This window comes from Croceicoccus ponticola (assembly GCF_004004515.1).
In the GTDB taxonomy this organism is placed as follows: Bacteria; Pseudomonadota; Alphaproteobacteria; order Sphingomonadales; family Sphingomonadaceae; genus Croceicoccus; species Croceicoccus ponticola.
Map to the genome: position 1 here is coordinate 1 of NZ_RXOL01000002.1, position 57,671 is coordinate 57,671.

At 60.6% G+C, this 57,671-nt stretch carries 50 protein-coding genes, 1 tRNA gene and 2 pseudogenes (1 of these 53 running past the window's edge); 21 read left to right on the forward strand and 32 right to left on the reverse strand.

Features of this window, described 5'->3' with window-relative positions:
• Nucleotides 1-530, reverse strand: a 530-nt coding sequence (locus tag EKN06_RS06045; RefSeq protein WP_164843964.1) for a response regulator transcription factor, incomplete at its 3' end; no start/stop codon positions are given.
• 107 nt (nucleotides 531-637) lie between these two features.
• On the opposite strand from EKN06_RS06045, the pseudogene EKN06_RS15605 reads away from it, so the two are divergent.
• Both EKN06_RS15605 and EKN06_RS06050 read left to right on the forward strand, forming a co-directional pair.
• Nucleotides 638-767 (forward strand): annotated as a pseudogene (locus EKN06_RS15605) (integrase core domain-containing protein); the annotation flags it as partial.
• Between the two features lie 163 nt (nucleotides 768-930).
• Nucleotides 931-1,287 carry a sensor histidine kinase gene (locus tag EKN06_RS06050; RefSeq protein WP_127612025.1) on the forward strand — a complete coding sequence of 119 codons (357 nt, stop codon included), beginning with the start codon at nucleotides 931-933 and terminating at the stop codon, nucleotides 1,285-1,287.
• 36 nt (nucleotides 1,288-1,323) lie between these two features.
• Here the strand turns inward: EKN06_RS06050 and EKN06_RS06055 are convergent, their stop codons facing one another.
• A complete protein-coding gene (locus EKN06_RS06055) occupies nucleotides 1,324-2,046 on the reverse strand; it encodes a transglutaminase-like cysteine peptidase (protein WP_164843965.1) in 723 nt (240 codons plus the stop codon).
• A 209-nt stretch (nucleotides 2,047-2,255) separates the two neighbouring features.
• Between EKN06_RS06055 and EKN06_RS06060 the strand changes: the two genes are divergently transcribed.
• A complete protein-coding gene (locus tag EKN06_RS06060; RefSeq protein WP_127612027.1) occupies nucleotides 2,256-2,879 on the forward strand; it encodes a response regulator transcription factor in 624 nt (207 codons plus the stop codon).
• Between the two features lie 233 nt (nucleotides 2,880-3,112).
• Here the strand turns inward: EKN06_RS06060 and EKN06_RS06065 are convergent, their stop codons facing one another.
• The 6 genes from EKN06_RS06065 to EKN06_RS06090 form a co-directional block, all read right to left on the reverse strand.
• A complete protein-coding gene (locus EKN06_RS06065; protein WP_240654676.1) occupies nucleotides 3,113-4,135 on the reverse strand; it encodes a GGDEF domain-containing protein in 1,023 nt (340 codons plus the stop codon).
• A gap of 313 nt (nucleotides 4,136-4,448) precedes the next feature.
• A complete protein-coding gene (locus EKN06_RS06070; RefSeq protein ID WP_127612029.1) occupies nucleotides 4,449-4,913 on the reverse strand; it encodes a PilZ domain-containing protein in 465 nt (154 codons plus the stop codon).
• A gap of 87 nt (nucleotides 4,914-5,000) precedes the next feature.
• Nucleotides 5,001-5,387, reverse strand: coding sequence for a response regulator transcription factor (locus EKN06_RS06075; RefSeq protein WP_164843967.1), 387 nt, complete (start codon nucleotides 5,385-5,387; stop codon nucleotides 5,001-5,003).
• Nucleotides 5,380-7,644, reverse strand: a complete 2,265-nt coding sequence (locus tag EKN06_RS06080) for an ATP-binding protein (RefSeq protein ID WP_127612031.1) — start codon at nucleotides 7,642-7,644, stop codon at nucleotides 5,380-5,382. Before EKN06_RS06080 ends, EKN06_RS06075 begins: the two co-directional genes overlap by 8 nt.
• Before the next feature lie 140 nt (nucleotides 7,645-7,784).
• Complete coding sequence (locus tag EKN06_RS06085) at nucleotides 7,785-8,564, reverse strand: EAL domain-containing protein (RefSeq protein WP_127612032.1); 780 nt, start codon at nucleotides 8,562-8,564, stop codon at nucleotides 7,785-7,787.
• Nucleotides 8,561-8,983, reverse strand: a complete 423-nt coding sequence (locus EKN06_RS06090; protein WP_127612033.1) for a response regulator — start codon at nucleotides 8,981-8,983, stop codon at nucleotides 8,561-8,563. The genes EKN06_RS06085 and EKN06_RS06090 overlap by 4 nt, the downstream gene beginning before the upstream one ends.
• Before the next feature lie 172 nt (nucleotides 8,984-9,155).
• On the opposite strand from EKN06_RS06090, the gene EKN06_RS15610 reads away from it, so the two are divergent.
• On the forward strand, nucleotides 9,156-9,332 hold the full coding sequence (locus EKN06_RS15610) for a hypothetical protein (protein WP_164843968.1): 177 nt from the start codon (nucleotides 9,156-9,158) through the stop codon (nucleotides 9,330-9,332).
• Between the two features lie 97 nt (nucleotides 9,333-9,429).
• Nucleotides 9,430-10,320, forward strand: coding sequence for a GGDEF domain-containing protein (locus EKN06_RS06095; protein ID WP_127612034.1), 891 nt, complete (start codon nucleotides 9,430-9,432; stop codon nucleotides 10,318-10,320).
• Nucleotides 10,321-11,544: 1,224 nt separating this feature from the next.
• Here the strand turns inward: EKN06_RS06095 and EKN06_RS06100 are convergent.
• The 3 genes from EKN06_RS06100 to EKN06_RS06110 all read right to left on the reverse strand — a co-directional run bounded on the left by EKN06_RS06100 (nucleotide 11,545) and on the right by EKN06_RS06110 (nucleotide 15,829).
• On the reverse strand, nucleotides 11,545-12,525 hold the full coding sequence (locus tag EKN06_RS06100; RefSeq protein ID WP_127612035.1) for a HupE/UreJ family protein: 981 nt from the start codon (nucleotides 12,523-12,525) through the stop codon (nucleotides 11,545-11,547).
• A complete protein-coding gene (locus tag EKN06_RS06105) occupies nucleotides 12,522-13,349 on the reverse strand; it encodes a peptidyl-prolyl cis-trans isomerase (RefSeq protein WP_164843969.1) in 828 nt (275 codons plus the stop codon). Before EKN06_RS06105 ends, EKN06_RS06100 begins: the two co-directional genes overlap by 4 nt.
• Before the next feature lie 62 nt (nucleotides 13,350-13,411).
• Entirely contained in the window at nucleotides 13,412-15,829 is a 2,418-nt protein-coding gene (locus tag EKN06_RS06110; RefSeq protein ID WP_240654637.1) for a TonB-dependent receptor, read from the reverse strand.
• 251 nt (nucleotides 15,830-16,080) lie between these two features.
• On the opposite strand from EKN06_RS06110, the gene EKN06_RS06115 reads away from it, so the two are divergent.
• Nucleotides 16,081-17,952: a DUF3604 domain-containing protein gene (locus tag EKN06_RS06115; protein WP_240654677.1), complete on the forward strand. Its 1,872-nt coding sequence runs from the start codon at nucleotides 16,081-16,083 to the stop codon at nucleotides 17,950-17,952.
• Nucleotides 17,953-17,973: 21 nt separating this feature from the next.
• Nucleotides 17,974-18,624: a TetR/AcrR family transcriptional regulator gene (locus EKN06_RS06120; protein WP_127612039.1), complete on the forward strand. Its 651-nt coding sequence runs from the start codon at nucleotides 17,974-17,976 to the stop codon at nucleotides 18,622-18,624.
• Nucleotides 18,625-19,022: 398 nt separating this feature from the next.
• Here the strand turns inward: EKN06_RS06120 and EKN06_RS06125 are convergent, their stop codons facing one another.
• From EKN06_RS06125 to EKN06_RS16165, 4 genes and pseudogenes are all read right to left on the reverse strand, one after another.
• Nucleotides 19,023-23,462, reverse strand: coding sequence for a hypothetical protein (locus EKN06_RS06125; protein WP_205693832.1), 4,440 nt, complete (start codon nucleotides 23,460-23,462; stop codon nucleotides 19,023-19,025).
• A complete protein-coding gene (locus EKN06_RS15800; protein ID WP_205693833.1) occupies nucleotides 23,386-25,410 on the reverse strand; it encodes a hypothetical protein in 2,025 nt (674 codons plus the stop codon). The genes EKN06_RS06125 and EKN06_RS15800 overlap by 77 nt, the downstream gene beginning before the upstream one ends.
• A 54-nt stretch (nucleotides 25,411-25,464) precedes the next feature.
• Complete coding sequence (locus EKN06_RS15805) at nucleotides 25,465-27,324, reverse strand: hypothetical protein (RefSeq protein WP_205693834.1); 1,860 nt, start codon at nucleotides 27,322-27,324, stop codon at nucleotides 25,465-25,467.
• Nucleotides 27,325-27,414: 90 nt separating this feature from the next.
• Nucleotides 27,415-28,253: pseudogene (locus EKN06_RS16165) on the reverse strand (gamma-glutamylcyclotransferase).
• Between the two features lie 235 nt (nucleotides 28,254-28,488).
• Here EKN06_RS16165 and EKN06_RS06145 point away from each other — a divergent pair.
• From EKN06_RS06145 to EKN06_RS06155, 3 genes are read left to right on the forward strand one after another with little or no spacing between them, the layout of a single operon-like run.
• Nucleotides 28,489-28,722 (forward strand): DUF3489 domain-containing protein, encoded by a 234-nt coding sequence (locus tag EKN06_RS06145; protein ID WP_127612042.1) that lies wholly within the window; start codon nucleotides 28,489-28,491, stop codon nucleotides 28,720-28,722.
• Nucleotides 28,722-29,159: a DUF2924 domain-containing protein gene (locus EKN06_RS06150; RefSeq protein WP_127612043.1), complete on the forward strand. Its 438-nt coding sequence runs from the start codon at nucleotides 28,722-28,724 to the stop codon at nucleotides 29,157-29,159. Before EKN06_RS06145 ends, EKN06_RS06150 begins: the two co-directional genes overlap by 1 nt.
• Entirely contained in the window at nucleotides 29,152-30,831 is a 1,680-nt protein-coding gene (locus tag EKN06_RS06155) for a recombinase family protein (RefSeq protein ID WP_127612044.1), read from the forward strand. The genes EKN06_RS06150 and EKN06_RS06155 overlap by 8 nt, the downstream gene beginning before the upstream one ends.
• Nucleotides 30,832-31,020: 189 nt before the next feature.
• Here EKN06_RS06155 and EKN06_RS06160 read toward each other — a convergent pair.
• Both EKN06_RS06160 and EKN06_RS15920 read right to left on the reverse strand, forming a co-directional pair.
• Nucleotides 31,021-31,107: transfer RNA gene (locus EKN06_RS06160), tRNA-Leu, on the reverse strand.
• A 139-nt stretch (nucleotides 31,108-31,246) separates the two neighbouring features.
• Complete coding sequence (locus EKN06_RS15920; RefSeq protein WP_240654638.1) at nucleotides 31,247-32,158, reverse strand: zinc-ribbon domain-containing protein; 912 nt, start codon at nucleotides 32,156-32,158, stop codon at nucleotides 31,247-31,249.
• 238 nt (nucleotides 32,159-32,396) lie between these two features.
• On the opposite strand from EKN06_RS15920, the gene ftsE reads away from it, so the two are divergent.
• From ftsE to EKN06_RS06185, 4 genes are read left to right on the forward strand one after another with little or no spacing between them, the layout of a single operon-like run.
• Nucleotides 32,397-33,098 (forward strand): cell division ATP-binding protein FtsE, encoded by a 702-nt coding sequence (gene ftsE / locus EKN06_RS06170; protein ID WP_127612355.1) that lies wholly within the window; start codon nucleotides 32,397-32,399, stop codon nucleotides 33,096-33,098.
• Complete coding sequence (locus EKN06_RS06175; RefSeq protein ID WP_240654639.1) at nucleotides 33,095-34,063, forward strand: cell division protein FtsX; 969 nt, start codon at nucleotides 33,095-33,097, stop codon at nucleotides 34,061-34,063. Before ftsE ends, EKN06_RS06175 begins: the two co-directional genes overlap by 4 nt.
• Nucleotides 34,064-34,110: 47 nt before the next feature.
• The gene (locus EKN06_RS06180; protein WP_127612045.1) at nucleotides 34,111-34,650 is read left to right on the forward strand and encodes a YdcF family protein; all 540 of its coding nucleotides are present in this window, start codon (nucleotides 34,111-34,113) and stop codon (nucleotides 34,648-34,650) included.
• 4 nt (nucleotides 34,651-34,654) lie between these two features.
• Nucleotides 34,655-35,368: a lysophospholipid acyltransferase family protein gene (locus tag EKN06_RS06185; RefSeq protein ID WP_240654640.1), complete on the forward strand. Its 714-nt coding sequence runs from the start codon at nucleotides 34,655-34,657 to the stop codon at nucleotides 35,366-35,368.
• A gap of 20 nt (nucleotides 35,369-35,388) precedes the next feature.
• On the opposite strand, the gene EKN06_RS06190 is transcribed toward EKN06_RS06185, so the two are convergent.
• The gene (locus tag EKN06_RS06190) at nucleotides 35,389-36,345 is read right to left on the reverse strand and encodes a prephenate/arogenate dehydrogenase family protein (protein WP_127612046.1); all 957 of its coding nucleotides are present in this window, start codon (nucleotides 36,343-36,345) and stop codon (nucleotides 35,389-35,391) included.
• Complete coding sequence (hisC, locus tag EKN06_RS06195; RefSeq protein WP_127612047.1) at nucleotides 36,342-37,487, reverse strand: histidinol-phosphate transaminase; 1,146 nt, start codon at nucleotides 37,485-37,487, stop codon at nucleotides 36,342-36,344. Before hisC ends, EKN06_RS06190 begins: the two co-directional genes overlap by 4 nt.
• A gap of 125 nt (nucleotides 37,488-37,612) precedes the next feature.
• Here hisC and metX point away from each other — a divergent pair, with 125 nt between their 5' ends.
• The 3 genes from metX (at nucleotide 37,613) to EKN06_RS06210 (ending at nucleotide 40,941) form a co-directional block, all read left to right on the forward strand.
• Nucleotides 37,613-38,740, forward strand: a complete 1,128-nt coding sequence (metX, locus tag EKN06_RS06200; RefSeq protein ID WP_127612048.1) for a homoserine O-acetyltransferase MetX — start codon at nucleotides 37,613-37,615, stop codon at nucleotides 38,738-38,740.
• Between the two features lie 10 nt (nucleotides 38,741-38,750).
• Nucleotides 38,751-39,356 carry a methionine biosynthesis protein MetW gene (gene metW / locus EKN06_RS06205; protein WP_127612049.1) on the forward strand — a complete coding sequence of 202 codons (606 nt, stop codon included), beginning with the start codon at nucleotides 38,751-38,753 and terminating at the stop codon, nucleotides 39,354-39,356.
• 73 nt (nucleotides 39,357-39,429) lie between these two features.
• Complete coding sequence (locus tag EKN06_RS06210; protein ID WP_127612050.1) at nucleotides 39,430-40,941, forward strand: replicative DNA helicase; 1,512 nt, start codon at nucleotides 39,430-39,432, stop codon at nucleotides 40,939-40,941.
• Between the two features lie 27 nt (nucleotides 40,942-40,968).
• Here EKN06_RS06210 and EKN06_RS06215 read toward each other — a convergent pair whose 3' ends face one another.
• A complete protein-coding gene (locus tag EKN06_RS06215; RefSeq protein ID WP_127612051.1) occupies nucleotides 40,969-41,571 on the reverse strand; it encodes a hypothetical protein in 603 nt (200 codons plus the stop codon).
• 52 nt (nucleotides 41,572-41,623) lie between these two features.
• Complete coding sequence (locus EKN06_RS06220; protein ID WP_127612052.1) at nucleotides 41,624-42,820, reverse strand: phospholipase D-like domain-containing protein; 1,197 nt, start codon at nucleotides 42,818-42,820, stop codon at nucleotides 41,624-41,626.
• Nucleotides 42,821-42,932: 112 nt separating this feature from the next.
• Here EKN06_RS06220 and rpoZ point away from each other — a divergent pair, with 112 nt between their 5' ends.
• From rpoZ to EKN06_RS06235, 3 genes are all read left to right on the forward strand, one after another.
• On the forward strand, nucleotides 42,933-43,277 hold the full coding sequence (rpoZ, locus tag EKN06_RS06225; RefSeq protein WP_127612053.1) for a DNA-directed RNA polymerase subunit omega: 345 nt from the start codon (nucleotides 42,933-42,935) through the stop codon (nucleotides 43,275-43,277).
• A gap of 87 nt (nucleotides 43,278-43,364) precedes the next feature.
• Nucleotides 43,365-44,465, forward strand: coding sequence for a DUF3667 domain-containing protein (locus tag EKN06_RS06230; RefSeq protein ID WP_240654641.1), 1,101 nt, complete (start codon nucleotides 43,365-43,367; stop codon nucleotides 44,463-44,465).
• The gene (locus EKN06_RS06235) at nucleotides 44,465-45,109 is read left to right on the forward strand and encodes a hypothetical protein (RefSeq protein ID WP_205693836.1); all 645 of its coding nucleotides are present in this window, start codon (nucleotides 44,465-44,467) and stop codon (nucleotides 45,107-45,109) included. The genes EKN06_RS06230 and EKN06_RS06235 overlap by 1 nt, the downstream gene beginning before the upstream one ends.
• Here EKN06_RS06235 and ftsH read toward each other — a convergent pair whose 3' ends face one another.
• The 6 genes from ftsH to EKN06_RS06265 all read right to left on the reverse strand — a co-directional run bounded on the left by ftsH (nucleotide 45,110) and on the right by EKN06_RS06265 (nucleotide 52,920).
• Nucleotides 45,110-47,050, reverse strand: a complete 1,941-nt coding sequence (gene ftsH / locus EKN06_RS06240; protein WP_127612055.1) for an ATP-dependent zinc metalloprotease FtsH — start codon at nucleotides 47,048-47,050, stop codon at nucleotides 45,110-45,112. It abuts the gene before it with no gap.
• Between the two features lie 83 nt (nucleotides 47,051-47,133).
• The gene (gene tilS, locus EKN06_RS06245; protein WP_127612056.1) at nucleotides 47,134-48,090 is read right to left on the reverse strand and encodes a tRNA lysidine(34) synthetase TilS; all 957 of its coding nucleotides are present in this window, start codon (nucleotides 48,088-48,090) and stop codon (nucleotides 47,134-47,136) included.
• Nucleotides 48,091-48,109: 19 nt separating this feature from the next.
• Entirely contained in the window at nucleotides 48,110-49,084 is a 975-nt protein-coding gene (locus tag EKN06_RS06250; RefSeq protein WP_240654642.1) for a tetratricopeptide repeat protein, read from the reverse strand.
• 131 nt (nucleotides 49,085-49,215) lie between these two features.
• Nucleotides 49,216-50,070: a helix-turn-helix domain-containing protein gene (locus EKN06_RS06255; RefSeq protein WP_127612057.1), complete on the reverse strand. Its 855-nt coding sequence runs from the start codon at nucleotides 50,068-50,070 to the stop codon at nucleotides 49,216-49,218.
• Between the two features lie 166 nt (nucleotides 50,071-50,236).
• Nucleotides 50,237-52,513 (reverse strand): phosphoenolpyruvate--protein phosphotransferase, encoded by a 2,277-nt coding sequence (ptsP, locus tag EKN06_RS06260; protein WP_127612058.1) that lies wholly within the window; start codon nucleotides 52,511-52,513, stop codon nucleotides 50,237-50,239.
• A 251-nt stretch (nucleotides 52,514-52,764) separates the two neighbouring features.
• Nucleotides 52,765-52,920 carry a YdcH family protein gene (locus EKN06_RS06265; RefSeq protein ID WP_127612059.1) on the reverse strand — a complete coding sequence of 52 codons (156 nt, stop codon included), beginning with the start codon at nucleotides 52,918-52,920 and terminating at the stop codon, nucleotides 52,765-52,767.
• 356 nt (nucleotides 52,921-53,276) lie between these two features.
• Here EKN06_RS06265 and EKN06_RS06270 point away from each other — a divergent pair, with 356 nt between their 5' ends.
• On the forward strand, nucleotides 53,277-53,471 hold the full coding sequence (locus tag EKN06_RS06270) for a YdcH family protein (RefSeq protein WP_127612060.1): 195 nt from the start codon (nucleotides 53,277-53,279) through the stop codon (nucleotides 53,469-53,471).
• A 7-nt stretch (nucleotides 53,472-53,478) separates the two neighbouring features.
• On the opposite strand, the gene EKN06_RS06275 is transcribed toward EKN06_RS06270, so the two are convergent.
• The 5 genes from EKN06_RS06275 to rpoN all read right to left on the reverse strand — a co-directional run.
• Nucleotides 53,479-54,240, reverse strand: coding sequence for a sulfite exporter TauE/SafE family protein (locus tag EKN06_RS06275; RefSeq protein ID WP_240654643.1), 762 nt, complete (start codon nucleotides 54,238-54,240; stop codon nucleotides 53,479-53,481).
• A gap of 124 nt (nucleotides 54,241-54,364) precedes the next feature.
• Nucleotides 54,365-55,063, reverse strand: a complete 699-nt coding sequence (trmB, locus tag EKN06_RS06280; RefSeq protein ID WP_127612061.1) for a tRNA (guanine(46)-N(7))-methyltransferase TrmB — start codon at nucleotides 55,061-55,063, stop codon at nucleotides 54,365-54,367.
• Nucleotides 55,064-55,134: 71 nt separating this feature from the next.
• Entirely contained in the window at nucleotides 55,135-55,494 is a 360-nt protein-coding gene (locus tag EKN06_RS06285) for a diacylglycerol kinase (RefSeq protein WP_164843971.1), read from the reverse strand.
• Nucleotides 55,495-55,660: 166 nt separating this feature from the next.
• Nucleotides 55,661-56,356 (reverse strand): response regulator transcription factor CtrA, encoded by a 696-nt coding sequence (gene ctrA / locus EKN06_RS06290; protein ID WP_127612063.1) that lies wholly within the window; start codon nucleotides 56,354-56,356, stop codon nucleotides 55,661-55,663.
• Between the two features lie 179 nt (nucleotides 56,357-56,535).
• On the reverse strand, nucleotides 56,536-57,671 hold the 3' portion of the coding sequence (gene rpoN / locus EKN06_RS06295; protein WP_127612064.1) for an RNA polymerase factor sigma-54. The gene runs 388 nt beyond the window's last position; 1,136 of the gene's 1,524 nt are visible here — the last part of the coding sequence; its start codon lies off the right edge, out of view — the gene reads right to left on this strand; it ends in the stop codon at nucleotides 56,536-56,538.

Here is a 57,671-nt window from a genome sequence, read left to right on the forward strand (position 1 = left end):
TGGTTGAGGAACATTTCCTTGGTCAACGTCGTGCCCTTGCGCAGCGAAAGCAGTTCGAGCATCGCGTATTCCTTGCCGGTCAGGTGCACGCGCGAATTGTCGACTTCGACGGTCTTGGTGTCGAGGTTGACCGAAAGCTTGCCGGTACGGATGACCGACTGCGAATGGCCCTTCGACCGGCGCACTACGGCGTGGATGCGGGCGACCAGTTCTTCGCGATGGAACGGCTTTGTAACGTAATCGTCGGCACCGAAACCGAACGAGCGCACCTTCGAATCCATTTCCGAGATACCCGACAGGATGAGCACCGGCGTCTGCACCTTGGCGACGCGAAGCTTCTTCAGAACATCGTACCCGTGCATGTCGGGCAGGTTCAGGTCGAGCAGGATGATGTCGTAATCGTAAAGCTTGCCCAGATCGAGACCCTCTTCACCAAGATCTGTCTGGTAGACGATGAAGCCGTCGGTCGTGAGCATCAGCTCGATTGCCCTGGCGGTGGTCGGTTCGTCTTCGATCAGCAGGATACGCATGTCTCTAAGCCCTCACTGAAAATCCGACCTTCTCAAAGTCAAACGAGTGGTAACGGGAACTGGTTAACGCTGAGTAAAGTCCGCAGCATTGCAGCCCGGTGAAATAAGAGTGCGTCTATCTCCATGCCTTCGAGACCGGATCGGCGTTGAAGGCTGGCCTTGGCGGATGGAACACCTATTACAATACCCAGCGTCCGCACTCGGGCTTTTGCCGGGAGAACCCCGTTCGAGGCCTAACGGCGGAATGGGCAATCAGATCATGGGGCATGACCGACAACCTGGATTAGCTTAACTCAGCCGCCAAACTATCCAAGAAGGTGGAAACACCTCAATTGAAGGCTTTGCCGAAAAGTTCGAGGTAAGTATCAACCTTGCGAAGATCGATCCGAATGCCATCGTGATGGCAGACGGCGACCGTCTTTCCCAGGTCGTCACGAACCTATTATCCAATGGGGTGAAATTCTCGCCTCCGGGGAGCGCAATCGACCTAAGCGTAGAGTGGCGACTGCGTAGCTGGAGATTGAATATTGCAGACCGAGGCATGGGGATTCCGGACGAGTTCAAGCCGAAGGTTTTCGAAAAGTTTGCGCAGGCAGACGGATCCAACAGCCGCAAGACGGGCGGTACGGGCCTAGGCCTCAGCATCGCGCGCGAAATCATGCTGCGCATGGGTGGAACCATCGGTTTTGCAGATCGGTCCGGTGGCGGCACGGTCTTCTGCATCGACATTCTCGATAGTCAACCCAGCCGATCTTGAGCTACCACTACGGACATCTTCTGTATCCACTACACTTTAGAGTTTCACAGAAACACCGCTAGATTGAGCTGCAATCATGGCAGCCAACTTACTGCTCTTGTTAATCGGACTGATATTGTCAGTGCCGCGATCCGATCCCATGTCAATATTAGCCTTGTAACCATGCGCCCACGCCTTCCCTGCGCTAAGAGAAACGAGCGGCCGAAAGTCGGGGTCATTATTGGCCAGATGGATTTCGTCATTACGATTGTCGAGAGTCCAAAGACCGCCATCCACACGAACAACAAGAATTGCATGGGCCGTCCGCGCTACAAGATCGTTGCCGACCACGAGATACATATCGTTTGCAGAGATGCCAGCTGCACTTAGCAGCTGCATCTTCAAGATCGCGAAATCCTCACAATCTCCCGAGCCACGAAGCAGCGTTTCGGAAGCTGTTGCCCAGTGGTCGCCCGTTCTCCAGTTCACTGCGTCATCTTTATAGGCGATTGCGTCATTCACCGCCTTATTCACATATGACACCCGCTGAACACTTGAGAGGTTGCGAGCGAATTCCGAAATTGGATTCGACCTCGAGGCTGAATGCACAACCCTGTCCCACTGGTTTTGGTAAGGATTGTGCTTCACTTGGATCGGCACAGTGTCATAGATTGACGGTCCATCCGCTGCAGAGAATGGCTCAGCCTGGGACGTGGCCGGCAGGGACAAAGCAATAACCGCAAGAGCCACGTCGATGACGTGCCTGAAAATTCGCTGCAAGACTGATCTCCATCCGGCGTAGTCGCTACGTCGCGGGTGGAGACGGTCATGGAGTCCGCTCACCCATCGCCTGATGAGTTCTCACCGGAGAACGAACGATCAGCTCCAGACGGAAACCGCTGCGAAACTGCTCAGGCGTGGGAGTACAATTACCGGCGGAAGCCTAACGTCTTTGAAAGACGGCTCCCGTAGTTATACGGTATGGTCATTTGCAGGCATTTCAGGAGGGATCGCTGAAACCGGGTATCCTTGATAGACAGGCATTCATCATCGAGGACGATGATGCATTGAGACGGACGATCAGGCGGATTCTGACCAGCAAAGGCGTCGAGTGCGAGGAGTTTAGTAGTGGGGAAGCTTTCCTGGAGGCCTATTCCCAAAACCCAGTGGGTTGCATTTTGTTGGACGTGCGCCTTCCGGGTTTGAGCGGTATTGAAATATTGAAGGCGCTGAAAGACCGGTATTATCTCAGCCCGGTAGTTATGATTTCGGGTTATGGCGATATTCCGATCGCTGTTTCGGCGGTCAAGGCTGGCGCGTTCGACTTTCTCCAAAAGCCATTTGACAACGCCAGTCTGTTGCAGGCTGTGAATGCTGCCTTTCGGACCATCGAGAATTTTCAGAGGAGTAAAGCGGGAAAAGTCATGCAGTTGACGCCCCGGGAACAGGAAATTCTGCTGAATTTTTCCGATGGTGTGTCGAGCAAAGTCGTGGCAGCAAGAATGTCCCTGAGTGCCAGAACCATCGAAATGCACCGTTCGAATATCATCCGGAAAATGGCCGTAACAAATTGGACGCAGGCTCTGCTGATTGCAAAAGAGATGGAATTGTAATCAGCGCCAATCCCCATAAGTATGACACATGTGCGCATATGTGGAAGCTTGGCCTTACTTTGGCGGGTATTGCCATTTGGCTCAGCGCAATGGCGGGAGAGGTTAGGCACTCTGCAAAACTGAGCAGGTCCGGTGTTGACCAGTTACTTCAGACTGGTAGCCTTGTCGCAATATTCGAGCATGCGTACGGATTGAATGACGGCTGTCCCATTGCAGTCTGACTCGGGAAAAACCTAGCCCGGTGCGCGTACACTTGATCGAACCACAGCTTCATGGTCCTGAGCTGCCGTCGTCAGGATTGGTTCAATGGCGTCATTTTCAGCATTATAGGCTGCGAAAGCTATACCGGTACCGGACTTTTTTGCCCGATACATTAGAGTATCAGCAGCTTTCAATTCCCTGTCAATCTGCCTCGGCGCAGGAGATAGCAACAGTACGCCCCAACTGCACGGGAGAGCACCAATAGCTTGAGGATTTTCGCTATTGGTCGCCTGGTTGAATCTATCGGCAATCTGCCTTCCGGCCTCCGGGCCCTGTATTTTCATGAAAACCACAAATTCGTCTCCGCCCAGTCGGGCGAAGACGTCACCGCTTCGGATTGACCTCTGCACCGATGAAGCAAAAGCCTTGATGCCAATGTCACCCGCTCCGTGCCCAGCCTCGTCATTGAGTAGCTTCAATCCATCCAGATCGGCATAGGCGAGCGCACACCAATCGTGTTCGTAATCTATGGTTTCTATTGTTTCGAAAAACGCCTGCCGATTTAGCGCACCCGTCAATGTATCCAACCGTGCAAGCTTCCATTCGTGTTCGCTGGAACGGCGAGCGATTATAAGAAATGCCACTATCATCAATACAGAGAAGAAACGAATGGCAACATTGGCGAGAGCGTAATCCGGACCATACGGATAAAGGTTCATACCGCCCGTTGCCCAGGTCATGGTTATGACGAGCAGCCCCAATGCAACAGCGAGCAGGCCGCTGATTGTCCAAGCTGCAAAAGCGACCAGGAACAGGTAGATTGGCCCCAGCCAGACGTGCGGAGGTGACAGGAGATCAGCTGTACCGGCCAGGGTAAACCCCAGAAGGAGAGCGCCATAGGCCACCGGTTTCGGCACATAAAACAGGAATGATCTTCGAAGCGTTAGGTCGTGTTTGCGACCGGTTCGACGTTCAATCCATCCAGGTTTTGCCATAAAATCCGCCAAGACTCGTCCAGATCTTCCAGCATGCGCTATTGCAGCCACGATGATCACCGGCAAGGCGTTGTTGCAGCGAGAAGTCAGAGCCCGGCAATATTGATCCCACAGGATTGGGATACAATCGATCACACGTTGCCAGCGCCCCTATAGAGTTTTGTCAGGATTTGTCCGTCTCAATGTGAATTATGATCGGAACGCCGCCACGAATCTGGCTTTGACAGAAGGCGACAAGCCGTTTGATCCATGAATGGAAAACCAAACGCACCGAGCAATTGCGCTGTTTGTAGCCAACCAGAACATCCTGCGGGGACACCCAAAGGTTCGTGGTCAAGATCACACTTTGGGGAATGTCTGTCCTGGGGTGCTCTCAAGCCACAAGGACCAACAAGATGAAAAATACTGCCATCGTCAGAATCATCAGACCCAACGGTAAAGTTTGCGAACGACAGGTCCCGGAGTGATCAGGAGGGGGCAGTCGATATCGAAGGGGCTCCAGGAGCTCATTGGAACCAGAATATTGTGACCTTAGAATGGCCGCACTGACAACAGACTTTGATATGGGCGCAAAAAAGCGGCACCCCTTCCGATCACCTTCGGACCAGACAACTTCAGCATAGCATGCGCCCAATTGGGGCAATTCGATTTCAAATGTGTCTCCTGGTTGGAGTGCCGTTGTCGTTTCCAGCATCAGGCCCTTTTCAGACAAGTTGCTGATCCCAACCTTGTGATTGCATCCCGCCATCCTTGCGGTCGTTTCCATGTCCGTCGCACGGCGGACATTCCAGCGCCGTTGCGCGGTTGATGAAATGCCGCGAATCTGAGCTTCAATCATGGCTGGCCTCCGTTGGAGGTGCCCATACTTCTGGATAGCTTAAGAATGATTTAAACGCGTTCGCAGGTGACGCGATAGGATGGGGCCTCATATGCCCCTCGGAGAGTTTCCCAGGACGTCATCGATGGCGGACATTAGGCCATTTTTGGTGAAGGGCTTGCCGATATACCGAACGGCGCCAAGGCGTATGGCATCCATGGCGGCTGGAATACCGCCCCCGGTTAATACGATTACGGGGTTCTTATCCCCTCTGTTCCTGATCTTTGAGAGAAAGTTCAAGCCGCTGATGCCCGGCAACTGAAGGTCGAGAATGATGATTCCCCCCTCTGACCCATTGTCATTGAGGTATTCTTCTGCCGATCCGAATTCTCTGTACCTGATACCGGCCTGATCAAGAATTCGGCTTAAAAGTTTCCTGATCGCGGCATCATCCTCGATAATGGAGGCTTGAATATTTGTGGTGGTCTCAAGCATTTCGGTCTCTCGGGGGCGCATCGAGAATGGTCCGTATCATGATGGCCAACTCAGATTTCCGGTAGGGCTTGCTGATCAGGGGCCAACAAGCCGGATTGGCCGCTTTCTGCCCCAGCTCCGTGTAGCCCGAAGTCAGCAAGACACGTAATCCGGGGCGCAGTCCGGTTGCGACCTCGGCGAGTTCGTAACCACTCATTCCTCCGGGCATGACAATGTCGGTAAACAACAGATCGAAGCTGACGCCGTTCCTGATCATTTCGAGTGCGGATTGCCCATCGTCGGCTTCTATTGTGGAATACCCAAGATCATGCAGTTGGCGCACAACTGTCCGTCGAACATTGAGATTGTCCTCCACAACCAGAACCCGTTCTTCACCTTTGGCAGAAGTTCGTGTTGCGTCAGGCAGTTCATGTGTGACGGCAGTTTTCTCGCCTGAACGGGGCAGGTACAACTTGATTGTGGTCCCATGCCCGAGTTCGCTGTAGATTTTGATATGACCGCCGGATTGCTTGACCCAGCCATAGACCTGGCTGAGGCCCAGACCGGTTCCCTTACCCTCCTCCTTGGTAGTGAAGAACGGTTCGAACGCGCGAGATATCGTAGTCGATGACATACCGGAGCCAGTGTCGCTTACCATCAATGCCACATATTCGCCCGGATCAACTTCAACGTGCTGTGCAGCGTAGTCTTCATCCAGATTGGCATTGGCGGTCTCGATTGTCAGGAGACCACCTTCCAACATGCTGTCGCGCGCGTTGATCGCGAGGTTGACCAGGGCATCATCCACTTGCCCGGGATCGATAAGGGCAAGCCAGAGATCAGCTCCGTCCTTGAATTGAACTGTGACATTCTCGCCCAGCGTCCTCTCGAGTAAAGGGAGTACCTCAGGGATGTGTTCATTAAGATCGACCGCTACTGGCTCGAGGTGCTGCTTTCGCGCGAATGCCAGCAATCTGCGCACCAATTCAGCGCCCCGCACTGTTGCACCGAGAGCCTCATCTATCATGAGAGCCGTCTCGGTTGAAGTGTCCAGTTCCTCTCGAACCAGGTCGAGGTTGCCCATTATGATGGCAAGAAGGTTGTTGAAATCGTGCGCAATCCCTCCGGTAAGCCGACCAAGGGAATCCATCCGTTGCATCTCACGCAACTGTCTCTCCATCCTGCGATGATCAGTGACATCTCGCAGGACGCCGAGAATAAGTGTTTGCCCATCTGCACTTTGGAAAGGGATCTTCCGACTTTCAACGTCGCGCGGGCCTTGTTGCGTTATCATCTCGCGGGCGGGACTAAACCCGATCTCACCGGAGTTGTGTATCTGACGGTCTTCCCTTCTGCATAGATTGGCTTGTTCGCGTGGAAACAGCTCGTGATCGATCCGTCCCATCGCTTGTTCGCGCGGAAGGCCGAACAGTTGCTCGGCGGCCTCGTTCACGAATACATAGCGGTACTCGTCATCTGCATTCTTGAGATATATCGGATCGGGGATGCTCTCAATAATCGTGTCGAGCAGGTCGCGTGACCGTTCAAGTTCCAGGGTTCGCTCCCTGACACTGGCCTCAAGCCCGGTATTGAGGGCACGGAGTTCATCTTCAACGGCCCGCCGTCTCGTAAATTCGCGCTCGCGGAGCATGAACAGCCAGCTGATCAGTCCCAAACTCAATAGTGCGCCAAGAACAAGAGCGATGCCAGAAACCAGTCTTTGATTTCTGAGATCATCGAATTGATTCTGACGTATGCTTCGTGCCAAGATCAGGAAGTCATCGATTCCTCGATTGAACAATTCCATGGTCTGCGAGCTTACCGCAACCAGTTGACTACCCTGATCTGGTCGATCGCGGGCTGCCAGCTTCTCGGAGATCGCAATCTCTCTCTCAGCAAGGCGCTCGAGATTTGCCAGCCTGGAGATCAATTCAGGGTTATCTCGGCTGCTTTTCTTGAGGCGCGCAAACGTCTCGGTAAACGTTGCTATTCCCGATTGAAATCGCGCATGATCTTTGGGAGATTCCGAAATTGCAAACCCACGTGCACCTGCTTCAGCCATTCTCAAACTGTTACGGGCGTCCTGCGCCTGGATCAGGATTGATTGCTTGGTTTCAATACTATCTAGAATCGCCTGCCGTTCAAAATAATTGAGAACGGAAAACGCGATTGCGGCGACGAGAACGACGATTGCCAGCCAGAATGTGACCTTTTGACGCTCATAATTCAAAAATCTCTGGGGCATCCGGTGCGCACTCCATTCTAATTGGCTGGTCATGCAGGATCGCGATGCTGAATTGGATTTAAGAATATCGTTAATGTCTTAATGGATCATAAAATTCAGATGCAGTGCAAATGGCACCTGTGGACGTACAGCAATTCAAGCAGTTTCTGGCTTCCAGAAATCTCGAAAATTCCTCAGGGGAAGGAAGGACGGGATTGGGCCCAGCGAAGCAATTCGTCACCTGCCATCGGTCGACCAATGTAGTGCCCCTGGGCTTTGTCGCACCCAAGTTCAGCGAGAACATCAAGAGCTTCCTGCGACTCCACTCCCTCTCCTAACGAGGTCATATCAAGTGCATGCGCAAGCTCGATTATTGCTTTGGTGACAGCTCGGGAATCGCGAGACCGGTGAATATCAGAAACGAAGGACTGATCGATCTTGATTTCGCTGAATGGCAGCTGATGGAGCCGGGCTATGGACGAATAACCTGTCCCGAAATCATCGAGTGACACCTTCATCCCTTTCAACCTGAAGCGGCTGAGATTGTCCATAAGACTGACCATGTGCTGAGCCGTGCCCTCAGTTATCTCAATGGTAAGCTGCTGCGGCGGAACTTCAAATTTGGCGCAGAGGTCGGTCAGCAAATCCGGCAATTCAAAAAAGGTGAGATTGGCGGGCGATATGTTGATTGCAATCGAGATCTCTAACCGGGCGTCCCGCCATTCCGTAGCCTGTTGCAGGGCCGTCCGAACGATCCATTCGGTCAGCCGGTCGATTAATCTGGTTTGCTCGGCGACAGGAACAAAAATGCTTGGGGGGACGACTCCCAAACGGGGATGGCGCCATCTTGCCAGCACTTCCACACCGCAAAGGCGCCCGGAAGTCACCTCAACCTGCGGCTGATAGGCAAGATGAAATTCATCGCGATCGATAGCGCGGGCGATGTCGCGGGGTGTAGGCTGACGCTCAGTCATTCTCCGTCGTTGCCAATCCTGGCAAGCGCGGCCCTCAGATCGACAACGCGCATGGGCTTTTCGATCGTCCCGGACATTTTCAGACCGAGCTGCGTACCGAGCCGGAAAGCGGTGTTCAGTACACGCTGATCAAAGCCGCTGATCAGGAGGATTTCCGCCTCGCACCCCTTCTCTGTCAGGTATCTGAGCAGTTCGATGCCATCTCCATCAGGTATGGCGAGGTCGAGAACAATGGCATCCGGCTCTGCAAGCTCGAACTCTTGCTGAAAATCATCGGAATTCTGAGCGAGCGCTACCTCGTAGCCGACCCCCTCTCCGACCCGCTTGATAAGAGCGCCTATTTCCCGCTCATCATCGACAACAAGAAGTCGTCGCTGTTTCACGCGATTTCCAACCGGCCAGTTCGAATTACCTGCCAATCCCTTCCTCCAGCCTCAGGTCTAGCACACAAGTCTAGCCTGATTTCGCGTTTCGTCAAAACAGGCCTCTGCCCGTCAACATGCAAGTTCTTGATTTGGATGGCTCTGGTCAAGGTTGCATCCAGAACGTAACCCTGCGACTAATCGGCAACGCATTGATGGGGCAGGTTAAATGAAGACTAATGCTCAAGAGCATTCGGACGAACGTGCAGAACTGCATTTTCTTGCAGCGCTGCTGGAGGAGCTCATGAGAGCTCTCCACACCAATGGCCTTATGACAAGAGATGAACTTCAGGCGATTGAGAACGCCGTGCATGACCGGACCGGCGTCTCTCCGCGGGCCTGGTAATAAGGTCTCCGCTGAGAGACGTTATTGCACATTTGGACAGGGCAAAAACCAACTTCTATCGACAGAATATTAACCTTAAGCGCCCATTCTCGGGCGAATGAAACAGACCAATCACATCTCTCACAAGATCCTGACATCAGCAGCTGAATTGCCAACAGGGATTGGCTCGCGGGCACGCCCCGCGAATGTGGCGATAATTGCAGGTACCACGTTTGTGCTTCTGTCGGTTCTCGCCATGACCGGCGTCATTCCGGCGATGGTGTCCTCGGTATGCCTTATGGCTGCAGCTCTTTTGATACGCTGGAATTGTGGTCATTTTGCAGGAAGACTGGCGTCACTGGTAGGCATTGCGACGATCATTACAACGGCGCTAGTCCATCGCGTTCCCCTGCTCGATATGATCAGCATCGGTGCGGTATTATTAGCTTCGGCAGAATGGATGGGTTCATTAAGGCGCTCTTTTGAGGCTGAAAAGACGGCGGCAGATTTTGATGCTCTGACTGGTGCTGTGAGCCACTATGCCCTTCACCGAATCCTCGTCTCGGAGCTGGATCAGGTTCGACAGGGATCGCAGCGAATTGCCCTGCTTTTTCTCGATCTCGATAACTTCAAGGAAGTGAATGACCGGGAGGGTCATGCTGCTGGCGATGCCGTCCTGAAGCGTCTGGTAGCGCGAACTTCAGAGGTGATCGGACCGGCCAACCTGATCGCACGGCTTGGCGGTGACGAATTTCTCATTCTCCTTAGGGGTGTCGCTAGCGAGAGAGATGTCCAACAGATGGGTTCGGAGTTGGGCCGCGCTGCATCTTTTGCCAAACCCGGCCTGACCGCCAGCATCGGTGGATTAGTACTCGACAGCCGATCCAAACAGGGTCTCGACCGCATTCTTTCAGAAGCCGACAGCCTCATGTACGCCGTGAAACGTGATGGCAAAGCAAGTCATAGAATTGTTAAATTTGATGCCCCTGAATTGGTTCTGGCTGCGTAGATTATCGTGCGCCGGACGTCAGATCATTACACGGGAGCGCCGCAAGGGAAGAGTCTGCCTCCCGCAAGCGATCGCATGCTCGAATCGCGTTGGATATTTTGATCGGCTCGTTGCTCGTATGAGCTGCCCTTATCGCGCTGGCCATTGCGTCGCTGATACTAAGCATATGATATGGCATGCTGTTCAATGACTTACGTCATGGTGCCGCTTGAGAATTATGATAGCGGCAGGGGCACTCTTCACTCTTGCAGCCATGACAGGTGGGAATTCCAGCATGGCAAATGCTGAGGTGGGCGGAGGCCAGCATTGTCTATTTACCGGCACGGTGAGGGCACTGAACTGAGTACAGGGGGGAAACACCGTTCAGTACGGTGTCCACAATCCAGCGCCCTCTCGTCTGTATAACTTCACCCTCCAAAGCAATGGTTAACTAAGCAAATTTAGTCCGTTTGCTAAACCCATCAGCAAACCACTTATACCCTCTTCAAAAGGCAGGATCCAAAGCCGGTTATTGATAGGTAATAGCTGACGAACCCGCCTTGGATGCTCAACAAGAAGAACAAGCCATGGCAAGCAGGTGGAGAACTTTGCAATAGCTGAGATAGCTGCCGTTGCTTTGACCGCCTCCGATGGTGCAGAAGCTCAAATGCCACACGGACATCCCAAATCGGCCAGTTACTGGCCTGCCTGCCAATTCGCACTTCGCGCTCCGCTCTTAGGGTTTGGAGGGTCGCTTTCGTTTGGCTAATTAGCGCGGGAATAGTGAACTGACCTCGAAACCTGGACTTCAAACGAGGATCGAATTAACGATGACTAGGAAGGCCACCCACGACCACCATGGATCCCACACCGGTCGCGGTTTCCGTTACCAAGACGCCGTGGCTGTCATGCTGGCTCTTCGGATCTGAGCGAAGCTCGACCCCGTCGCGAGGTGCTGTCAAAGCTAATGCACCGCCGTTTTCCATTTTGGTTAGAACACAATTCAATGGGAGAGAAGTCGTGCTTTGATCATGTCATGAATCATCGATGTTCCACTTAGAGAATCGTTTAAGCCGCGCCAGAATCGATGATTTGGACGGCAACGACCCAAAATGCGGTTAGTTTGACCGTGCCCCGCTGGCTGGTTTGCGCGTTCTGGGGATGCTCGCACTCTACCCTGTCCCGTGCATTCCGCCAATCGGTGCATTAGCTTTGAGAGCACCGAAAACTGGCCTTGCCCACGCTTCAAACGATGGCGACGGCACGCTCCACAAACCAGAATGCGCCCAGCGCGCCACTGGCGAAGACGGTCGCAGTGCGGGCGCGCAGTACCCACGCACGGTCCGCACGCAATCGCGCGGCGGTGACCGACGCCAGCCGCCACAGCGCGAACAACGCGGTGATGAAAGCAATCTGCCCCGCTTCGACACCGAGGTTGAAGATTAGGACTGCGGGCAGCGCCGCATCGTCGGGCACGCCGATCGACGAAAGGAACCCGGCAAAGCCAAAGCCGTGTAACAGGCCGATCCCGGCCGCGACCAGCACCGGGCGGCGTCCCAACAGCCACCCCACTTCGCCGCGTAGGAAGGCGGCCGCCATGACGACGATGGATAACGCGATCAGCGCCTCGACCGGCGCGGGCGGCAAGCCAAGACCCGCGACGCTGAGCAGCAAGGTAATGGAGTGCCCGATAGTAAAGCCGGTTACCGTCAACAGGACCATGCGCGCCGACGAGCAGAGGGCAAGCAGGCACACCAGGAAGAGCAGGTGATCGATCCCGCCGAGGATGTGGTCAATCCCGGCGAGGAAAAAGCTGGCAAGCGATGGTGCGGCATCGGCAGCCGGAACAGTGAGTACCAGATCGTCGGGGGCATACAATTCGCCGGCCCCCGTGTCGGAACCGGTACCCTTTCCGTAGCGCAGCATCGTCGAGACAGCAGGATTGAACAGTGGATAGTGTATAGTGACATCGCGCCCGGCCAGCGACCGGGCGCAGGTGACAGGACGAGACGAACCGGCCTCGACACGGGCTGGCGAGCAATCGCCTGGCAGGATGACGACCGGCAGGTTGCCTGCGGGCAGCGAGTCAGGGGCCACCACGCGCACAGATGCGGATCGCGAGGTCCGCTGCTCGATCTCAACGACCAGTGGTCTGATTTCGTGAGCGATTGCGGGGGCGGCAACGAGGCCAAGCATGGCTGCCACCCGGACGAGAACGTGTCTCACCGCCCGGACTTCCTGCGTACCGTGTCGTCATAGACAATGTCGTATTCGGCAAGGACCCCGGCGATTTTCCTGTCTTTCGCTACCCGCACCCGTTCGCGCGCGATGGCGTCGCGGATCCCGGGCGCCGCTAGCTCAACCGTGGGCATGGAACCGGATGTCCGCTCGTCGAGGATGACGAAGTGGGCGCCCCATTTCGATGTAACCGGGCCGCTCCAGATGCCGACAGGCAAGGTCTCGAGGGCTTCGGCAAACTCCGCGCCGAAAGTATCGGCGAGGCGGTCCTCCGCTGCATCGCGCCACTCGCGCTCATACGCGAAGCGGTCGCCCAAGGCGCGCCAGTTGGCGCCTGCGCGCAGACGGGCCAGGACGTCGACCCCGACGCTGCCCGGCGCTTGCCGGAGGTAGACGTGCCTCAGGTCATAACGCGAACCGGTGGCCAGCGTGTCGCGATGCCGGGCGTAATAACGTGCAACTTCCGCGTCAGTGATGGGACCGGCATCCTGCCCGCTTTCCGCCTCGAGGAGGTATTCCATCTGCGTGACCAGCCTGCGCCGGGCCACGTAATCGTTTCGGTCAAGTCCGAGCGCACGACCCTTGCGGACCAGTGCCTCTTCCTCGACATATTCGTCGGCCAGCGCCGCCAGTTCCTCACCCGACAGGGCATCGAGCCGCTCGCGGAAGCGCGGCGCGTCGAATGCGCGGTGCCGGTACTGCAGGAAGCGCACGAGCGCATCCTCATCGACAACAATAGCATCCGCTGCGTCGGCGCGATCCACCAAGTGATCCGCGCCGAACAGGAGCACGCCCGCAAGCAGCAACTGCACGAGCGGTTCGCGCAGAGCCCGCCTCGCCCGTGAAGTTGCCATCTGCCGCCCCCGACCCGGCGTCAGAACCGCGCGCCGAACTCTACCGACCAGCTCCTCGGCGCGGCATAGCGGTCAGTCGTCCAAAGGTTGCCGACGATCTGGCTCGCCACAAGATATCGCTTGTCGGTAAGATTGCGACCGATCAGGCGGACGTAACGGTTCTTGTCCAGATCCGAGAGGGTGAGGGTCGCATTCACCACGGTGCGCGCGTCGAGGTAGGTGTTGCGGTCCGGCGAGACAACACTCAGGTTGTAAAGGTTGCGCCCCGTATAGCTGACGCTCGCATTGGCGGTGACGAGCGCCGCTTGCGCGACCTCGGTCTCGTAATTGGCGTTAGCTGTCCACTGCCACTTGGGCGTCCGCTCCAGCGGGGCGGTGGCAAGATCGTATCCGGTCTGCAGCGGCGCTTCGTAAGTGTCGTAGCTGCCGTCCTGATAGCCGAGCACACCCGACAACGTCAGGCCGGGCGCCAGCCTTCCGGTGAGTTCCGCCTCGATTCCCTTTACCGTCATCTTTGCCGCATTGACGAAACGGGTCACCTGGAACTGCTGGCCGTTGACGTCGAGCGGGACGTTCAGCTGCTTTTGCACATCGGTATAATCGACGTAAAAACCGGTGAGATTGAAACGAACGCGATTGTCGAGGAACTGGCTCTTGAGACCCAGTTCGAATGAGTCCGCGATTTCCGGGTCGGTCGGCTGCGCGGCGGCGGCAAAGGCGTCGAGATTTGTGCCGAAGGGCGCGAATGTGCCGATCTGGTCGTTGAAGCCGCCGCTCTTGAAGCCTCGGGAATAGCTGGCGTAGGTAAAGATGTCGGGCGTGATGTCATAACCCAGCGAAACGCGCCAGGTCGGTTCCGACCATTTCCTCTGCGCCTCGACAACGCCGGCGGGGTATTGTTCGAAGTCGGCCATGTCGAGCAGGTTGTCGATGTCGCGCCACGTGAACGTCGGATCGGGCGTGCCCAAAAGGTTCTGCACAAAGATCTGTTGGCGGCCCTGCCAGTCCTTTTTCTCCCACGTGTAGCGTCCGCCTGCGGTGAGATGCAGACGATCAGTGAGGTCCCAGTTCGCCTCTGCGAACAGAGCCTTCACGTCACCCTTTTGCCGGTTGCACAGGACAAAGGGGTTCTCGTTCCACGGGCCAAAGGGAGTGCTGCCCCCGGCAAGGTCCTGGAAACCGAGCAGCTGCGCGACGCAGAACCTGATCGTATCGCGTGCATAGAAAGCGCCGGTCACGAAGTTGAGCGGACCGTCGAGCTCGCTGGCGTAGCGAACTTCCTGCTGGAAAGTCTTGTGGCGGTCGGTCCGGTTAAGGTCGAACAATGAAAGGATCTGACCACCGGCCGACATGGGCGAGACCGAATTTGCGCTGTTGGCCAGTCGCGAATACTGGTCACGATAGCCGGTGATCGACGAGATCGTGCCGGCACCGGTCCTGTAATCGACATTAAGATAGTAGCCATCGACGTTGATACGGTGACCGTCGTCCGCATCGACCAGATAACCATCGCGATCGCTGACCCCGCCGAAGTCGAGCGGATCGCCGTCGATTTCCTGAGACAGGCCGAGTCGCGCGAAGAGGAAGGTGCTCCCCAACGGGGTGTTGTGGACCGACGCGGGGCCCTCCGAACGGTCGCGCAAAACCTCGTATTGCAACAGCGCGGAGAGGTCGTCGTTCGGCTCCCACAACAGTTTGGCACGACCGTTGAGGACGTCCTTGCCGCCAACGCGGCGCCCGTCGCCTTCGCCCTCAAGCCCGTTCCACGGATTGGGCCCGAAGCCGGTGATCGGACCGTAGCTGAATCCGTTTCGCATGTGGCCATCGGACTTGGCGTAGCTGGCGACCAGCCGCAGGGCGAGAGTGTCGCCGAGCAGTGGCACGTTGAACGCGCCGTTGAGGTCGATCGTATCGAAACTGCCGTAACGCACTTGCGCCTCGCCACCGAACTGGCCGAGCTCTGGACGCTTGGTGCGCACGGTAACCGCGCCGCCTGTGGTGTTCTTGCCGAACAGCGTGCCCTGCGGCCCGCGCAGAACCTCGATCTGTTCGATGTCGAAGGTGTCGAGAAGCTGAGTCTGAATGCTGGGGACGACAAAATCGTCGACCAGCACGGCGACCGGCGCTTCGAAGTACACGATGATATTCGTCTGGCCGGTGCCGCGCATCGCAAAGGAGGCGGCGTTGTAGCCGGGGATCTCGGCAGCCGAGAAATTGGGAGTGAACTTCGCCAGATCGCCAAGGTCCTGCGGTGCCGCGCTTTCAATCAGTTCTCGGTTGACGGCGGAGACCGCGACCGGCGTGTCCTGCAGCGAACTGGCCCGGCGGGTGGCGCTGACAATGATCTCGGATAATTCATGCGAATTAGGAGTGACCGACTCGCCAGACTCACTCGAATCTGCCGCTGCAGGATCCTGCGCCAAAGCGGGGGCAGACATTAGCGATAAAATCATTGTTGATACGACAGTTAGATACAGCTTGGCCTTCCGGTTCATAAATCCCTCCCTTAGGATTTGAGCATCAGCCTTGTCATGCGCGGTGCGCAAACTCCGCCTTCTGCCCTCGTGTTAATTCGTTTGACTTATCGTACCGCCCGGCGATAAGCAAGAAACAATCACAGCTGACTGAAAGCGAGGGGATCGGAACAATGAAGAGGCTATGGCTAACGGCTCCCGCCATTCCCGCCGTCATGGCCTGGGCTTTTGTTGCCCATCAGGGCCAGGCCGCCCGTACAGATCAGGCGATTACCGCAAGCGCAGGTCCCGCCGCGGATCCGGGCACCTATTCGCCGCCCGCGCGCTCGGACAAACCCGAGAGGGTGTTCTTCGGCAACGTCCACCTCCACACCCGCAATTCGGCCGATTCCTTCATTCTCGGCGAAGTGAACGCGACGCCTGAAATGGCCTATCGGTTTGCGCGGGGTGAGCGGGTCATGTCGACCAACGGCCTGCCTGTACAATTGCGCGAGCCACTCGATTTTCTCGCGGTCTCCGACCATGCGGAGTACATGGGCCTTCTCTCGGGCATTGCCGACGGCGATTCCGCTGCTCGAGACACACCGCTTGGTGAGCGCTGGGCCCCGTTAATCCAGTCAGGCGACGGGGCTGAACTGATCAGACAGTTCGCCGCAGTTCTCGCCGGCGAAGGCAATACCAACCGTCTTCCCGATTCCTTTCGCAGGTCAGTCTGGGAAACGGCCACCAAAGTCGCGGACCGCTTCAACCGACCCGGCGAGTTCACGACCTTCTCCGCGTACGAATGGTCGTCCCAACCGGGCGGGAACAATCTGCACCGCGTCGTCCTGTTCGGGGACGGGGCGGACAAGGTATCGCGAATCGTCCCCTTCTCTTCGCAGGAAAGCGACGATCCCGAGCGGCTCTGGGATGCTCTTGCGGATTATGAAAACCTTACGGGTGGAAGCGTCCTTGCCATCCCCCATAATTCGAATGTCAGCAATGGCATGATGTTTGCGCCGCGCACGTTGACCGGCAAACCGCTTGATGCGGACTACGCCCGCCGCCGGGCGAAGTGGGAGCCCGTCATCGAGGTAACCCAAACCAAAGGCGACAGTGAGGCACATCCCTACCTGTCGCCGAACGACGAATTCGCGGACTACGAGACCTGGGATAAGTACAACATTATCATGTCGCAGCCCAAGGAACCGTGGATGCTGCAGTATGAATACGCCCGCTCTGCCCTGAAGATCGGGCTGGCCTACCGTCGATCGATGGGCGAGAACCCCTTCAAGTTCGGCCTCACCGGCGCCACCGACGGTCATACCGGCCTGTCCACGACCCGCAACGACAACTTCTTCGGGAAGTTTCCAGCCTCGGAGCCCGGTCCGGAGCGGATGAGCAAGCGTGTCGGCGACTTCCTCAACGCGAACTGGATGCTGACCTCGGCCGGACTGACCGGCGTCTGGGCGCGGGAGAACACGCGCGAGGCGATCTTCGACGCATTCCGGCGTCGCGAGGTCTACGCCACGACCGGCACGCGCATGCGGCTGCGCTTTTTCGGCGGCTGGGAGTTTTCCCGCGAAGACGTCTTCCACCCCGATTACGAGGATCACGCATATGGCAGGGGCGTGCCCATGGGGAGTGATCTGCCGGCACCCGGCAAGGCGAAGGCGCCGACGTTTCTCGTCGTCGCGGCGAAGGATCCCAACGGTGCCAACCTCGACCGGATACAGATCGTGAAGGGATGGGTCGGCAGCGACGGAAGACAGCACGAGAAGGTCTATGACGTCGCGCTGTCGGATGGCCGGCGGGTCGATCCCCGCACCGGCAAGGCGCCACCCGTCCGCAGCACGGTTGACGTCAAGCGCGCGACCTATACCAACGACGTTGGCGCGGCCGAACTGGCGACATGGTGGCGGGATCCCGATTTCCGCCCGGGTGACGATGCCTTTTACTATGTGCGGGTACTGTCAATTCCCGAACCGCGCTGGACAGCCTATGACGCGGCGTATTACGGCATCGAGCCGGGCAAGGACGTACCCCTTGTCACGACCGAGCGCGCCTACAGCTCGCCGATCTGGTACACCCCCGCCGGCAGGAAATAGCGGGGTTCGAGGAGTCCACGTTTGAACGTCATTGCGGCACAGCCCGAAAGCGACACGCGCCAGGCGCTGCTGCTGGCCGCCGAGAACCTGTTTGGCATTTACGGCTTCGACGGCACCTCGATGCGTCGAATCGGCGCCGATGCCGGGCAGGCCAACGTCAGCGTCGTGCGCTACCATTTCGAGACCAAGGAAAACCTCGCTTTCCAGATCCTCGATTGGCGTGTGGCGCAAATGGAGGGTGAGCGGCGGCAACGGCTGGCAATGGCGATGGAGCGGGAGCCGGGCCAGCGCCTGCACGACCTGGTCGCGGCGATTTTTCTGCCGGTGCTCGGCTTTACGGATGCAAAGGGCAAGCATACGTTTGCCCGCTTTCTCATCCAGTACATGACCACGTTTCGCGCGCATGGTGTGCGCCATCCGGAAGAACTGGCGGGCGGAGCGCCCGCGCTGGCCGGGATCGTCGCCGAAATGAACCGCGAGCTTCATTTCCTGTCGCCACCGCATGTCCGGATGCGATCGACGAAGGAAATGATCGGTTTTATGTCGCTGGTCATCCTGCATGACCAGGGCACCGGATTCTTCGGCTCATCGCCCGATCTCACTGAACTGATTGCCGACGGGATCAATACGAGCGTCGCCGCGCTGCAGGCGCCTCCGCCCCGGTTGCGCTGAATGGTCTCGATCTGGTGCGCAGTCTCGATCGGATCGCCAAATCGTCCGCCGCGGGGACCACACGGTAAGGTGCTGCCAGTCATCGGACTGTCAGCACGAGATTGAGACCTGCCATTATGTGAAATGGTTGGAGCTGGGCCGTTTGGCGTCCGGCAGATTTCAGCTGGTGAAAGTGGATAGCTGCCGTCCAACATTACGCGAAGGTTCGTCAGGAGTCGCTGACATAACAGTCACTAAAAGTCCTAGGCGCGGTCCCTGAAAGCAGTCGTCTGCTCATGTAACCTGATTTGGCGCCTCTTGGGCCGTGATGTATTAGTGGCTGTGCGATAGGTAAGCTGGAATGTAGCCGCGCGCTCGCTTTCGGGCTGACATTTCTCCCGGATCGTTGGTCTACCGATTCAGTTCCCGTCCTCGGCATCCGGATCGGGCGTCAAGATCGGCCAAGGGCGTCCTGACGCAAAATCGGGATGGCGTGGTTCCGATTCTGGAGCACCGTATTTGTCCCGGAGTTTGTCTATAAGGTTGAGACAGCGGGCGGCGGGGTCATCCTTGCCGCCGCTGCTTGTCATCGCCAGCAGCTTCCGGCGAAGTTCGGCCGCCGGGACGGGCACGACATTGTAAGCACCCTCCCAGTTCTCTGCCGGGACGTGGTCCGTGACAGCGCTTTGGATCGACTGCCACGTCATGAACGAACGTCCGGTTTTCCTCTCAAAATCGATCAGCATCAGTATGCCGTCCGTGCCAGGGTCTTCAGCAACTGCGCTAGCTAGCAAGGCAAGCTGCTTCGTTGCCGGCCCATCCTTCAGGAGGTCGTAAACATAGGCGCAGATCTCGGAGAACTCCGAAATCAGTCCACCCAATTCGCGTTGCCAACGCCACCCGTCGTATGACTTGCCGTCGAGCGCGCCGTCGACGGTCAAGTCAACAAGGCGGCGTGCGGCGAATATTGTGCCGAACCTCAACGCGGTCTCGCGCCACTGATGGTTCTGGTAGAGACGCTGGTCATCTTCTGCGAGCGTGAAAATCACGTCTTCTGCGTCGTCGGAGGACGAACTGCCGAGCCCGCGGACCATCTCTTCGAGCATTCGTGGCTGGCGCTGCGCGTCCGGCATGCCGCGCACGATGGCAGGCAGATCGGTGACTGGCGTGGCGAACGGCAAAAGGCGCAACCAATCGCGTAGCTGATACGCGTCGCCCTGTGTCAGAATCCAAGTCTCCTTTTCGGCCGCCTCAAAGGTCTCAGCTATGCCGTCGGCTACGAGCTTGATGTCGATGTCCTCGCCAGAGAGGACCAGCGACAACAACAAGGCTGCACGCGCCCGCCTCGGCGCGATAGAAATGAGCTTCTGGATCGGCACGTCCCGCTGGCCATGGGGGAGCCGTGCTCCGACAATGCCGAGCGCAACCGCCAGCTTCATCTGCGCTTCTGAAGAACCATCAACAATCAAGGTCTCGATCGCGGCGAAGATCGCCTCCGCCTCGACCGATGTCGCGGCGGGATCGGCGGCGCGGACCTCCCGGCGCGCTTCCACGCGAGAGAAGTCTACGCCGATGAGGAACGTTTTGTCGTCCTTGGGTTCGTTTGCCTCAACCCACTGGGCAGCCAGCACACGCGCCGCCAACTCGCCAAAATGCTCGTCCGTCAGGTATTCACGCATCAGCGCAGCGGTCGCCGGCGCATTGATCGCCAAGAACGCACGTTGGTACTCGTGCATGTGCGGATGCTGCGCTTCGTGTACAGCATCGCGATCCTTCCAGCCGCTCGCGGTCGCTTTTTCGCGGAAAGCTCGATAGCGACGTAAATTGTCGTCAAGCATTCTCTTCAAGAGTGGAAGATGTTCGACGGACGGCGCGTGGCTCATCATCGTTGCAATGGTGGCCACTCGCAAACGCTTCTCATCCCCAGAGGCGAGCATGCGCTCTGCCCATTCGCGCGCCAGCACGCCGGTTGCGGCCAACCCTTCCTCATCGAAGGGTCGCGCCCGCTCTTCGCCACCGTAAGATTCACGGGAAAACAGCTCGGCTAGTTGGACGATTTCCTCATTGTTAGCGTTTCCCGCCCGCGCCTGAACGGCGGCCACCAAACTTGCACCCGGCGTGTGACTGATACGGGCGCGCAGATCGTGATAGCGATCGCCCGCCGCCTGATCGTATTTCCCGCTGGCGTCGCGCACGACTTTCCCAGCTTCAAGATAGGCGTCGATCAGCCGGCCAACAGCGTTTGGTCCCAGCACCGAAGCTGCGGCCTCGGCGCGGTCGTCGTGGCGGCTTGTTTCTTCGAGGGCGATTCCGAGCAGCGCGTCGTCCTCAAGCGCAAACCCGGCGGCCGCAAGAATATTGTCCGCGCCGTAGAAGAGCTCGCGGTGCTCGCGCACGCGGCGCAGTAACCCCCTAGCGAGAGCCTCCGGATATCGCTTTCGCGTTTCATACAACAAGTGCATTTCACCGTCGCGTTTCCGGTCGATCTCCATTTCTGCAACAATTTCAGTAACCTCGGTATCGTGGTCATCTCCGACCGGCGCGTGAACGAGCGTGCGCAGGCGCTCAAAGTGCGAAATGCCAGCAACCTTGCGCCGTTCGCCCGCTCGCCGGAGTTCCTGCTGGACGGCATCGACTGCAATGTCGTCGAGATGACCCTTTTCGGCGAGGATGTCGTAGGTCGCATCGCCCGCGTCAGCGAGCAAATCGGCGACGTGGCGATCCGCCCGTCGAAATGAGAGCGCATCGACCACTGTCGCCTTCACATCCGGATCGCTGTCAGTCTTCGCGATTGCAGTCGCAAGGTCGAGGCCGTCGATCCCGCCATGCAATGCGATTTCATGCAGTACATTTTTTCGGATTTCCGGTGGCAGTGCTGCGATGCGCGCCGGCGCATCGTTCCCAAGCACGGATGGGCGAAATCGCTTCGCTGCTCGGAGAGCTGGCAGATGCACTTGGGTGTTTGCGTGCGAAATAAGCGGCCAAAGAAGATCGGCGAATTCCGGCCTGCCGGACGCGATCATAAAACGCACCGCGCGATCCACCTTGCCTGGCGCGTGCCACTGCTCAGCGAGGCTCTGCATTTCGGTGCCGATCGGTGCCCATACCTCGTCGGTGGCGGAGAAGATCATTTCGCCTGCGAGGACAGGATCGACTTCAAAAGCTGCGCAGATGGCGGCGCTGCATGCGGCCTTCTGTACGGTGTCGCCGCGGGCGATCCGTTCGACAGCGAACAGGATTGCCTCTTCCCACGGGCGCTGATCGAGTACGTCGACCTTCAGTTTCTCGCGTGCTGCCGGATCGCTGACGGCCTGTAGCATCAGTCGTTCGACGTAGTGCGAGGCGTACCATTCCTGAAATTGCTGGTGCTGGAACGAGTAGCCCGGCGTGTCGCCGGAGCGCGTCAGAACGTGATTGCTAACAAACGTGTCGAGCAACGTGTCGGGCTGTGTGGAGATGGTGATTTGTCCGTCATCCACCAGAACCCGTGCGGTGTTGGCGACCGATTTGCGCGCGTTGCTGTCCGTGATCGCCGTGTTGGCAGTTGTCGTGGCGAACACGGCGAGGTCATCCAAATAATCCTGCTGGAAGCCGAGGGTCACGGCATGAAGCGCCGCCGCACGGCGGGCTTCCTGCTCGTGTGCGGCAATGAAGCGCCGCAGCACTTCTTCCTTTGTTGTCGGAAAAGGCGCGCCCTCTGGCAGCGAAAGAAGTGCCGTGAGGTAGAGTGGGATGGTCACAAGATCCCGGACACCCGCTGTCCGCCACGCCTGATCGACGAGCTGTGCGCCAGCTTCGCCCCGCATGCCGTACGCGATCTCCATTTGCTGATCGTCATCAAGCGGCAGTAAGTCGACCCGCGTCCCGCCGAACGGAATGTCGAGCGCCTGCTTGCGTGTGGAAATGACAAGACCAAGTTCCGGCAATTCAGCCTTGAGGACCGTGATTTGCAGGCGCGCGCGTTCACGTGCGGCGGCATCCAGTTCATTCCAGCCGTCAAGAAGCAAGACGACGCCGGACTTCGTCGCGACGGCGCGGAAATCCTGCTCTGAAATCCCATTGAACGCGGGGCGTTTCAGGATTGATACGAGTAGCGCGTCGCCTTCGGTGGCCCAATCTCCCAGCGGCCCGATAAGCGGCGTACCATTGCCGATCTCCAACACGCCGTCGGCGACCTGAAAGAGGGTTGTCGTCTTTCCCATTCCGGGTGCCGCGACGAGGATCAGGTCATCGAGCGTGGTCACGGCGTTGGCAAGCGCGCGCGTGCTCAGCGCCTCGTCCACGTGCTTCACCTTTAACGTCAGCGTGAGCGCCACACTTGTGCCCGGCCATTTGGGTGTTCGACGGAACACGGCTAGGTCGGCCGAGGCCGCTGCTCGCAGGCGGCGGCCCAGATCGTCCGACGTGGGCGCTTGCATGTCGGGCCCGTACGGAACGTTGTGCATCACGCTACGCCACGAATCCTCGTTCGTCTGTCGCTTCCACCTGTGCAATTCCTCGACAGTGAACTTCGAATCCTTGGCGTCGACGGCACGCCCATGCACGTCGCAGAGCCAGATGCCGTTATCCGCGGCCGCGCGCTCTTCAGAAGTCATCTGCGCGTCGTAGCGGGGACCGCCAGGCGCGGCAGCGCAGATGTGCGATGCTTGGCCAATATTGATTTCACCCGCGCCATCGGATGTGGCGGCGTGGGTCAAACGGCGGCATGCCGGGTTGGAACAATGGCCGCGCGCCTGCCGCTCAATGGCCCGTTTGGTCGCGGGCGAAAACTCGTCTCTGTTCTTACTCTTGGCCATTGCTGGCTTGCTCGGGTGAGGTTGCTCTGACGCGCTCGCACAGTTGTCCTTCGACTGGAACACTGTCGATCTCTGCAGACATCAAGAGCAGAGACACATACCCCGCTGTCTCGGCGATATTGCTTGAAGTTCCGCCAATCGCAGCCTGCGCTTCTGCGGCAAAATCAACGTGCCCAGTTCGCAGATGCTCGATCAATTCTGACACATCCGATTGCAAGGCTGAGTCAAAAGCATTGAGCCGTCGGGTCAGTTCTTCATACTTTCGCGTGAAGGTGGCCTCCAAGCTCCGACGGGCAATAATTTCTTCTTCGGGACGAGTCTCATTGCCGAGCCGTTTTTGATCCATTGCTCCAAGTTCGCCAGCAAGGCTCAGCACCTCCCCAAACATGCTTGCCATAGCAGATGGAGCTTGTGGCAATCCGAGTTGTTCAGCCCAGACGGCAGCGCCTTCCACATCAGGAAGGAGGGTCTGATAACCAGACTTTGCGAGGGTCGGGAACGCGACATCCTCAATGTCAGGCATGATTGTTAGGTGGATAGATGAGTCCACCAACGACCGTAGGAGTTCGGATTGTTCAGCGAGCGTGACCACCGCATCTGCAATGTTGGGCGCGGGTAACACCGCAAGAACATCTGCTGGCGGCCACGGTAAAATACTCTTGGTGTTAATGCGAAGATGGAACTGTGCGACGACCCCGGCTTCATTTGCCAAGCGCTCAATTTCTGCCTTTCGCTGAGCTAGTCGTGTTTCCCCGGCAGCTTTGGCAGAGAGAGATACGAGCCGAACGGAGTTGCCTACTCGCGCGCCTTTGCCTCGTGCCGCCCAAGTTACCGCTGGCGCTTGCTTCCTTTCATGGGCTTCTCCGGCCAGAAGTCGCAACATCTCCAAGAGCGTCTTGAGCCGGAGAAGCATTGGCGGGGGACCGTCGGCGATGAGCTGCCAAGGCTCTTCGGCAATTGCGGTGTCGACATCGGCGATGAGATCGCTCAACCAGGCAATGTATGCGCCGGCTTGGTCGGGGAGTATCGCGAACCTCTTGACGAGATTGACGCTTGCGCTGTGCAGGAGGTTCTGAAATTTGGTGACGGCGGTGTTGGCCTCTCCGCCTCCCGCGCCCGACGCTTCCAATGACGAAACAGCAGGGGGTGTCAGCGCTTCAGTTTCAGCATTAAGCGCATTCAGTCTGTCGGCCAAAATGCCGAGTGCATCCTTTCCTCGAAAATGCGCGTCGAAGACCTTCTCCAACGTCGGCACAAGGGCGTCGAGAATTGCCACGCCTCTTGAAAGATAATCGCTATAGCTCGGAGCGGCGACGCGGCGGGAAATCAGATCAGCCCACCGCCGATTCCACTTAGGAACTGATGGTGTGGGTAGATTTTCTCGTGGAATCCGCTTTGTCGCGAGCGGCAACTGGGCAAGACCGGCCAATTCGCCGCTTACGGTAATAGCGTTGGACACCGCAATGTCAGCTGATGGACACAGTGCCAATATCCGCTCACACAGGCTTACAACTGCGTCGTGCGGATTTTTCTGTACAGAACCGGCAACGTACCAAAGATCGCAACGGACGATCATTCCATCATCGGCATCTTCGATTGTTACAGGCCCGGCCCAAGCTGTCTCTGCCTGAACCCGTGCGAACAGCGCCTCTTGCCCGACCTCGGCGACCCAATCACTGGCGATCTCACGATCCAGGGCGGACAAGGTGCCCATTAGAGACCCCAAGAGATCGAGATTAGCATTCAAGAGGCCTTCTGGAGCCTGCATGAGACTGGTCCGCACCGCGGCCGGCAATGGCATTCCGACCAACGCTGCGAGAATCTCATCTAAGCTCGCCAAATCCGCGGTCTCGATCAGGACTGACAAGACAGAGGGTGACATACGCTCCATCAAACGGCGGCGAGGGTCATCTTCCGGCGAACCTTTGATTTGCGAAAGTCGATCCGCCGCGGCCTGGACCTCCGGGATGATGCTGAGACTACTCAGATCAATATCCGCAATCCCGAACATTGCCGCACTGCCAACTTGCGTTCGCGGCAGCGCACGCGTCTCAGGTGTGTCCAGCTATTCGTCGACACCTGAAGAAACGCGGCCCGAACCCAGACCCCGGAGCGCTGAAGCCAACGCCCGCGCATCTTGTTCGCCCTCCAAGCGGGTAATCAAGCCATCGAGCACCGCCGGAACAGGTAAGCGTCGCGCAGATAGTGTGTCTGCGACCAACGGCTCGAGATCGGTGGCGGGCACACTTACGATCGTCCGTTCGAAACTTGTTTCGAGGGTCGGCAATGCTGTCTGGTGCGTGAGCTGCAGCAATTCTTCGGATCGAAGCTGGTGCAGGCCGGTGACCGCGCCCGGAGCAGGTGAACGAACCAGATGTTCCTGGATGAGGCGCTGTAAGGCGCGCGAGAGATCGGGCTCACTGACCGAGAGAGCGCGTGCCAATTGCGATGCATCGACTTCAGCATTCGCTGTGCCCGCCCAAGCGCCGGATCGCAGAATATCTAGTTCAAGGGAGCGCTTCGGATCTGAAACCCTCGCCGCAACCTGGTCCGCGAGGAGTTCGTGCATCCTCTGTCCGCGGGTCAGAATATGGACATATTCTAGAAGAAGACCGTCGCTCATCTTCCACGGTTCGCGCCAACCCACCCAGTTCGTCTTTTCAGCTTCGCGCAGTTCTCGCCAGAGTCGTTCTGCGAGTTCATCGTCGGGATCGGCGCGTATTTCGGCTGCACGGGCGCGCTCGGCAATCAGCGTGACATCTTCTTCTCGGACCGAACCGAGCAGGACAACGCCGGGCACAGACATCGCTTCTTTGAGCAAGGCACCCCAGCTTTCCGGCCCATTCCGGCCCACATCATCCATGACAAAGCCCAAGGGACTGTCTTCTGACGCGCGAAACGTCCGGATCAACTGTCGCAGGGATGGAATATCTTCGGCGCTCAGACGACGGATACGAAACCACCGGACCGTATGGCGCAACGTTTTGGCGGCTTCCCACATTAAAGCGGATTTTCCCGCCCCTGACGGTCCGACAATCAACGCGGCCCGGCGTTGTTCAATACCTTCCACCAAAGCCGTCCTGCTTCGGGGGCGTTCGGCCACCAAACCTGCCGCGATGTGACCGGGTTCTACATCGACGCCGAGATAGAAGTTCGGATCGTTGAGAGGCGTAAGGAAATCTACCGGTTCGCAGACGCCATCCCTGAGGGCGCGTTCGATCGCGTCAATGTCGATAGCGGCCAAGACATCGCGAATCGACGTTTCGGTGTCGGAGATCGAAACGCCACGATAGTTCTCCGGCGCCAACCGGCCATTGGCGTCTGCCAGGGCGCCCACGCGGATTAGCAGATCGGCAAAGCACATTTGGGCTGCGATTGGGGCGCAGTTCAACCGAGCTACGATCAGCCTGATCGCCGATTCCTGCGGTGAGGTCGTCACGATGATCGAAGTTCTTGGGAGAAGATCAGAGGACCCACTGAACTTTGCAAGTCTGGTGCTGATCGGACCTTCGATCAAACGAGCTGCAGGGCGGTCGTCGAGGGGCCTGAGGCCCGCCACCTCCCGCTCAAAAATGAGCTCCAGTCGCTGCGGCTGCGGTGCGGAGCCAAGCGACCGATTCCACAGGTCCCCAACGTGTCCAATCGTCTCGCCTTCCGTATAGTCCCCAAGGTGTTCTCGTCGGCTCTTGACCTGAACAAAGCTCGTTTCTTCGCCACGCAGCTCAATGTCGTCACCACCTTCTGGGATCACGATGGCGGGCGCTCGCTGACCAGCCCATATTTCCACCGCCAACCAAGCGGACACGGCATCCTGGTAACGAAAACCCCGGCCTGCATTGGATCCAGCCCTAGATGCAGCCTTGGCCGGTTTCGACGATGGCTTTGGGTCACGACTCCGATTGTTGTGTTTAGGTTTCTTCTCCAAGTATTCGATCCTTAGCGCAAACTTGTCGTGCCGCTGATACTACCGCGCCGCGGTGAGTTGATCGTGAGCAGCAATCTCTCCGGCACCAAACTAATTACCGGACTTTTGGGCATTCCTGACAGCGGCTGCGAACGCGATCACCGTAGGATCTTCAACGCCAACCGCGTTAAGCTTTCTGGCAATGTTGAGCACGTAGTCCGAAGCCCTTCCGTCTCTCCCAACGGCTGTCATCGCCATTGCAACCAGTTCGTCGAGAGTTTTTCCAGTGATGACGTTTCTTCCCCCGTAGACGGGTAAATGTGCCTCAACGTCGCGGCCATCGCTCAACGTGATTCTCTTCTTTCGTAGCGGAAAGTTCTTGCCTTCGCGGCGTTCAAGGTCGGCGAACACTTCGGCTTCTCTCGAGTCGTCAAACTCAAATGCATAGCCTATGCAAGCCCCGTCAGCTTTTTCGACTAAGTTCAGGGTGGGACCAGGTGTGGTATTGCCCCCCAATTCACTTTCGACGCTTTGTTGAAAGATCGTTCATAACCTTTTAGCGTCGCCAACACTCCATTCGCACCGCCATACGATGTTTGCCAGTTGTCCCACATGAGCGACCCGTATCCGAAAACCCACATTCTGTTTCCTCCATTTTTGGTGCAACGATATGTTTTCGTATAGCTAGTCGTACCGGCCCAGAACTTGTAAAAAATACCATGGAATGCTGGAATTATTTTTGGCAGTGTGCTGGGCATCTCATCATTCTGACGTAAGGTAGCCGACTGCAATTCATAGGTCTGATGTCGGCTGCAGAACGCGGCCGTAGTTACCTGAACATCCGAATTTGTGGCGCGAAGCTGACCCGCCGGCTCGCTGTCTGAAACGTCCGCTATCCCAATCTTTGCTCTTGAAAGGAGACGTTCCGGAGTGTCCGACAAGTCGGCCATCCAAACCGTTCGACAACTTTGTCAGCTTTCAGGCGTTCGCACGGCGAGCAGCTAGAGCCGAGATAGCGCGCAAAGCCGTTCATCATGAGATTCCATTCGACTTCGCCGCGAGGTGGAGCATTGCTGTTCGGGTGAATGACGGTCGGCTTGCCCGGCCACTGCCCTGACCGGTGCGACCGACAGGGCTTTGGGTGGTGGGAGCAGCACGGCGCTGATCCCGGAATGGAGACCACTCATGACCACATCACAAAACAATGCCAACACCACCGCTCCTGCCAGCAAGACCGAGCAGGTACTTGCCATGTTGACCCGAGAGCAGGGCGCTACGCTGGCGGAGATTACCGAGCTCACCGGCTGGCTGCCACACAGCGCACGCGCGGCACTGACCGGCCTGCGCAAGAAGGGTCACGACATTACCAGGACCAAGCGTGACGAGATGACCTGCTATTACATCGCAGAGCAAGCCTGATGGCGCGGCAGAACAAGCGGCTCGATGCAGACCTGGCCTCGCTGGCGGACATGACGTCAGCGGACCTGCAGGAACGCTGGTCCGCAATTGCAGGCGAGGCACCACCAAAGGCGCCGCCCGCACTGCTGCGCCGCCTTCTGGCCCAGCGGCTACAGGAACGACGGCACGGTGGACTCCCCGTGATGGTCATCCGCGAGCTTGAGCGGATGGCGGACAAGCAGCAGCCAGCGGCCGCGCCGGTTGCCCAACGCCCTGCACTTACCAATGGCACACGCCTGATCCGGGAATGGAACGGGCAGACTATCGCCGTGGAGGTGGTGGAAGGTGGCTTCAGCCGGGACGGTCGGACGTATCGCTCGCTGAGCGAGATCGCCCGTGAGGTAACCGGCGCCCACTGGTCGGGTCCACGCTTCTTCGGATTGACCCACCGTGGCTGACAAGGTCCTGCGCTGCGCGGTCTATACCCGCAAGTCGACCGAGGATGGACTGGAGCAGGAGTTCAACAGTCTCGATGCCCAATACGAGGCCTGCGCCGCCTATGCCGTCAGCCAGCGCCACGAAGGCTGGCTGCTCCTTCCCGACCGTTACGACGATGGTGGGTTCTCGGGTGGCAACATGCAGCGACAAGGTCTGCAGCGACTGCTCGCCGACGTGGCTGCGGGCAAGGTCGACATCATTCTCGTCTACAAAATCGACCGGCTCACCCGCAGCCTCGCCGATTTCGCCAAGATCGTTGAAGTGCTCGACAAGGCAGGCGCCAGCTTCGTGTCGATTACCCAGTCCTTCAATACCACCACCAGCATGGGGCGCCTGACCCTCAACATGCTGCTGTCTTTCGCCCAGTTCGAGCGCGAGGTTACCGGCGAGCGCATCCGCGACAAGATCGCAGCTTCCAAGCGCAAGGGGATGTGGATGGGCGGCCCGGTGCCGCTCGGTTACAGTGTCGAGAACCGCAAACTCGTCGAGAACGAGACAGAAGCGAAACTGGTTCGACACATCATACAGCGGTATCTCGCGGTCGGATCGGTCGTCGCGCTCGCCGACGAACTGAACCGCGACGGGTACCGCACCAAGGTACAGGTTCGTGCCAGTGGCCCGCATCGGGGCGGCGGCATCTTTCGGCGGGGAACGCTATACCACCTGCTCTCGAACCCGATCTACCATGGCAAGATCGTGCACAAGGGTGACGTCTTCGCCGGCGAACATCCGGCCATCGTCTCGCCGGACCTTTGGGAAGATGTTCAAGCCATGCTCAAAGCCAACGCATCAGGGACATCACGCCGGCTGAAAGTCCGGCAACCCAGCCTGCTGGTCGGGAAACTCCATGATGGCGAAGGCAGGGACATGACCCCGAGCCATACGACCAAGCCGGGCAAGCGTTATCGCTATTACGTAACCCGGCCCGACATGGTTGACGGATCTCCCGCGTGGCGGGTGTCGGCCTTCGATCTGGAACAACTCGTCTGCCAGCGGTTCGCCGAACTGCTGTGCGATCAGCAGTTCCTGTGTCGGCTCGTTCCGGACAACGATGCTGACTCCATCCAGCTGGCCATTGCCGCCGGCGATCTTGCCGCCGCGACCCTGCGCAGTGGGTCGGTGCATGACAAGGCGGCCTTGCTGGAAACCATCATCGACCGGATCAACCTTGGTGATGGCGGGATCGAGATCATGACCAGTCCTGCCCTGATCCGCAGCACGTTGGACCTGACGAGCGCATCGGATGAACGGGAGGAACCCACTATCCTCGCGCTCCCCGCAACCAAGGTAAGGCGGGGGCACCAATTGCGCCTCATTATTCCAGGCCCTGCGGATCTGAGTAATATTCCGCTGCGGCGTGACGAGAAGCTGGTGTCGCTCTTGGCCGAAGCGCGCGCCGCACGAAATCTGGTCCAGTCACAGCCGGACCAGTCGATCGCCAGCATTGCGGCGGGCGTCGGCAAGTGTCGAACTCGGCTGGGAAAGCTCGCTGCTCTCGCCTGTCTGGCTCCGGACATCGTCACGGCCATTGTCCAGGGTCGGCAGCCTGCCTCGCTGACCAGCCGCTCATTACTCGACGCCGAGCTTCCGCTTGCGTGGACCGACCAGCGTCGCGTCCTCGGCTTCATCTGAGGCCAATCTCACTGCAGTCAGAATTTTCGGACCAGAGACGGCTGGCAATCAGCGGCGGCAAAACGCCCCGGATCCGCCAGTCTCTGACTGCGCCTGTCCATGCCACGCGCGCACAAACCCGCGCAATCGCGCCGAAAACTGGGCTGTGCTCTGGAGAGGCCCCGTCTGGGGGAGTTTTTTGGGACTGTTTGGTGCGGTCGAGAAGACTCGAACTTCCACGGGCTTTCGCCCACAACGACCTCAACGTTGCGCGTCTACCAATTCCGCCACGACCGCACCTGAAACAAGGGCGGCTGGCGAACTCGATAAAGTTCGGAAGCGCCGCCCCTTGGTAGGCGCGTGCCATTAGCAACGGACCGGCGGGTGCGCAACAGACTTCGACATGAAAATTAACGTGCCGGGTCGGCTCGTCGGTTCAGCCCGCTTTCCAGCCGATCTCGACCACGCGGGCAGAGGCGGGAACGTCGGTAACCGCTTCGTTGATCGAAACCGTTTCGCCGGGCGCCAGTTCGCGCTTCGGCGGTTCGAGCTCCCACGTGTAGACGACACGTTCCTGCGCATCGCGAAGCACGACCTGCACATCGGGCACATGCTCCGTGCTGCTGCCGATGTTCTTTACCGTCCCGCTCGCCGCAAAGAATTGCAGGCCGTTGGGCAAGGTCCGGCGATCCTGCTTGTCGGCTGGGAAGTCGAGCTCGAGATTGTCCGACGCCGGTGCGAACGCGACCTGACCGACTGGGAGCCATGCGGGCGCACCATAGAAACGCACGGCGGCAAAGGCTGCCGCAGCCACCGCCAAGAGGACCAGCAGCACGAACAGGATCAGCCGCAGACGCGATTTCGGCGGCGCGGGCTCGTCCCAGCTTTCCTCGGCCACAGGCTCCGGCCCAGTTCCCAGCTCGGGTTCGGCAACAGGAACCGGTTCGGAAGGGGCGGCCGGGCCATCGAATTCAGGCTCTTCGCGCCATGCCTGTGCCGCGGTCGGCACTCTTGCTTCCGGCTCCGTCGCGGGCGCCGCGTAGGAATCGGGCGCTGCGGACATGGGTTCCGGTCGTGCCTCGGGTTCCGCGAATGTCGGCTGCGGCGGCGCAGCCGGCATCGGGGTATCGCCCCCGGCTTCGTCCCAGCCGCCGGCCGTGGGCGCGGCGGGCGCAGTCGGGACGGGCTGATGATCGTGATCGGCGCCATCGTCGAAAGCAGGAGTCTGGCCCGGTTGCTCGAACCAGCTGTGGCGGCATTTCGCGCAACGCACGGTGCGGCCTTCCGGACCGATGGCCCCATCCGGCACCGAGTAGCGCGTCTGGCAGGCAGGGCAGGCTATCTGCATGGATCGAGACTAAACATCGCCACCGACTCGGGGGCAATAGCGTGGACTCGTCTTGTTCCGCCCAAGTCGGGTGTTATCCACACCAATGGGCTGGAAATCGTACCTTTTCGGGCGCTAGAAGCCGGACGGCCCAATTCGCGCCGGTTTTTGGCCCTCGGCAGGTGATAATCCAGACGTGACGCCAGACGCCCCCTCATTCGAACTTCGCGAAGGTTCCTTCGGCTCATCGACGGGGCCGATCGTGCGGTTCGAAAACGTCGGCCTGCGCTATGGCGCGGGGCGCGAGGTGCTGTCCGACATCACGTTCAAGCTGCATCCGGGCCGGTTCTATTTTCTCACCGGTCCGTCCGGCGCGGGCAAGACGACGTTGCTGAAGCTGCTCTATCTGGCGCAACGGCCGTCGCGCGGGGTCATTTCGATGTTCGGCGAGGACGCTGTGAACCTGTCGCGTGCGCGGCGCCCGGAACTGCGTCGCCGGATCGGCGTGGTGTTTCAGGACTTTCGGCTCGTCCCGCACCTGAGCGTGTTCGACAACGTGGCCCTGCCGCTTCGACTTGCAGGCGTGCCCGAAGAAGAACTGATCGGGCCGGTTACCGACATGATCGAATGGGTTGGCCTGACGCTTGCGCTCGACCAGCGGCCCTCGACACTTTCGGGCGGCGAACAGCAACGCGTTGCCATCGCCCGCGCGGTCATCACCCGGCCCGAATTGCTGGTCGCCGACGAACCGACCGGCAACGTCGATCCGCAAATGGCAGTCCGCCTGCTGTACCTGTTTTCGTCGATGAACAAGCTGGGCACGACGGTCGTGCTGGCCACGCACGACACGTCGTTGATGAACCGACAGCCCGACGCCGCCGTCATGCGGCTCGAACGCGGGCGGCTCGATGATCCGACCGGCATGATCCGCAACCCGCCCGAACAGCGGGGCCGACGATGATTTTGACGCGCAAGGAACAGGCAACGCTGTTCGCCCGCGAAGGTTTCGGCCGCGCCCGCGCGCTGTGGCAGCCGCGCGTGGCAAGCGCGCCGCTCATCAGTCAGAAATCGGTGGCGGGGCCGGTGCCGTGGGTGATCGCGATCATGACCGCGCTGACCGTCATCGCGGCAGCCGGCGGCCTGGCGCTGGGCGGCATCGCGCGGACGGCGGCGGCAGATCTTGCCGGTGGCGTGACGGTCCAGATCGCAGGCCCCGCAGAGGCCGAGGCCGAACGGCAAGCTCGCGCGGCCGTGGCGGCGCTGGTAAAGCTGGATGGCGTGACCGCGGTCCGCCGCCTGGGCGCAAAGGATCGCGAAGACCTCCTGCGTCCATGGCTGGGCGACATGGGAGCAGGCGCCATGCCGGGCGATGAAGACCTGCTCGTCATGCCCGAACTGATCGAATTGCGCGTGGCGGGCAATGCCGGGCCACAATCTCTGGATCGGGTGCGCGCCGTGTTGGCGCAAGCGGCGCCCGATGCCAGTGTCAGCGCCGACATGGAGTGGCTGGCCCCGTTGCAGGAAGCGATTTCGGCGCTCCAATGGCTGGCGGTCGCGTTGGTCGGTTTGCTGATAACCGCGACGGCGGCGGCAGTGCTGTTGGCCAGCCGGAGCGCGCTGACCGCCAATCGCGACACGATCGAGATCATGCACTTGCTTGGCGCGCACGATCTTCAAGTTGCGCGCATGTTTCAAAAGGCCGCGGCGATGAGCGCGGCTGCGGGCGGTGCCGCCGGGTTTGCAGTGGCACAAGCTACGATCTTGCTGCTGGCGGGCAAATTTGCCGCGCTCGGCCCCGGCAACACCGCGGCGGGACTACGCTGGTTCGATTGGGCGGCGCTGGTCCTGATCCCGATCGCGGGCGTCGTGCTGGCCGGTTTAACCGCCCGCATCACAGTGCTCGCCACATTGCGGCGGATGCCGTGAGGTCGCGGATTGCGGCGCGGCGCAGCGCAGCCTAACACGAGCGCAGGATGTTTCGCCGGATCTTCTCCTTTCTCCTGCTCGTTTGGGCATTGGGCTTTGCGGCTTTCGCGATGCTGTTGCCGCAACCGGCGGACGATACGCGCACCGATGGCGTGGTCGTCGTGACGGGCGCAGGCGGGCGAATCGAACGTGGCGTCGAAGCGCTGCAGCAAGGCTGGTCGAAAAAACTTCTTGTTTCCGGCGTCGATTCGGAGGTCAAGCCGGAGGAGCTGGCGGCCGAATACGACATCCCGATGCGGCTGATGGATTGCTGCATCACGCTGGGGTACGAAGCGGTCGACACGCGTTCGAACGCCGCCGAATCGGCGACATGGGTCAGGCAGCAGAAGCTGAAATCGATCCGTCTCGTCACCAGCGACTGGCACATGCGCCGCGCGGCGCACGACCTGTCGTTGACGCTTGACAGCAATGTCGAGGTGGTTCGCGACGCGGTGCCGAGCGAGCCGAAGCTTTCGATGCTGTTCCTCGAATATCACAAGTTTCTGATCGGCCATGCCGCGCAGTGGCTCAATCTTTGGCGGAGCTGACGCAGTGGCAGGCCTGATTTCGCAAATGCGGTCCGCCGTCTTTGCCGTCACGTTCTACGTCGGCAGCTTCCTGATCATCATGGTCACGGTACCGGCGCTGATCTTGCCGCGCGGATTCGTGTTCGGCATCGCGCGCGTGTGGTCTTGGTACCACCGGCAGTGCTGCCGCTTTGTGCTAGGGTACCGCATCGTCGTCGAAGGCACGCAGCCAAAAGAGCAGGCTCTTTACGCGATCAAGCACGAGAGCTTCTTCGAAGCGATCGACGCCCCCACGTTCACCGGCGGCCCGGTCATCCCATTTGCCAAGATCGAACTTATGCGCATCCCGGTTTGGGGCCGGGCGGCAAGACAATATGGCGTCATCGGGGTCGACCGTGATACAGGGGCGCAGGCGATCCGGCAGATCAGCCGCGCGGCACGGGAATTGAAACCCGAAGGCCGCGATTTCGTGATCTTTCCAGAAGGCACGCGCATCCCGCACAATCAGCCCGGCACGCTTCAGGCAGGGCTTTACGCGGTTTATAAAATCCTCGGCCTGCCGCTCGTCCCCGTGGCTGTGGACAGCGGCCCGCTTTATCAGACCAAGCCCAAACGATCGGGCACGATAACCTATCGCATCGGCGAAGTGGTGCCGCCGGGGCTGTCGCGTGATGAGATGGAGGCGCGGGTTTTCGCTGCGATCAACGCGCTGAACGATCTGCCCGAAACGACCGCGTAACGGCCTCGCGCGCCAGCGGGTCAGTCCCCGGCAGTCCCGTCGGGCAATACTGCGCCCGTATGATCGCCGCGCCCGAAATCGGGGCGAGCATCGTCCTGCCCTTCCTCGATGATCGACCGGCGGATCTCACGGGTTTTGGCGAAATGTTCGAACAACGCATCGCCATCGCCCCAGCGGATCGCGCGCTGAAGTGCGGTCAGATCCTCGCTGTAGCGTTGCAGGATTTCAAGCACGGCATGCTTGTTAGACAGAAACACGTCGCGCCACATCGTCGGATCGCTGGCGGCGATGCGGGTAAAGTCGCGGAAACCGCCTGCCGAATACTTGATGACCTCGCTGCGGGTCACTTCCTCAAGGTCGGATGCCGTGCCGACGATGGTGTAGGCGATGAGGTGCGGGACATGGCTGGTCACCGCGAGCACGAGATCGTGGTGGTCGGGCGCCATCGTTTCCACCGTCGCGCCGATCCCGCGCCAGAACGCCATGACCTTTTCCGCATCGTCGGGATCGGTCGCAGCGCAAGGGGTGACGATGCACCAGCGGTTCTTGAACAGCGAGGCAAAGCCCGCCTCCGGCCCGGAATGTTCGGTGCCTGCCACCGGGTGCGCGGGCACGATGGGCTGACCCGGCAGCACGCGGGCAATCGCTTCGGCGACCGATACCTTGCACGAACCCACATCGCTGACGATGCAGTCCGGCTTCAGCTTGCCGGCAAGCGTGGCGGCGACTTCTTCCATCGCGCGCACCGGCACGCACAGGATGACGAGATCGGCGTCGGCCACCGCCTCTGCCACCGTGTCGGGCACAACGTGGGCAAGACCGCGCCGGGTCGCGACCGCGCGCACATCGGCGTCGCTGTCCCAGCCCGATACCGTCACGTCGGGCATGCATTCTCGCACTGCCAGCCCGATGGACCCGCCGATCAGGCCAAGCCCGATGATCGCGACATGGCCAAAGGGCGCGTTCTCGCCGCTCATGACGCAGCCTCCGCCGCGCGCTGGATGACTTGCGTCACCTCGTCCATCTGCGCCGCCGTGCCGATGGTGATGCGCAGCGCATTGGGCAGGCCCTGCCCCGGCAGGTGCCGCACCGCGTACCCAGCCTCGGTCAGCGCATCGAGCGCGCTTTTCGCCGAAAGCGTGCCTTCGAACAGGACGAGCACGAAGTTCGCCTTGCTCGGCACCGGGCGAATACCATGGTTGCCCAGCGCCGCCATCGCGGCGGTAAAACGCGCGCGTTCGGCACTGTTGTGATCGCGGCTGGCGCGCACGAAATCCTGATCGCGCACGGCGGCAACGGCGGCGGCCTGTCCGGAGATGCCGACATTGAACGGCCCACGGATGCGGTTGATCACATCGATCAGCCCCGGCGCACCGGTCGCCCAACCGACCCGATCCCCGGCAAGACCGTAAATCTTGGAAAACGTGCGCGTGACCAGCACATTGTCGTGCGCGGCGGCCAGCGCCAGCCCGCCATCGTCTTTTTCGTCCGAAAGATATTCGCCATAGGCCTGATCGATCACCAGCAGCACGTCGGACCGCAGGCCCGCATGCAGGCGCGCCAGTTCGGCGGCATCGATATAGCTTCCGGTCGGGTTGTTCGGATTGGCGACGAACACGACGCGGGTCCGTTCGGTGACACAGGCCAACAGGGCATCGACATCGGTGCCGTAATCGCGATCGGGCGCGACCACCGGTTCAGCCCCACAACGCCGCGCCGCGATGTCGTACACCGCGAAACCGTACCGGACATAGACGACCTCGTCCCCCGGTCCGGCAAAACCCTGCGCGGCAAGGTTCAGGATTTCGTCGCTGCCGGTGCCACACGCGATCCGCGTCGGATCCAGCCCATGCAGTTCGGCCAGCGCACTGCGCAGTTCACGGCTGTCGGGATCGGGATAGGCCGACGGTCGGTTCGCCTCTCGCCGCGCGGCGATGGCAAGCGTGCTGGTGCCAAGCGGGTTTTCGTTGGCCGAAAGCTTGATCAGCGGCCGACCGTCGTCACTGGCGGATTTGCCCGGGACATAGGCGTGGATACCCTCGATCCACGGCTTGGGACGGGGCTGTGCACTTGCCTGTGCTTCAGGCGTGGGGCTGGGGTCGGAAGGGCGGCCTGTCATGCCCGGCGCTGTACCCCGCGCAGGGGCAAACTCAAATGTAACTTTTGCAACCATCATCCCGCTTTTCGCCGCATCGGCGGACAATCGTTGACAGCGCCCCCGCTTCGCCGCAATCCCGGCGCCCCATGGCGACAAAGGCCTCCGATACGACTTCCGGCCCGGTGATCGAACTGGCCGAACCGCTGCTTCTGGACAGCGGGCGAACGCTTGCGGGCGTGCGCGTGGCGTATGAAACCTATGGCTCGCTGAACGCGGACAAGTCGAACGCGATCGTAATTTGCCATGCGCTGACGGGCGACCAGCACGTCGCCTCGCCCCATCCGATCACCGGCAAGCCAGGGTGGTGGATCCGCATGGTCGGGCCGGGCAAGCCGATCGACACCGACCGCTTCTTCGTCATCTGCGCCAACGTGATCGGATCGTGCATGGGCTCGTCCGGCCCGGCAAGCGAGGCCGAAGACGGCCGTCCTTATGGCATGCGCTTTCCCGTCATCACGATTCGCGACATGGTTCGCGCGCAAGTCGCGCTGATTGACGCGCTGGGCATTGCGAAACTGCACGCGGTCGTCGGCGGGTCGATGGGCGGGATGCAGGCACTGAGCTGGGCCGCCAATTTCGGTGACAGGCTGAACGCCGCGCTGGTCATCGCCAGCACCGCGCGCCATTCGGCCCAGAACATCGCCTTTCACGAAGTCGGGCGACAGGCGATCATGGCCGACCCTGCGTGGCATGGCGGCGACTACTATTCGAAGGACGTGGCCGACCCGCGCAAGACGGGGCCGGAATCGGGGCTCGCCGTGGCGCGCATGGCTGCGCACATCACGTATCTTTCGGAACAGGGCCTGACCGAGAAATTCGGCCGTCGCCTTCAGGATCGAGACGCCAAGACGTTCGGCTTCGACGCGGACTTTCAGGTCGAATCGTACCTGCGCCATCAGGGCCTGTCGTTCACCGACCGGTTCGACGCCAATTCGTACCTCTACATCACCCGCGCCATGGACTATTTCGACCTCGCCGAAGAACACGGCGGCAAGCTGGCCGATGCGTTCGCGGGCACAAAGGCGCGGTTCTGCCTTGTCAGCTTTGATACCGACTGGCTTTACCCCACAGGCGAATCGCGCACGATCGCCCACGCGCTGAACGCGGCAGGCCTGCCGGTCAGCTTCGTCGAACTGTCGGCCCCGTTCGGACATGACAGCTTTTTGCTCGACGTTCCCGAACTGGACCGCGTCGTTGCGGGATTCCTGCAATGAAGGGCGTGCGATGACCCCGGCAATTCCCGGCGCGCTGCGGCCCGATCTCGCGGTCATCGCCGACCATGTCGAACCCGGCGCGCGCGTGCTCGACATCGGTTGCGGCGATGGCGAACTGCTTGCAGCGCTGACCGCCAAGGGATGCGATGCTCGCGGGCTGGAGCTGGATGCGGCCAACGTCGCCGCCTGCGTCGGGCGCGGGCTTTCGGTCATGCAGGGCGATGCCGATACCGACCTTGCCTATTACCCCGACAAAAGCGTCGATTACGCCATTCTGTCACAAACGTTGCAGACGACGCGCCGACCCGATCTCGTGATCGAAAACCTGTTGCGCATCGCGCCGCGCGGGTTCGTGTCTTTCCCCAATTTCGCCCACTGGCGGGTGCGCACCTCGTTGCTGTTGGGCGGGCGGATGCCGGTGACGAAACTGATCCCGGTAGCGTGGTACGAAACGCCCAACATCCACCACCTGACCATCGCCGATTTCCGCGACCTGCTTGCCGCTCGCGGCATCAGGGCAGAGCGGGCGTGGTTTTTTACCAATGGCCGTGCGTCGCATCAGGTCATGGCGAATCTCACTGCCGAACACGCGGTTTTCCTCGTCTCGCGCGATTGATACGCGTAACCCACAGGGTGTGGAAAAATTCGCCGCTTGATAGGCGGCATAGCTGGTAGCATTACGCTGCCCCATGGCACTTCCCGATCAGATCCCGCTCGCCCCCGTCAACGATGACGAAGGCCACCGCCTTCCCGCCAATGTGGAGGCGGAGGCAGCGTTTCTGGGCGCGGCGCTGATCGACAATCGCGTAATCGAAGAGATGAACATCCATCTCGTGCCCGACCACTTCTTCGAACCTCTGCATTCGCGCATCTTTGAAAAGATGCTGACGCTCATCGACCGCAAGGCGGTGGTCACGCCCGTCACGCTCAAGCCCTATTTCGAAGCCGACGAAGGCATGAAGCAGCTGGGTGGCATCAACTACCTCGCCCGGCTGACCGCCGATTCGCAAGGGTTGATCGCGCCGCGCGAGCTGGCCGAACAGATCTACGATCTCGCGCTGCTGCGCCAGCTCGTGTCGGTCGGTCGCCAGCTGGTGACGGATGCGATGGACACGTCCGATACCGTCGATCCCATGCAGCAGATCGAACAGGCCGAAAGCGCGCTTTACAAGGTGGCCGAAGGGTCGACGACGGGCTCCGAAACGCAAAGCTTTGCCGCCGCGACCCGCACTTCGATCAAGCTGATCGAACAGGCGCTGAATTCGGGCGGCCATGTCGCGGGCGTCACCACCGGGCTTTCGTCAGTCAACCAGAAGCTGGGCGGGCTCAAGAACTCCGACCTTCTCATCCTTGCGGGACGTCCGGGCATGGGCAAGACCTCGCTCGCCACCAACTTCGCGTTCAACGCGGCAAATCGCCTGCGCCGCGATCTCGCCGATGGCATAAGCGAAGAAGATTCGGTCGGCGCCGCGACCGCGTTCTTCAGCTTGGAAATGAGCGCCGATCAGCTGGCCACGCGTATCCTTGCCGAACAGTCGGGTATTTCGTCGGAAAACCTGCGCACCGGCAAGATCAGCCGCGAGGATTTCCAGTCCCTGTCGCGCGCAAGCCAGGAACTGGCCGAACTGCCACTTTATATCGACGACACGCCCGCGCTGACGATCGCGGCCCTGCGCGCCCGGGCGCGGCGGCTGAAGCGGCGGCACAACATCGGCTTCATCGTGGTCGACTACCTGCAGCTGCTACAGGGTTCGGGCCGCGCCAACGACAATCGCGTCAACGAGATTTCGGAGATTTCGCGCGGGCTGAAAACGCTGGCCAAGGAACTCGACGTGCCAGTGATGGCGCTGTCGCAGCTGTCGCGTGCCGTGGAACAGCGCGAGGACAAGAAGCCGATGCTGTCCGACCTTCGCGAATCGGGTTCGATCGAGCAGGACGCCGACATCGTGCTGTTCGTTTATCGCGAGGATTATTACGTTAACGCGGTGGAGCCCAAGTTCCCCGACGAAAAAGACCCTGCCGACGTCCACGAAAAGTGGGAGGCATGGCGCGCAAAGATGGAACAGGTGACCGGCATCGCCGAATTGATCGTCGCGAAACAGCGTCACGGTTCGACAGGCCGCGTGCGGATGAGGTTCGAAGCGCGGATCACCAAGTTTTCCGACCTTGCCGACGACCAGTTCGGTTCGGATCACGACTGAGGCCTTCGGCCTATCGGCGATCGCGACTTAGGGCCCGCAGTTCCACGTACCGTTGAAGCTGCGTTCTGCCCCGTCGGCGCGCATCGCCTTCATCGCGGCGGGATAGGGCGGGGATTCGCCGCCCGCGTGCGGCATCGGTGCTTTGCCGCGGCGGATGTCGAGCACAATGCCCTTCCCCGCGAACCGGCCGCCATCAACGATGGCGTTGAAACCACCGTCCTCGCTCGACACGATGGGTGTGGGATAGCCGGCAATAGACACCATGCCGTTGGCACGCTCCGCCTCTCCGCCCGCAAACCCGGTTGCGTAGAGCAACGGCCTCGCATCGCCGGTGCGGATGAAGGAACAGGACAGCTCACCCTTCAACGTGAACGGCATATCGGCGGAAAAGTCGATGAGATCGAGCCGCAGTTCCGACCCGTCGCCGCCGATCGTGCCGCTGTCGATCGGCTCGCCTTCGGGCAAGCCGGTAGTTTCGCCGGCGGTGCTGGGAATTGCGGTGGCGGTCGCAGACGCGGTGGCCTCAACGGTCGGCGCGCTATCGGGCGGCGCGGTTTCCGACTTGCACGCGGCGGCAAGGCCGAGCGAGGCGATGGCGGATGCGGCGAGGAGCTGACCGAACAGTTTCATGCCCCTTGCAACGAACCTCAACGCCGACCGGTTCCATTGAGGATTGCGAGGGTCAGAGCCCGAGGTTGAGTTTCCGGCTGACCGAATAATCGACTACGCCGACGAGGAACCACGACAATTGCCAGCGCAGCCGGTTCCACCATGTCGCCCGTGCGCGGTGCACTTCGGGCGTGACTTCCAACGACGCGTCGAGGTGTTGGCCGATGAATTCACGCATCTTGGCGGCCAGCGCCGCATCCTCGATCACCAGCATGAGTTCGAGGTTGATATAAAGGCTGCGCATGTCGAAATTGGCGCTGCCGACATAGACCTTGTCGTCCAGCACGATGAGCTTGGTGTGCAGCTTGCACGGCACGAATTCCCAGATCCGCGCGCCCCGTTTCAACAGCGGGCGATAGAGTGCGCGGGTCGCGCCGATCGTCGCCCCGTTATCACTCTTGCCCGCCATCAGCAGGCGCGTCTGGCCCTTTGCCGCGATTCGCGCGATGCGCCGGACCAGCCGTTTGGGCGGCGAGAAATAGGCCATCATCATGTCCAGCCGCTCGCCCCGCATCAGGTCTTCCGACACGCAGCGCGCCCATGTCGAAAGCCCGCGCGTCGGCCCGCCGACGAGCATGCGTGCCGTTTCGCTGCCCGGGTCCCATTCACGCACGATGCGGCGGATGGAACGCCACTGTGCCTTGGGGTGGGACAGCCAGCCTTCCAGCTTGGCGAACCACCGGTCGAGCGCTTCGACAAGGCTGCCTTCGAGCACGAGGCCAAGGTCGTTCCACCCGCTTTCTTGCGGAGATTTGAAATAATCGTCTTCGATATTGAACCCGCCGACCATCGCGCGAACGCCGTCGACGATCACCATCTTTTGATGATTGCGGATCAGGTAACGCTGCGACCAACGCGCGGAAAAGCGCCAGTATTGGCCCCCTGCGATCTTGAACGTGGCAAAGAATTCATCGGTCGCCGCAGCCCCGAATCCGTCGATGATCAGCTTCACCTCAACCCCGCGCAATGCCGCCTCGGTCAAGGCATCGCGCACCCGGACGGCGGTGGCGTCCTCGGCAAAGATGTAAAAACAAAGCTTCAGCGTCGTGCGCGCCGATTCGATCAATTCGATCAGCGCGTCCAGCCGGTCCTGTCCCGCCGGATAGAACCGCAGCTTCTGCCCCTGCGCTTCGACCGAGAACGGCGGCGGATCGCAATAGGCGGGATCGCGCATTTCCGCGGGGTCGAGCGTCTTGACGGTTTCCAGCATGACTATGATGTGGACCGGCGCGCGGGCCGCCGCAATCCTTGACTTTCACCGCCCTTGCGCCTAATTGCCGCCCTTTCCCGTACCCTTGAATTACTTTTTCACGGAGTGCCCCATGGCGCGCGTTACTGTCGAAGATTGTGTCGACAAGATCCCGAACCGGTTCGATCTCGTTCTCCTCGCCGCGCAGCGCGCACGCGAGATTTCGGCAGGAGCCGAATTGACCGTCGATCGCGACCGCGACAAGAACCCGGTCGTCGCCTTGCGCGAAATCGCGGAAGAGAACGTCAGGCCCAAGGAATTGAAGGAAACCCTGATCCAGGGTCTTCAGAAAGTCGCGATGGACGACGACGACGAGGTCGATGAAATCGGCTCGCTGTCCCGTTCGGCAGAGGCGCTGCGCCTTACCGCCGCCGCACCGACGCGCAATACCTCGATCGGCGGAGACTACGAGGGCTGATCCTTCGTACGCCGTCGGACCTAAAGTCTAACGTGAAAAGGGCGGCCCTGCGGGTCGCCCTTTTTCGTTGCGTAGCAATTCCCTCGGGTGATCACCCTTCCCGTTTCTTTCCTTGCAGGGTATCTTTCCGCCAATGGCAAGGGGGTCACCAACATGACCGGAGACGGGATCGAGGCACTGGGTGGCGTGGCCGAAGGAACTGCCATCGGCCATGCGGTGGAGCGTGACCATGGCGCGTTGGTGCGGGGCGGCGCCGGACATTTCGAAGAAACCGCATGCCTGAATTGCAGCGCGACGATCGAGGGCAACTATTGCCGCCATTGCGGACAAGCGGCGCACCTTCACCGCACGATGGGTGCCTTTTTGCACGATCTCTTGCACGGCGTGCTGCATCTGGACGGCAAGACGTGGCGCACGCTGCCCTTGCTGGCGTTCCGGCCGGGCAGGCTGACCCGCGCCTATATCGACGGCAAGCGCGCCAGCTATGTCTCGCCGATGGCATTGTTCCTGTTCGCGATCTTTGCGATGTTCGCGGTGTTTTCTTTCACCGCGCCGAATGCTCCCATCAGTGGCCCGGCATCGTTCGATCAGGCAATCGAGAAAGCGCAGGAAAATCGCGACATGGTCGCTGCGGAACTGGCCGCGCTGGACAGCGACGATCCCGACCGGGCGAGGCTTGAGGCGAAGGTGGCAACGCTGGACGACGACATTGCCGCCTTGCGCGCGCTCACCCTCGATGCCCCGGACGAGTTAGTCGGAGCGCCTCGGCTTGCGCCGCTGCTGCGCAAGTGGCGCGATAACCCGTCGCTGATGATCTACAAGCTGCAGTCGACCGGTTACAAATTTTCGTGGCTGCTGATCCCGCTCTCGCTGCCTTTCGTCTGGTTGCTGTTCGCATGGCGGCGGCGATACGGGCTGTACGACCACGCGGTTTTCGTGACTTACTCGATCGCTTTCATGTCGCTGCTGTTCCTTGCCGCAAGCCTGCTCGGCTTTGCAGGGATTTCCGGCGGGCTGATCGCGACCGCGCTGATCTTGATCGTACCGTTGCACATATTCTCGCAATTGCGCGGCACATATGGGCTTTCGCGGTTCGGGGCCGCATGGCGGACGGTGGCGGTGTTGATCATCGCCTTCATCGTTGCTCTGCTTTTCCTCGCAATCCTGGTGGGGATGGGTGGATTATGATGGTGGGCAAAGCGTTTCGGCGGACGCTTGTGACCGGGATCCTGCTTGCGACAAGCGGCTGCATAACCCTGCCGCACAAGCCAACACCGGGTTGGAGTTGCGAGGCGGGTACGCAGTCCGACGGGCAGGCATGGGCCAGCGCTGCGTTGAACCGGGACGGTACCTTGCGAGAGGCTTGGTGGTCGTGGCGCGCGCCGCGACGCGATCCTGCCCTTGCGATCGAGGCTTATTCCCAAAACGGGCGCGCTCAGACTCTCGACTGGCCGACCATCCTCGCCATTCATGTCGCTGATCCACAGGCGAGGTTGGCGGTGCAGATGGGCTTGGCGCAAAAGTCCGGCGAAGTCGCTTGGTCGGACACTACATTTCGATCCGCGGCCAATTCGGGCAGTCGTCACCTGACGATGGACTGGCCGACATTGGTCACGATGGCGGGAAAGTCGTCGCCGCTAATGGCTGTCCGGCTGTACCCGTCGACCGGGCAGACCGATACTTTCGAAGTTTCGAAGACGGATATCCTCGCCGGGACGAATGCGTTGACCGAAGTGCGGTCCGACCTCGCCCGCAAGATCGCCGATTATCAGAACCGGTGCGAGCCGGTGGACGACCTCACGCCGGAGATCGTCCTGACCGGCTCGAACTGATCAGGCGCCCTGCGGCGCGGTCCCGCCAAACTTACGGCCAGCCTTCGGTACGCCGATGCTGCCGGCGCTGACCGGGCGTGTCGGACCCTTGGGCGCGTCGGGGCGGCCGATGTCGCCGCTTTCGAGCAAGTGGATGATCTCGTCCCCGCTCAGCGTCTCATATTCCAGCATCGCTTGTGCGAGCAGGTGGAGCTTGTCCTCCTGCGTCTTCAGGATGTCGGTCGCACGCGCATGGGCATCGTCGACCAGCTTGCGGATTTCGGCGTCGATCAGCTTGTTGGTTTCATCGCTGGCCATGGTCCGGCTGGTTTGGCCCATGCCAAGATAACCTTCCTGGCTCGCTTCGTATTGCAACGGGCCAAGCTTGTCGGACATGCCCCAACGGGTCACCATGTTGCGGGCAAGATCGGTCGCATACTGGATGTCCGACGATGCGCCGCTCGACACCTTGCTATGGCCGAAAATGATTTCTTCGGCCACGCGACCGCCCATCGCAACGGACAAGTTCGCGTGCATCTTGTCGCGGTGGTACGAATAATTGTCGCGTTCCGGCAGGCGCATGACCATGCCCAATGCGCGGCCGCGCGGTATGATCGTCGCCTTGTGGATCGGGTCCGACGCCTCTTCGTTCAGGCTGACGAGCGCATGACCGGCTTCGTGATAGGCGGTCATCTTCTTCTCGTCATCGGTCATGACCATGGAGCGGCGCTCCGTACCCATCATGACCTTGTCCTTGGCGTCCTCGAACTCCTGCATCGCGACAAGGCGCTTGTTGCGCCGCGCCGCCAGCAGCGCCGCTTCGTTGACAAGGTTGGCAAGATCCGCGCCGGAAAATCCGGGCGTGCCGCGCGCAATCGTGCGCGAATTCACGTCGGGGGCCAGCGGCACCTTCTTCATGTGCACGGCAAGGATCTTTTCGCGCCCGTCGATATCGGGAACGGGCACGACCACCTGGCGGTCGAACCGGCCCGGACGCAGCAGCGCGGGGTCGAGCACGTCGGGGCGGTTGGTCGCCGCGATGATGATGATGCCTTCGTTCGCCTCGAACCCGTCCATCTCGACCAGCAACTGGTTGAGCGTCTGCTCGCGCTCGTCGTTCGAATTGCCGAGGCCGTGGCCACGATGGCGACCGACCGCGTCGATTTCGTCGATAAAGACAATGCACGGCGCGTTCTTCTTCGCCTGTTCGAACATGTCGCGCACGCGGCTTGCGCCGACGCCGACGAACATCTCGACGAAGTCGGATCCGGAGATGGTGAAGAACGGGACGCCCGCCTCACCCGCGATAGCGCGCGCAAGCAGCGTCTTGCCGGTGCCGGGCGAACCGACCAGCAGCGCGCCCTTGGGAATCTGGCCGCCGAGCTTCGAGAACCGCGACGGGTCCTTCAGGAACTCGACGATCTCCTCCAGCTCCTCGCGCGCCTCGTCGATGCCGGCGACGTCGTTAAACGTGACGCGGCCCTGCTTTTCGGTCAGCATCTTGGCCTTCGACTTGCCGAAGCCCATCGCACCGCCCGCGCCGCCGCCTTTTTGCACTTGGCGTAGCGCAAAGAACGCGATGCCGAGGATCAGCAGGAACGGCAGCGACTGGGCGAGGATGTAGAGCAGCAAGTTAGGCTCGTCGGGAGCCTTGCCTTCGTACTTTACGTCGTTTTCGGCCAAAAGCGTCATCAGCCCCGGATCGGAGCCGACCGGAATGGTCGAAAACGCCTGATCGTTCTTGAGCGTGCCGGAAATGCTGTCGGGCGCGATCTGCACTTCGCGCACCGAACCTTCGGCCACCTTGTCGCGGAAATCGGAATAGGCAATCGGCGTTCCGGTCGGTGCGGCCCGGTCGCCGAACATCGATACGACAAGGAGCAGGCCAAGGAAAATGCCGCCCCAGATCATGAGGCTTTTCAACCAGGGATTGCCGGTGGGCTGCGGATCGTTTTCGTTCATGGGGTCGGATTCACCTTTCACCGCTTAATGTAGGTGACGCATGGTGAATGGCAAGCAAACGAAAACGGGCAAAGGCGGTTGGATCAGCCCTCGTTCCGGGGCGGCGCCGCGGCGAAATGCCACACGCCTGCGCGCGGGGTGCACATGACCCCGGCCAGCGTCGCCTTCTCTCCTGCTTCCAGCGATTCGAGCAGGCGGGCCACCTCCTCCCCTCGCGGCGTTCCTTCGGTCGCGAGCCGTGCGATCAGTTCTTCAAGAACGCGAAAGCGAACCGCGAGCGGCCCTGCCGGATTATAGGCCAATTGGCGGCCATCGTCGCTCATGCTGACTTGTGCAGCGAATTCGTGCCGCGCCCCGAATTCAAGCACGTCGGCCGCATCGCGCAAGTGCATCGCGCTGGCTGCAAGCCGCATGGGATCGAGCCAATCCGCCTCTGCCAGCCCCTTGCGAATGCGGGCGCGGTCATAGGCCGGGTCGGAATTGGACGGATCGTCGACGGGGTCCAGCCCCGCACGTTCCACGACGGTCGCCAGTTCGGAACGCGGCGTGGCCAGCAAGGGCCGGATCACCATCACATCGGTTCGCCCCGGCAAAGTGGCGCGATCGCGCATGGCGCCCAGCCCGCGCAATCCCGAAGCGCGGTTCAACCGCATCAACAGCGTCTCGGCCAGGTCGTCGGCATGATGGGCGGTGGCGACGAAGCGCAGGCCCTGTCGCGCGGCCCATGACCCCAAAGCGCCGTAACGTTCGGCCCGCGCCCGCGCCTGAACATTTCCGCCCTTTCCCAAGGAAACGGCAAGCGTTTCATGCGGCACGCCGAGGTCGGCACAAGTCTGCGCGACAAACGCCGCCTCGTCCGCCGCTTCAGGCCGCAGGCCGTGATCGACAGTGGCGACGCGGATCGTGGTGGGCATGACCTGCTGCGCCAACACCAGAAGGGCAAGGCTGTCCGGTCCGCCAGACACGGCGAGGCCAAGCGGCTCACCCTTCCGCAGCCCCAGCCGCACGCATTCTTGCGCAAACAGGACCGGAAGGTTCATGCTCGCTGTCCCCCGACGCTTACTTGCAACCGGCCTTGCCTGCCGTTTCGCTCGACAGGTTGGCCAGTCGGCCGGCGGCCTCGTTCGGATAGACGAGACGGAATTCCTCCAGCGCCTCGCAAGCCTTGGCTTTGTTGCCCAGCTTCAGCGTGGCGATCGACAAATAGACGAGGCTGTCGGGCGCCCGCGCGCCGCCACGGTTGTCGAGATAGTTCTTCAGGAATGCCTCTGCCGCCTCGCGCGGCTTGCCATTATCGAGATAAGCGCGGCCGAGCAGGTTGCGCGCATAAGTCGCGCGGCTGTGCGCGGGATATTTGCCGAGCATGGCCACCAGCTGTTTCTGCGCGGCGACGAATTCGCCCGCTTCCCACAGTCGATAGCCATAGACATAGGCATCGTCGCCCGCATCACCCGTGTTGGGTCGTTCGACAGCACCGCTGGCCACTGCGCCCGTGGAAGAGGTCGCAGATGCGGCTGCCGGCTTGACGGGTGCCTTGGCGGCGGCGGACTGAGCAGCGGAACCGGGCGTGGCGGGCTTTGGCGACGGCTTGGCCGCCAAAGGCGTCCCGTCACCAATCCCACCATCGGGCTCGACCGGCATCGGCGCTTCATAGGCCCGGGCCTTGGCCTCCAGCGTTTCGAGCCGTGCGCTTAACAGGCGCAGGGCGTTCTGGTTGACCTCGGTCTGCGCGGTCAGCTGCGACAGGGCCGTTTCCACCGAATCCATCCGCGTCAGCAGATCGGTGACCGGCCCGGTCGAAGGCGCGAGGGCGGGCGCGGGCCCAGGCTGGGCGGGGGTGATCTGCGGCTCGAAATACTTGCCGTCGGCTCCGGGAAATACCTTGCGCTGCAAGGCGCGGACTTCCGCTTCCAGCTTGCGCAGGCGCGTCGCGTCATCCTGCGCGGCGGCGGGCATCGGCGACAGCAACGATGCCGACATCAGCGTGCCGAGCAACAAGGCCGGAAAGCGGCGGGTGCGGGTGGCGGACTTCATGACGGAACGGACCTTTCTGGTTCTCGTGTTCGGCACCGTCCTGCCAAGTTCATGCCAAACGGGCGCTTAACGGAGCTGAGAAATTCGAAAACCGGGTGAAGCGGAAATCCGGATCAGATCCGGAACCTGGGTTAATTCTGGGCGGCGGGCGACCTACGCTCAGGCAGACCGGGGCCGGGCTTGCGCGCGGTCAGCGATGCCGCGTCGACGGGGACGTTCTTGACCGTGCTTTCCCCGGTCGCAAGCGGCGCCACGGCCTTGCCACCAATGGTGATCTTCAGCGCATCGGGCCGCCCGGTCCACAATTGCGGTCCGTCGGCATCGGCCGGAATCGTGAAGGTTTCGTTCAACGCCATCTGCTTTTGCATCAACTGGCGACCGCTGCGGTCGTAAAACTTGACCCAAATGCCGTCCGCCGTCGCGGTAAACGTGACATCACCAGTGGGAGCTGCGGCCGGTGTTGCAGTCGTAGCCGGCGCGGAAGCGGCCGGGCTGGCCGCGACTTTTTCCGCTTCGAGCGCGGGTAGTTCGCTGGCGGGCATGAAATAGCCCCGCCAGATGAAAAAGCCGCCCACCACGATCACGACGAACAGGGCAGCGACGCCCCACGCCAGCGCGGACGACGGGATGCGGGCCGGATCGCCCGGCTCCATGGTGTCGAGGTTGCGAACCGGAGCATACGTGGCGGTTGCCCCCAGCACATCGCGCAGGCCATCAACGATGGGCTCTTCATCGAGGCCGAGCGCGCGGGCATAGCTGCGCGCGAAACCGAAAGCGTAAGTGCGGCCCGGCAGATCGTCGAAACGGCCGTCCTCGATCGATTTGAGATGACGTTCCGCGATCCGTGTGCGCACGCCGATATCCTCGCGCGACAGGCCCTGTCGTTCACGCTCTGCCATAAGGACCGCGCCGATGCCGGCGGGGGCGGTTTCAACCAACCCATCGGCCGAGGGGGCATTGTCCGCTTCGTTTTCGCTTTCGTTCACTCGAAATGTCGCCTCTGCTCGTATCGCCCCGTTGCGAGGCAAGCGTGCCGCATGGCCCAAGTCAAGCGTGACCGTCGTGATTTGCGCCACTTGTTTGCACAACAAACGAAATCGCGAGGGTCACGGCCGTTCCCGCGAAACATGCGGATGGTCAATCCAATCGATTTCAGTCCCAATCGATTCCGCGTTCTTCCGCCCAGGCGATCATCGCCGCGCGCAGGTCCGCGACCGGCTCGTTCAGCCAGCGGTCCATCGCCTGCGCAATTTCGGCGGTGTCGATCTGACGGACCATTTCCTTGATCGGGCCGACAGAGGCGGGCGTGATGGAAAGGCGGCGGATACCAAGTCCGATCAGTGCCAGCGCCTCCAGTCGGCGGCCGCCCATTTCTCCGCAAACGGTGACGTCGATCTTGTGCCCGGTCAGCGATTGCATCACCCGGCGCATGAACCGCATGATCGCGGGGCTGAGCCAGTCATAGCGTTCGGCCAGCTTCGGGTTCGCGCGGTCGGCGGCGAACAAGAACTGGGTCAGGTCGTTGGTCCCGATCGAAAGGAAGGACAGCTTGGGCGCCAGCACGTCGAGCACTTCGGCCAAGGCCGGAACCTCAAGCATCGCGCCATAACGGATCTGTTCGGGCAGCATCTTGCGCCGCGCTTTCAGGAATTCCAGTTGCTTTTCGAAAACCGCCTTGGCGGCATCGAATTCCCATGGTTCCGACACCATCGGGAACATGACGTTGAGGGTGCGCCCGCCTGCCGCTTCGAGCAGCGATCGCGCCTGCGCTTTCATCAAGCCTTCGCGGCCAAGCGCCAGGCGTAGGGCGCGCCAGCCCATCGCCGGATTTTCGTCGTCGTGTCCGTCGTCCTGTCGACGCAAGTAAGGCAATGACTTGTCACCGCCGATATCGACGGTGCGGAACACGACCGGCTTGTCTCCCGCCGCCTCCAGCACGTCGCGATAAAGTTTCGTCTGCCTGTCCCGCTGCGGCAGGGTCGCGGACACGAGGAACTGAAATTCGGTGCGGAACAGGCCGATCCCGTCCGCGCCGGTCAGGTTCAGCATCGGCACGTCGTCGCGAAGCCCTGCGTTGACCATGATCGTCACGCGCTCGCCGTCCTTGGTAAACGGCTCGACATCGCGTAGTGCGGCATAGGCCGCCTGTTTTTCGCGGTTCTTCGCCGAACGCGCCTCGAACGCTTCGATCACAGCCCCGCCGGGGCGGATGTTGGCGATGCCCATCGTGGCATCGAGCAGGATTTCGTCGCCTTCGCGCACGAAACCGCGGAGGCCCTGCACCCTGCCCAGCACCGGCACGCCCATCGCCCGCGCGACAATGACGACGTGCGCGGTGAGTGAGCCTTCTTCGAGCACGACGCCCTTGAGCCGGCGGCGATCGTATTCGAGCAATTCGGCCGGGCCAAGGTTGCGCGCGATAAGGATCGCATCGCCGCGCAGGCCCATTGTCGCCGCGGTCCCGACCTGTCCCGACACCATGCGCAGCAGGCGATTCGACAAATCCTCGAGATCGTGCATGCGTTCTGCCAGCAGCGGATCGTCGATTTGCCGCATGCGCATCCGGGTCCGTTGCTGCACCCGTTCGATCGCGGCTTCTGCCGTAAGGCCGGAATCGATCGCTTCGCGGATGCGGCGCGACCAGCCTTCGTCGTAGGCGAACATCTTGTAGGTTTCGAGCACGGCCTCGTGCTCTCCGCCCACGCCGAATTCGGCCTGGCTCGCCATCTTGTCGATCTGTTCGCGCATCTTGTCGAAGGCGAGGTAGACGCGCTGGATCTCCGCCTCGGTATCTTCGGCGACGACGTGTTCGATGTTGATGCGGGGCTGATGGAACACCGCGTGCCCGGCGGCGAGACCCTTGACCAGCGGCAGACCGGTCAGCTGCTGTGGTTCGGTGAATTGAGGACTGGCCGACAGCGCGTCGTGTTCGTCGACCAGACCCGCATTGCTGATGAGTTCGGCCAGCACCATCGCCACGGTCTGCAGCGCCTCGATCTCGATTTCTTCGTAGCGACGCGGTTCGACATGCTGAACAATGAGCGCACCGACGGCGCGTTCGCGGCGCACGATGGGCACGCCGGCGAACGAATGGAATTTTTCCTCACCCGTTTCAGGGCGATAGAGGAAGTCCGGGTGGGCTGCCGCCTCTGCAAGGTTCAACATTTCGACATTGGCGGCGATCATGCCGACCAGACCTTCGCCGACGGCCAGCCGCGTGACGTGAACGGCGCTTTGCTCAAGCCCGCGCGTGGCGAAAAGTTCGAGCATGCCTTCGCGCAAGAGGTAGATCGAGCAGACTTCGCTGTGCAGGTTCTCGCCGATAATCTCGACGACCTGGTTCAGCTTTGCCTGCGCATTCGAACGCGAGGCCATCACCTCGTGCAGGTTGGTCAGGATCGAACGGGCGGCTGATACGGCTGACTGCATGTGCCATGCGTTAAAGCACAGGAGGGCGGAACGCAAAACGGGTAATGTGCAACCATGCCCGACGTCGCGGCCGAAATTCCGAAATACGGCCAATAACAACGGTTCGCCGGATTAATATAAATGCCGCTTCGCCATATAATTCGCCAAGCAATGCGAATGGTCATGTCCCGCGTCGCCCGATCACCCAAACTGAAACGCCCCCGAGCCAGTAGCTCGAGGGCGTCATGTCTGATTGGATGGTGAATCGCTTGTCAGTGGAGCGCGATTTCCTCCTTGATCTTCAACTTGGCGCGCTTCAACGACTGGATCCTCGCACTATCCGGCGCTGGTCGCGCCTGCTCTTCACGCAGCTTTCGTTCAAGTCCGTCGTGCTTGGTCTGAAGAGCGGTGATGTGCGTCGATTCCATGGCAATCTCCTGCGTTGGTGTGGGGGACTCTCCCGAACCTTGATCCCGACCGTAGAAACTTTCCGACCCATGCCCGATGGTGCGACTCGTTAGCCATCGCCACCAGAAGACAGATTGAAACACGGATTGCCGGCTTTGCGAAGATATCTTGCGCAAAATTTTCGACGGGCCGAGGCTTGCGACAGGTGATCGGCGAGAAGTTTGTGAACGAGTGGGGGCGGGGCGGAGGCGGGGCGGCAAGCGCTGGGATGTGGCGATTGCAACGGACCGCGACCCGTGCGAAAGACGCGCCGCCGGCTCGGCCTTTACTAAGGTCCGACGCAGCCGGCGGGTTCTGAATGGGGACTATCGAGCGCATGAACGAAGACGAGATGCGCAAGCGGCTTGAAATCCTGAAAGTCGAGCATCGCGATCTCGACGCCGCCATCGCCGCGCTTTCGGAAAATCCCGCGACCCAGCTTCAGGTCGCCCGGCTGAAGAAGCGGAAGCTGATCCTGAAGGACCAGATCGCGCAATTGGCCGATGCCCTGATCCCCGACATCATCGCCTAAGGGTCGCCTACCAGCCCAACGCCTTCCAGATACCGAACAGGCTCGTCGCGCTCAGGACTACGCCCACGAAGACCAGCATCGGCTTCACCGGAATATGCCGCGCCGCGTATGCGCCCAGCGGCGCCGCCACGACACCGCCGATGATCAAACCCAGCGTGGGTCCGGCAAGATCCGCGATGCCGATGTGCGCGATGAACATCGCCGATACCGCGATCGTCAGGAAGAATTCGACCGAATTGACCGTTCCGATGACCTTGCGCGGTTCCACCCCCTGGACCAGCAGGTTCGATGTCACGACCGGGCCCCAGCCGCCGCCGCCCGCCGCATCGAGGAACCCGCCCACAAAGCCGAGCGGCGCGACATGCTTCGCCTCGCGCGGTTTGGGCGGCCAGAACAGGCCGTAGCCGAACAGATAGATGCCGATGAGCGCGAGATAGCCCAGCACGAACGGTTTTATGACCGAAGCATCGATGCTGGTAAGCAGGTATGCACCCATCAAGCCACCGATGACGCCGGGCACCAGCAACTTCAGGAATAGCCGCTTGTCGATGTTGCGATGGTAGAGGTGGCTCAGCCCCGAACTTGCGGTCGTGAAGCATTCCACGACATGCACCCTGGCCGATGCCAGCACCGGCGGCACGCCGAGCACGCCGACCAGCAGCGAATTGCAGATCACGCCGAACGCCATGCCCAGTGCACCGTCGACAAGCTGGGCCGCGAACCCGATACCCACATAGGGAAGCAGCGTTGAAAGCGACGCGAAGTCCATGGCCGAATCCCCCATGTAGATGACGGAAGCGGAGATAGTGCCCGGCCAGGTATTGGGCACAACCAGTTTTACATGGCGGGCGTGAAGGCGAACTTTCTTGCTGAAACCGCGAATTCCAAACGCATCACTTCCGCCGGTAACGGAAGTACCAGACTTCGTGCCCCAGCCGGCGGGCCTTGGCCTCGTACCGGGTTTCGGGCCAACCGCCGGGGCGGGTCAGAAAGTCGGCCGGCTTTTCGCACAGCCATTCGAACTTGTCGGTGTGGCGCTGCATCACCATCAACGCGTGATCGACATAGACCGGATGGTCGGTGCCGAACCGGAATTCGCCGCCCTGTTTCAATTTGGCCGCGATTAGTGCCACCGGACCGTCATTCATCATCCGGCGTTTCGCATGGCGCGCCTTGGGCCAGGGATCGGGGTGCAGCAGATAAGCGAACGAAAGCGCGCCGTCGGGCACACGGTCCAGCACCTCCAGCGCGTCGCCATGCTGGATGCGCACGTTGGCAAGGCCGCCTTCCTTGACGTGGACCAACGCCTGCGCGACGCCGTTGACGAACGGTTCGGCCCCGATGAAGCCGTGATCGGGCAGCATGTCGGCACGATAGGCCATGTGCTCGCCCCCGCCGAAACCGATTTCGAAATGCAGCGGGCGGTCATATCCGAACAGGCGCGCCGCGGTGATCGGACCTTCGTCGGGCACGGCGATCTGCGGCAACAGTGTGTGTACCAGATCCTGCTGGCCCGCGCGCAGGGGTTTGCCCTTCGACCGGCCATAAAGCCGGTTGAGCGTGGTCGGATCGCCTTCCTTGTGTGCTGTCATGGGCGAAGGCCGTTGGCGGCTTGTGCCCGTCTCGTCAAGGGCGGCTAGCTGGTTGGCCAAGCCGCCGCAGGTTACAGGAACCGACTTCCCAACATCAACAACAGCACGACCGTCAGGCCGGTGTTCATCGTGAAGACAGCGGCCGAGGCAAGGTCCTTGGCCGCGCCGATCATCGGGTGGAATTCGGGGTGGACCCGGTCGCAAAGCGATTCCAGCCCCGCGTTCATCAGTTCGGTCGCCGCCGCGCCGCAAAGCGCCATGACGATCAACGCCCACCAGACCGCCCCCGGTCCGACAGCTGCGGTCAGCGCGAGGATGGCGATGCTGCTCAACATCTGTTGGCGGAACGCCTTTTCGCTACGCCACGCGGTGCGCAGGCCCGCCATCGCGTAACCGGCGCGTTTCAGCAGAGCTTCGTTCTTCAGGGACAACCGCTTCTCCTGCATCGCGCCATGTACGGACAACGGGCCGCGCCGCGTTTCGTTGCCGAAAGCGTGTCGGCTGCAGCTTGCAGAGAGCCGTCACAACGAAAAAAGGGCAGGCGCATGGTGCACGCGCCCGCCCTTTGTCAGGGAACCTGTTTGCGTGTGCCGCTGCTTATGCGGCCTGCGCTTCCGCACCCGGATCGCGCAGCACATAGCCGCGGCCCCAGACGGTTTCGATGTAGTTGTCGCCGTTGCACGCCGTCGCCAGCTTCTTGCGCAGCTTGCAGATGAAGACGTCGATGATCTTCAGTTCCGGCTCGTCCATCCCGTTATAAAGATGGTTGAGGAACATTTCCTTGGTCAACGTCGTGCCCTTGCGCAGCGAAAGCAGTTCGAGCATCGCGTATTCCTTGCCGGTCAGGTGCACGCGCGAATTGTCGACTTCGACGGTCTTGGTGTCGAGGTTGACCGAAAGCTTGCCGGTACGGATGACCGACTGCGAATGGCCCTTCGACCGGCGCACTACGGCGTGGATGCGGGCGACCAGTTCTTCGCGATGGAACGGCTTTGTAACGTAATCGTCGGCACCGAAACCGAACGAGCGCACCTTCGAATCCATTTCCGAGATACCCGACAGGATGAGCACCGGCGTCTGCACCTTGGCGACGCGAAGCTTCTTCAGAACATCGTACCCGTGCATGTCGGGCAGGTTCAGGTCGAGCAGGATGATGTCGTAATCGTAAAGCTTGCCGAGATCCAAACCCTCTTCGCCAAGGTCGGTCTGGTAGACATTGAAGCCCTCGGTCGTGAGCATCAGCTCGATCGCCTTGGCCGTCGTCGGTTCGTCTTCGATCAGTAGGATACGCATAAGAAGCCCCCTTGGTGTCCCTGTCGACCGGCCTCCCTACTCCGCACCCTATGGAGCCCGCATCGTGAATCATTAACCATGAGCAAAATCGTTTACAAAGGTTAATAAGTTCTGAAACGAATTAACGATTCCAAATAGAGTCTTAATTGCAACAGGTTGAAGCAGGCATTCCGCCCGTTTCAGCGTGCTCCCATCAATCGTTTCTGCCGGCGGCGCTGTACCGAACTGCCAAGTCCGATCGCTTCGCGGTATTTGGCGACCGTGCGGCGCGCCAGCGTGTATCCACGCTCGTGCAGCAGGTCGACGAGCGTGTCGTCCGACAGGATCGCATCGGGCTTTTCAGCGTCGATCAGGCTGCGAATCGCGGCTTTCACAGCTTCTGCCGACGCGCCTTCTTCGCTCGCACCTGCACCGGTTCCGCCCCCGCTGCGCGCGACGCCGGAGGAGAAGAAATATTTCAGTTCGAAAGTGCCGCGCCCGCAATTGAGAAACTTGTTCGATGTTACCCGGCTGATGGTCGATTCGTGCATGCCGACCGATTCGGCCACATCGCGCAGGGTCAACGGAACCAGCGCGCTGACACCGCGCATGAAAAACCCTTCCTGCCGCCGCACGATTTCCCGCGCCACTTTCAGAATCGTCTTCTGCCGCTGGTCCAGCGCCTTTACCAGCCAGTTGGCATCGGCCAGCTTTTCGCCCAGCCAACCGCGCGATGCGCGATCCTTGCCGCAACCGCGCTTTAACGAAGTGTAGTATTCCCGGTCGATCACGAGCCGCGGCAGGGTTTCTCGGTTCAGCGCGATGGCCCAGCCGCCCGCAGTGTCGCCCCGCACGAACACGTCGGGAACCACCGGCGGCGCGGGATCGCCCCCGATCCGACAGCCGGGCTTGGGATCGTAACCGCGCAATTCGGCGATCATGTCGGCCAGATCTTCGTCATCCACCCGGCACATGCGCTTCAACTGCGCCATGTTGCCGCGCGCCAGCAGGTCGAGATTGGCGATCAGCACTTTCATGCACGGATCATAGCGATCCGCCTCTATCGCCTGGAGCGCGATGCATTCGGCAAGATCGCGCGCGCCGACGCCAGTCGGGTCGAGCGACTGGACCAGCCGCAACCCCGCTTCCGCTTCTGCCAGCCCGATGCCGAGCAGTTCGGCGATCTCGCCCAACGGCAAGGTCAGGTATCCCGCTTCGTCCATTTGGTCGATGATCTGATGGGCGACGAACTGGTCTGCCACGTTGGCCTTGGCCCCGCCGACTTGCGCATGCAGATGGTCGGCCAGCGTGTCGGCGCTGTCGGATGCGCGCTCGA

Coding starts and splice junctions, on each gene's coding strand:
- EKN06_RS06050 (WP_127612025.1), top strand. CDS start 931: ATGGCAGACGGCGACCGTCTTTCCCAGGTCGTCACGAACCTATTATCC.
- EKN06_RS06070 (WP_127612029.1), bottom strand. CDS start 4,913: ATGATTGAAGCTCAGATTCGCGGCATTTCATCAACCGCGCAACGGCGC.
- EKN06_RS06075 (WP_164843967.1), bottom strand. CDS start 5,387: ATGCTTGAGACCACCACAAATATTCAAGCCTCCATTATCGAGGATGAT.
- EKN06_RS06080 (WP_127612031.1), bottom strand. CDS start 7,644: ATGACCAGCCAATTAGAATGGAGTGCGCACCGGATGCCCCAGAGATTT.
- EKN06_RS06085 (WP_127612032.1), bottom strand. CDS start 8,564: ATGACTGAGCGTCAGCCTACACCCCGCGACATCGCCCGCGCTATCGAT.
- EKN06_RS15610 (WP_164843968.1), top strand. CDS start 9,156: ATGAAGACTAATGCTCAAGAGCATTCGGACGAACGTGCAGAACTGCAT.
- EKN06_RS06095 (WP_127612034.1), top strand. CDS start 9,430: ATGAAACAGACCAATCACATCTCTCACAAGATCCTGACATCAGCAGCT.
- EKN06_RS06110 (WP_240654637.1), bottom strand. CDS start 15,829: ATGTCTGCCCCCGCTTTGGCGCAGGATCCTGCAGCGGCAGATTCGAGT.
- EKN06_RS06115 (WP_240654677.1), top strand. CDS start 16,081: ATGGCCTGGGCTTTTGTTGCCCATCAGGGCCAGGCCGCCCGTACAGAT.
- EKN06_RS15800 (WP_205693833.1), bottom strand. CDS start 25,410: ATGTTCGGGATTGCGGATATTGATCTGAGTAGTCTCAGCATCATCCCG.
- EKN06_RS06145 (WP_127612042.1), top strand. CDS start 28,489: ATGACCACATCACAAAACAATGCCAACACCACCGCTCCTGCCAGCAAG.
- EKN06_RS06150 (WP_127612043.1), top strand. CDS start 28,722: ATGGCGCGGCAGAACAAGCGGCTCGATGCAGACCTGGCCTCGCTGGCG.
- EKN06_RS15920 (WP_240654638.1), bottom strand. CDS start 32,158: ATGCAGATAGCCTGCCCTGCCTGCCAGACGCGCTACTCGGTGCCGGAT.
- EKN06_RS06175 (WP_240654639.1), top strand. CDS start 33,095: ATGATTTTGACGCGCAAGGAACAGGCAACGCTGTTCGCCCGCGAAGGT.
- EKN06_RS06180 (WP_127612045.1), top strand. CDS start 34,111: ATGTTTCGCCGGATCTTCTCCTTTCTCCTGCTCGTTTGGGCATTGGGC.
- EKN06_RS06190 (WP_127612046.1), bottom strand. CDS start 36,345: ATGAGCGGCGAGAACGCGCCCTTTGGCCATGTCGCGATCATCGGGCTT.
- hisC (WP_127612047.1), bottom strand. CDS start 37,487: ATGACAGGCCGCCCTTCCGACCCCAGCCCCACGCCTGAAGCACAGGCA.
- metX (WP_127612048.1), top strand. CDS start 37,613: ATGGCGACAAAGGCCTCCGATACGACTTCCGGCCCGGTGATCGAACTG.
- metW (WP_127612049.1), top strand. CDS start 38,751: ATGACCCCGGCAATTCCCGGCGCGCTGCGGCCCGATCTCGCGGTCATC.
- EKN06_RS06210 (WP_127612050.1), top strand. CDS start 39,430: ATGGCACTTCCCGATCAGATCCCGCTCGCCCCCGTCAACGATGACGAA.
- EKN06_RS06215 (WP_127612051.1), bottom strand. CDS start 41,571: ATGAAACTGTTCGGTCAGCTCCTCGCCGCATCCGCCATCGCCTCGCTC.
- EKN06_RS06220 (WP_127612052.1), bottom strand. CDS start 42,820: ATGCTGGAAACCGTCAAGACGCTCGACCCCGCGGAAATGCGCGATCCC.
- rpoZ (WP_127612053.1), top strand. CDS start 42,933: ATGGCGCGCGTTACTGTCGAAGATTGTGTCGACAAGATCCCGAACCGG.
- EKN06_RS06235 (WP_205693836.1), top strand. CDS start 44,465: ATGGTGGGCAAAGCGTTTCGGCGGACGCTTGTGACCGGGATCCTGCTT.
- ftsH (WP_127612055.1), bottom strand. CDS start 47,050: ATGAACGAAAACGATCCGCAGCCCACCGGCAATCCCTGGTTGAAAAGC.
- tilS (WP_127612056.1), bottom strand. CDS start 48,090: ATGAACCTTCCGGTCCTGTTTGCGCAAGAATGCGTGCGGCTGGGGCTG.
- EKN06_RS06250 (WP_240654642.1), bottom strand. CDS start 49,084: ATGAAGTCCGCCACCCGCACCCGCCGCTTTCCGGCCTTGTTGCTCGGC.
- ptsP (WP_127612058.1), bottom strand. CDS start 52,513: ATGCAGTCAGCCGTATCAGCCGCCCGTTCGATCCTGACCAACCTGCAC.
- EKN06_RS06265 (WP_127612059.1), bottom strand. CDS start 52,920: ATGGAATCGACGCACATCACCGCTCTTCAGACCAAGCACGACGGACTT.
- EKN06_RS06270 (WP_127612060.1), top strand. CDS start 53,277: ATGAACGAAGACGAGATGCGCAAGCGGCTTGAAATCCTGAAAGTCGAG.
- EKN06_RS06275 (WP_240654643.1), bottom strand. CDS start 54,240: ATGGACTTCGCGTCGCTTTCAACGCTGCTTCCCTATGTGGGTATCGGG.
- trmB (WP_127612061.1), bottom strand. CDS start 55,063: ATGACAGCACACAAGGAAGGCGATCCGACCACGCTCAACCGGCTTTAT.
- ctrA (WP_127612063.1), bottom strand. CDS start 56,356: ATGCGTATCCTACTGATCGAAGACGAACCGACGACGGCCAAGGCGATC.